Below are 57,671 nucleotides of genomic sequence, written 5' to 3'. Positions count from 1 at the left end.
GAACTGGCATTGGCCGCCGTGACGGTGCCGCCCTCACGAAACGCAGGTTTTAGCGTTGGTATTTTCTCCAGCTTGGCTTTAGGCGGCTGCTCGTCTTGGGTCAGGTTCAGGGTTTCGCGCTTTGACTTAACCTCAACGGCTGCGATTTCTGCTTCAAAATGCCCTTTAGCCATGGCGTCCTGAGCGCGCTTTAAAGAGGTAATCGCATAATCATCTTGTTGCTCACGGCTAAAGCCATAACTCTGCGCGCAGTCCTCAGCGAAAGTCCCCATTAACCGGCCCTTGTCATAGGCGTCTTCAAGACCGTCAAGAAACATATGATCGAGGACCCGGCCATGGCCCATACGATAACCGGCCCGGGCTTTATCCAGCAGATAAGGCGCGTTGGACATGCTTTCCATGCCGCCAGCGACCACAACATCAGCGCTGCCTGCGAGTATCAGGTCATGAGCCAGCATCACCGACTTCATTCCCGAGCCACACATCTTGTTCAATGTCGAGCAAACCGTAGCTTGATCCAAGCCAGCCGCCAATGCCGCTTGACGAGCCGGGGCCTGACCTTGCCCCGCTTGCAGCACGCAGCCCATGATCACTTCATCAATGCCATCATCGGCCAACTGCGCTCGCCTGACTGCGGCCCCAATAGCCACGGCGCCAAGCTCAGTGCAACGGGTGCCACTTAAATCACCCATAAAGCCGCCCATTGGCGTGCGCGCTGCACTGACAATGACGACCGGATCAGATTGATTGTTCATCTTCGTAACCTCCAAATGCCCGTGCCTTAGCGACTACTTGGCCGCCATACGCAAAGCACCATCCAGGCGAATGGTTTCGCCATTGAGCATAGTATTTTCGATGATATGCAGCGCCAGCGCGGCATACTCCTGGGGTTTACCTAAGCGCGGCGGGAACGGCACATTGGCGGCTAGAGCATCACGCACGTCTTGCGGCATACCCGCCATCATCGGCGTTTCAAAAATGCCTGGGGCAATGCACATAACCCGGATACCCGAGCGTGCAAGCTCGCGGGCTAAAGGCAAGGTCAGGCCGACCACTGCGCTTTTTGAGGCCGCATAAGCGGCTTGGCCAATCTGCCCGTCAAAGGCGGCAACCGATGCGGTGTTGATCAGCACCCCGCGCTCACCATCGGCTTGAGGTGTGTTCTTGGCGATGGCTTCGGCCGCTAAACGCAGCATGTTAAAGCTGCCAATCAGGTTGACATCAACCACCTTGCGAAAGCTTTCCAAGCCGTGCACGCCATTGCGCCCCAAGAGCTTTTCAGCGGGTGCTATGCCTGCGCAGTTGACCAATCCATGCAGGCTGCCGAAACGCTCGAGCGTTTCGGCTATCGCCTTGCTGGCATCCGCCTCCTGAGTGATATCCACTTGGACAAAATAGGCATTTGCGCCCAGCTCGGCGGCGCGAGCGGCACCGGCCTCGGCATTGATGTCAGCGATCACCACAGAAGCGCCTGCCTCTATCAAGGCGCGAGCAGTCGCAAGGCCCAAGCCGGAACTGCCGCCAGTAATTAAAAATACCCGTTGATCAACCTGCATCAGGCTTTTTCCTGTTCTGAATTAGCGATGAAGTTTTGCTTGGCGATTTCTTGATTGCGCAGCAAGAAGCGCTGGATTTTGCCGCTAGGCGTTTTCGGCAACTCACTGACAAATTCGATCTCGCGAGGATAGGCGTGCGCAGATAACCTTTTGCGCACATAGCGCTGAAGCTCTTCGGCCAAGACAGGATCGGCCGCAAACTGCGGCTGCAAGACCACAAAGGCTTTAACCAACTCAGTACGCTCAGGGTCTGGCTTGCCAACCACTGCAGCTTCAATAACCGCCGGGTGCTCAATCAAGGCGCTTTCAACATCAAAAGGCCCGACGCGATAGCCGGAGGTGGTTATCACATCATCAGCGCGACCGACAAAGCTGATGCTGCCATCGGCATTAAGCTCAACGGTGTCGCCACTCAAGTAGTACTGGCCGCTGAAGGATTTAGTTGCCATGCCTTGATAGCCAGGAAACCAGAACAGCGGCGACTGGCTCATGTCCAACGCAAGATTGCCGGGTTGGCCGGCCGCCAGTTCATTGCAGGCTTCATCGAGCACCACGACCCGATGCCCAGGCACCGCAAAGCCAGCTGCACCAATACGCACCGGATGCTCAAAAGCATGATGGTTACACAAGACCATCCCCAGCTCTGTTTGTCCGTAGTGATCATGAATTTTGCTGTCCAGCCCTTCAGCAAACCAACGAATCACTTCTGGCGTCAGGGGTTCCCCGGCGCTGCTAACGGCCCGCAATTGGCCACGCAGCAAGGGCTCGACCTGCTTTTTGTTGGCCAGCAACAACCGAAAGGCGGTGGGTGAGCCCGCAAGATTGGTAATGGCGTATTTGCGAATGACCCGACAGGTGCCCTCAACACTGAAAGCGCCCTCATAAAATGTCGTTGGATGGCCCATCGCCAAAGGTCCGGTCACGGCGTAGTACAGCCCATAGGCCCAGCCGGGATCGGCAACATTCCAAAAAGCATCTTCAGGACGTAAATCGATGGCGTCACGCATGTAGCTGACGAACGCGAGAATTGCTTTTAAAGGCACAGGCACCGGTTTTGCTGCCCCCGTAGTACCTGAAGTAAACATCATCAGAAAGGGAGCTTCGATGCTGCGCATTACCGGCTCGAAGTGATCCTCACAGCGCTCAACTTCAGCCCAGAAACTGAAATCGCCACGGAATATCCCTTGCCCTTTGGCACCTGCAACAGTGACGCGCAACGCATCGCTTGCAACTTCTTCGAGCTTGGCCCGATTAGCCGCATCAGTGACGATGAGCTTCGAGCCCGCAGTGTTCACCCGATGCTCAATGGCTTTGGGACCAAAAGCGGTAAACAAGGGTTGATAAACCGCACCCGCACGCCAGGTACCCAAGATAGTGATGAGCAGTTCAAGATTGCGCCCGAGCATACCAGACACAACATCACCGGGCTTGACCCCCTGATTACGCAGGAAATTGGCAAAGCGGGCAGACTGCTGCTTGAGTTCGGCAAAGGTGTAGGTCGCACTGCTGCCGTCGACCCCCTCCCAAAACAAGGCAACGCGCCCCGGCAATGCATGGCGGTCACAGCACTCGACGCAAGCATTAATCGCATCAACCGAGCCCACCAGGGTTGAACTCAGGGCATGATCAAAATCGAACTCGCGGGCAGCAGTAAAATAATCGCGCATCAGTCAACTCCGGGATATTTTTGTTTGAGGAGTAGTGACCGATAGTCGCGCCCAGAGGTTATCTGGGCAATGTCTTAAGGGGTCAACCTGAGTGAGCAGTTTTGACAGTGACACCAGCCTGCGGATACATCATGGCGTGATATTGGCCCGGCGTTGAGCCGGTCCACTTCTTGAAAGCCTTGTAAAAGGCGCTGGCGTCGGCGAAACCTAACTCAAAAGCCAGGTCATTGAAGTTGCACTCGCCTTGATCGAGGCGGCTGATTGCCATATCGCGGCGCACATGATCCTTGAGGCTTTGATAAGACTGCCCCTGTTGCGACAACTTACGACGCAGGGTTGAGGGTGCCATAAAGAAATGCGCGGAAATGGCTTCGATATCGGGCCATCGCTCGGGCTTTATGCCGCGCAGGTAGGTTTTGATTCGGGCGGCGTGGCTTTGTGGGTCACGGTATTTGACCAAAATGCCCTGCGGCGCTGTCTGGAGAAACAACCTCAGCTCTTCAGCCGTGCGCCTAATCGGTAGATTCAGCCACTGCGCATTGAACAGCAGGCGTGATTGAGGGCGACTGAAACGCAGGTTATCGCTGAACATCACCCGGTAATCCTCAATATAATCGGGTTGAGGCCGCTGTACATCAATCGCGATAATCGGGATGCGCCGTCCCACCAGCCAACACGCCAGACCATGCACCATCATCCACAGGGTGAAGTCTACGAAGGCACGCTCAGGGGTGCTTGAAGCGTTTGGCGACTGTTCTATGACGATCTCTGCCATGCCACCGGTGCGCAGTAAGCGCGGTGACAAGTCTTCAAAGATCAGCCCAAGAAAGCGTAAAGCGCCGCGCAGAGCATGCTCAAGCGTAGGTTCTTTACAGGCGGTGTGCGCCATAAAGGCAAAGCTTCCAACCTTCATGCGCCGCGTATTGAGGCCAAAAAACTCATCATCTATCTGCTGCGCAAGGGTTAACCACAACTGGGCATATTGCTCACAAGTCACCCGTGCGTATGGTTTTGTCAGCAACGCAGGCGCGATACCAGAGGTCTCAAGCAGCTTGTTGACCTCTAAACCGCGATGCTGCAACTCGTGAACGGCTTCACTTACCAAGCGGATTGATATGGTGCCCTTGTCTGCCTGCATGCTTCCCTACCAAGGTTTATCTGTACCACGCATTTTGAGTCAACGCAGTATTTCGCACCTTGCGGCGAAAGTCGTACTGGCGTTGCGACAAATTGTGGCCGGTATTTTTCATTAAGTTTCAGATCTGGCGCTTGACAGTTATACAACCCAGCTTTACGTTTACGTAAAGGTTAATACGAGTTAGCACAAATGCCTACCTATTCAATTTCAGAACTGGCACGCGAACTGGACATCACCACCCGTGCGATTCGCTTTTATGAAGAACAGTCAATGCTCAGTCCTGAGCGGCGCGGTCAGGAGCGGATCTACAGTGCGAAGGACAAAGTCACCCTCAAGCTGATCCTGCGCGGCAAGCGCATCGGGTTTTCACTCGCCGAGTGTAAAGAACTGATCGAACTCTATGACCCCGTTCAAGGGAATCGTAAGCAGCTTGAAAGCTTCATGCAGAAGATTTGCGAGCGGCGCAATCAGCTTCAACAGCAACTGCTCGACATTCAGCAGATGCAGCTAGAACTCGATACTGCCGAAGAGCGCTGCCTAAACGCCATGGCTGATATTGATAAAAAACAAACAGTTAACTCATAAACTTAAAGATAAAAATTACAGGTGAAACCATGAGCTACCCCTCTCTGAACTTCGCACTTGGCGAAACCATCGACATGCTGCGCGACCAGACCCAAGCCTTTGTCGCCGCTGAGTTAACATCACGCGCCGGGGCTATCGACAGCGAGAACCTGTTTCCAGCCGACATGTGGAAGAAGTTCGGTGACATGGGGTTGCTAGGCGTTACAGTTAGCGAAGAGTACGGCGGCGCAGGTCTTGGTTATCTCGCGCATGTTATCGCCATTGAAGAAATCAGCCGCGGCTCTGCATCAGTTGGCCTCTCATATGGAGCGCACTCCAACCTGTGCGTTAACCAGATCAACCGTAACGGTACAGCAGAGCAAAAAGCTAAATACCTGCCGAAATTGATCTCTGGCGAGCACGTTGGCGCGCTGGCCATGAGTGAACCTAACGCAGGATCGGATGTGGTGTCGATGAAACTGCGCGCCGACAAGCGTGGTGATCACTACGTCCTCAACGGTAGCAAAACCTGGATCACCAATGGTCCGGATGCCAACACCTACGTCATCTATGCGAAAACCGACATAGAAAAAGGCGCACACGGAATCACTGCCTTTATTGTTGAGCGCGACTGGAAAGGCTTTAGCCGTGGCAGCAAGTTCGACAAGCTCGGCATGCGCGGTTCGAACACTTGCGAGCTGTTCTTCGATGACGTTGAAGTACCGGCAGAGAACATTCTGGGCGTAGAAAACGGCGGCGTTAAAGTCCTGATGAGCGGCCTCGACTATGAACGCGTAGTTTTGGCGGGCGGCCCTATTGGCATCATGCAGGCCTGCATGGACGTAGTAGTGCCCTACATTCATGACCGTAAGCAATTCGGCCAAAGCATCGGTGAGTTCCAGCTGATTCAGGGCAAGGTAGCCGACATGTACACCCAGCTCAACGCGAGTCGCGCTTATCTTTATGCTGTCGCTCAAGCCTGTGATCGCGGCGAGACGACCCGCAAAGATGCCGCTGGCGTGATTCTCTATAGCGCCGAGCGCGCAACCCAAATGGCCCTTGATGCCATCCAGATTCTGGGGGGCAATGGCTATATCAATGAATTCCCAACAGGCCGTCTGCTACGCGACGCCAAGCTGTATGAAATCGGCGCTGGCACCAGCGAAATTCGTCGAATGCTGATTGGCCGCGAGCTGTTTAACGAAACCCGATAAGCCACGTTTTGCAGGGTGGCCAAGGCGAAGCTTGCCCCCTGCGGCTCACGCACCCCAATGTTCAAAATGGCTGATGAGATGACTGTTACTTCAGTTGCTCGCGGCCGCATTTTCCGGAGTTCGCCAGATGGCTGTTTTACTCTCTCAGATCAACACTCGCTCACCGGAGTATGCTGGCAATAGCAGCGCCATGACTGAGCAAGTTGAGGCACTGCAAGCGCTGCTGGCGCAGATCCATCAAGGGGGTGGAGCCAAAGCCCAAGAGCGCCACACCTCCCGCGGCAAACTGTTGCCCCGCGAGCGAATCAATCAACTGCTCGATATCGGGTCACCGTTCCTAGAGATCAGCCAGCTGGCAGCCCACGAGGTGTACGGCGAAAGCGTGCCAGCAGCTGGCGTGGTTGCAGGCATTGGCCGGGTAGAAGGCATCGAGTGCATGATCGTCGCCAATGATGCCACCGTTAAAGGCGGTAGCTATTACCCGCTGACGGTAAAAAAACACCTGCGCGCACAAACCATCGCTCAGCAAAACCGCTTGCCGTGCATCTATCTGGTCGATTCAGGTGGTGCCAACCTGCCCCGTCAAGATGAAGTTTTCCCCGATCGCGAGCATTTCGGGCGGATCTTCTTCAATCAGGCCAATATGAGCGCCTTGGGTATTCCACAAATAGCCGTGGTAATGGGCTCATGCACCGCCGGCGGCGCCTATGTGCCAGCCATGGCGGATGAAGCAATCATGGTACGCAACCAAGCCACCATCTTTCTCGCTGGGCCGCCGTTGGTCAAAGCGGCAACGGGTGAAGTCGTCAGCGCTGAGGACTTGGGCGGTGCTGACGTGCATTGCAAAACCTCCGGCGTGGCTGACCACTATGCCGAGGATGACGCCCATGCCCTCGCCTTGTGTCGACGCAGCATCGCCAACCTTAACTGGCGCAAGCTTGGCCAGGTCAATTGCCGCGAGCCGATCCAACCGCTGTATGACGCCCAGGAGCTCTATGGGGTCATTCCAAAGGATGCCAAACAGCCCTTCGATGTCCGCGAAGTCATTTCTCGGCTGGTCGATGGCTCGGTATTTGATGAATACAAAGCCTTGTTTGGCAGCACCCTGGTCTGCGGCTTTGCGCACATTAGCGGTTACCCGGTGGCGATTCTTGCCAATAACGGGATTTTATTCGCAGAGTCGGCGCAAAAAGGTGCCAACTTTATCGAGTTGGCCTGCCAGCGTGGGATACCGCTGGTGTTCCTGCAGAACATCACCGGCTTTATGGTCGGACAAAAATATGAAGCGGGTGGCATCGCCAAACACGGTGCCAAGCTGGTGAACGCAGTGGCCTGCGCCAAGGTGCCTAAATTCACAGTAATCATCGGCGGCAGCTTCGGCGCGGGTAACTACGGCATGTGTGGCCGTGCCTATGACCCACGTTTTTTATGGATGTGGCCCAACGCACGGATCGGCGTGATGGGAGCCGAACAAGCGGCTGGGGTACTGGTGCAGGTCAAGCGCGAACAAGCCGTGCGTGCAGGTGAGCACTTCAGTGCCGAACAAGAGCAGCAGCTTAAACAGCCGATTCTCGATCAGTACGAAGCTCAAGGGCATCCGTATTACTCCAGTGCTCGGTTATGGGATGACGGCGTAATAGACCCCGCACAAACCCGTGAAGTGCTGAGCCTGGCCCTTTCTGCCAGCCTAAATGCCGCGATTGAGCCGAGCACCTTTGGCGTATTTCGCATGTAAATCGGCCGCTGACGCATGCGCCCTGCCCCTGAATATTTAATGAGTTAATGGTATGACTGACTTCACCACCATCGAACTGGTAAAAGCTGCCAACGGCGCTGCCACCCTCTGGCTCAACCGGCCAGAAAAGAACAACGCCTTCAACGCTGAAATGATCCGCGAGCTGATCCTCGCCCTTGATGATGTTCAAGCGGATAAGTCCCTGCGCTTTCTGATCCTGCGTGGTCGTGGCAAACACTTTAGTGCTGGTGCGGATTTGGCCTGGATGCAAGCCAGCGCCAAACTCGACTACAACGCCAATCTCAATGACGCTCGCGAGCTGGCCGAGCTGATGCACAACCTCTATCAACTGAAAACCCCAACACTGGCAGTTGTCCAGGGCGCGGCATTTGGCGGCGCGGTCGGCTTGATCAGTTGCTGCGATATTGCCATTGGTGCCGATGACGCACTGCTCAGCCTAAGCGAAGTGCGAATTGGCTTGGCCCCAGCGGTTATCAGTCCATTCGTGGTGCAAGCCATTGGTGAGCGTGCCGCCAGACGCTTTGCCCTGACGGCTGAGCGTTTCAGTGGTGTTAAAGCGCAACAACTGGGTCTGTTCGCCGAAACCTATAGCGCCAGCGAGCTGGATGCGCAAACCGATGCATGGTGTGCAAACTTGCTGCTCAACAGTCCGCAGGCTATGCGCGCCAGCAAAGACTTGCTCAAAGAGGTTGGCAGCGGCGTATTAACCCCGGCACTTCGCCGTTACACCGAAAACACCATTGCACGAATCAGAGTCAGCGCCGAGGGCCAAGAAGGTCTCAATGCCTTTCTCGCAAAGCGCACACCCGCCTGGCAGGAGCCGCAAGCATGAGCGAGCAATTGAAAACCATTGACACTATCTTGGTCGCTAACCGTGGCGAAATTGCCTGCCGGGTGATGCAAACGGCCAGGCTGCTGGGTATGCGCAGCGTTGCAATTCACAGTGCAATTGACCGCCATGCACGCCATGTGCGCGAAGCGGATGCTGCGGTCGATTTGGGCGGTGCCAAGCCTGCTGACAGTTATTTGCGGATCGAAGCGGTTATCGATGCGGCCAAAGCCAGCGGTGCGCAAGCCATTCACCCCGGCTATGGGTTTCTTTCAGAGAACGCCGAGTTCGCCCGCGCAATCGAAGCGGCTGGCTTGATTTTTCTCGGCCCGCCCGCTGCGGCGATTGATGCCATGGGCAGTAAGTCCGCAGCTAAAGCGCTGATGGAGCAAGCAGGTGTGCCGCTGGTGCCTGGTTATCATGGCGAAGCGCAGGATGTCGAAACCTTCCTGACCACAGCTGAAGTAATTGGCTATCCCGTGCTGCTCAAGGCCACGGCTGGCGGCGGTGGCAAAGGCATGAAGGTGGTTGAGCACGCCGCCGAGATGGAGCAAGCCCTCGCATCCGCTCAGCGCGAGGCACAGTCATCCTTTGGCGACTCGCGCATGCTGATCGAAAAGTATGTGCTCAAGCCTCGTCACGTTGAAATTCAGGTGTTCGCGGATCAACTCGGCAACTGCCTCTACCTCAATGAACGTGACTGCTCAATTCAGCGTCGCCACCAAAAAGTGGTTGAGGAGGCCCCCGCGCCGGGCTTGTCCGCCGCACAGCGCCAAGCAATGGGTGAGGCTGCGGTCAAAGCCGCGCAGGCCATTGGTTATGTGGGCGCTGGTACGGTTGAGTTTTTACTGGATGCGCGCGGTGAGTTCTTCTTTATGGAAATGAACACTCGCCTGCAGGTTGAGCACCCGGTGACTGAAGCAATCACCGGTCTTGATCTGGTCGCCTGGCAGATCCGTGTGGCGCGCGGCGAGGCGCTGCCGATCACCCAGGCCCAAGTCCCACTGAAGGGGCACGCGATTGAGGTTCGGCTCTATGCTGAAGACCCGGCTAACGACTTTCTGCCCTCCACCGGCACGCTCAGTGTTTATCGTCAAGCAGATGCTGGTGAGGGACGGCGCATTGATTCAGGCGTAGCCGAGGGTGACGAAGTCTCGCCATTTTATGACCCAATGCTCGGCAAGCTGATTGCGTGGGGCGCCAATCGCGAAGAAGCCCGCTTGCGTTTACTGGCCATGTTGAAACAAACCCATGTTGCTGGGGTTCGCACCAACCTGGCCTTCTTGCAGCGTGTACTTGAGCATCCAGCATTTGCAGCCGCGCAACTGGATACCGGGTTTATTCCCCGCTATCAGGATGTACTTTTGCCGGCGCCCAGTGCATTGCCGGACGAGTTTTGGCAGCTCGCTGCCGAGGCTTTTGTGCAAAGTCAGATACAGCGAACGACCGCCCAGGACCCGCACTCACCGTGGGCGCAACACACAGGTTGGCGCGCCGGATTGCCTCGCGAAGTAGACTTGCATCTGGTGTCTGCCGACCAGCAACAGCATGTGCAACTGCGCAATTGTGCGCCTTCACTGTTCACGCTCAGTGGCGAGCAGATGTCAGTTGAGCGCAACGGCCTACGTACATCGCACCAAGTCATCCGCCGGGGTGAGAGCCTGTTTATTGAATGGAAGGGTGAACTGCACAAGGTCGATACCTTTGACCCTATTGCTGCCACGCAACGCAGCCATGATCAACAGGGCGGCCTGACAGCACCAATGAATGGCAGCATCGTGCGCATACTGGTCGAGCCGGGCAGCCACGTCGAGGCTGGTGCAGCATTGGTGGTGTTGGAAGCGATGAAGATGGAGCACAGCATTCGTGCACCACAGGCAGGTACAGTCAACGCTCTGTTTTGTGCTGAAGGCGAAATGGTTGGCGAAGGTACAGTGCTGGTTGAAATGACCTTGAATCAAGATCAAAGCACTGAAATAAGCGTTTAGCAGACATCTGTAATCCAGATTGACTCGTTAAGGAACACTGCAATGGCCCTGCCCCACCATGTTCGACTGGTTGAAGTCGGCCCGCGCGATGGTTTGCAAAATGAGCAGCAACCCATCAGCGTTGCCGATAAAGTTCGCCTGATAAATGACCTGACTGATGCCGGTGTCTGCCACATCGAAGCTGGCAGTTTTGTCTCGCCCAAATGGGTGCCGCAAATGGCTGGCAGTGATGAAGTGTTTGCCCAAATCAAGCATGGTGCAGGTGTTACCTATGCCGCACTCACGCCCAACCTGCGCGGCTTTGAAGGCGCGCTTGCGGCTGGAGTCAAAGAAATCGCAGTGTTCGCGGCCGCTTCAGAGTCCTTCTCGCAGAAAAACATCAACTGCTCTATCAAAGAAAGCCTGGCGCGCTTTGAGCCGGTGATGCAGGCCGCGGAACAAAATGGCATACGTGTGCGCGGCTATGTGTCCTGTGTGCTCGGCTGCCCGTATGACGGTGAAATTGCGCCTGAGCAGGTCGCATGGGTAAGCAAAGCCCTGTTCGACATGGGCTGTTATGAAATATCCCTGGGCGACACCATTGGCCAAGGTACGGCTGGCGCTACCCGCCATCTGCTGGAAACCGTTGGCAAGGAGATTCCTCGCGATAAGCTGGCCGGGCATTTCCATGACACTTACGGACAGGGTTTGAGCAACATTTACGCCAGCCTGCTTGAGGGCATCGGTGTGTTTGACAGCTCGGTTGCAGGCTTGGGTGGCTGCCCTTACGCAAAAGGTGCAACGGGCAATATCGCCAGCGAAGATGTGCTGTATCTGCTTAATGGGCTGGGTATCGAAACCGGAATCGACCTTAATAAACTGGCAGCAGCAGGCCAGCAGATCTGCAATGTGCTTGGCAAAACCAATGGTTCACGCGTCGCCAGGGCGTTAATGGCGGCCGCTGGCTGAGCCCTTGCCTGAGCGGTTGGCAGGCAATTACACACTGCCCATCAATCACTCAGGCACTTCAGCACTAGCTGAATTTCGACTCCGAACGGCGTACCAGCTTAATAGAGTGTTTAAGGGTGGGTTTACGTGTCACGCTGATGGCCTTTCGCGAAACGGTATCAATCGTGATATTCCAAAAACCGCTGCTTGGCACCGTGATGCGTACCGGGAATTTATCAAACGCGCCACCATGATAAGTATGACGCCCACCGTTTTTAAAACTGCGGAAATTCGCGTCGTTCATCAGGCGAATATTGCAGGTTTGTGAGCACTCGATAACGACAAGATCGTCTTCATTGAGATGTTCACGCTGATGTATGAATTTCATCGACCGCTCCACGCAGCTATTAGCAAACCAATGGCTATTATATGTCGCAAATAACCTGCGCGCTTAAAGAGGCTGAGAAAAACTATTGCCAGTGCATCCCATGCCGTGAACCGCATTAACTGAGGAGCAGGTCGCGCAAACAGACACCAGCAACCGCTAAACTACAGCCCCTCTTTGCCTCCAGGGCCCTGACTTTGTCGTTAAATACTGTTTACCTGCTGCTGTTGATCGCCTGCATTGGCGCAGCAGTGGTGTTCTACTGCATGCTGCGTCGTATCAATCAACGTACTGAGGCCCTGCGCAACAAAGAACAGCAACAAGCTGAAATTTTGCGCCAATTGCAAGCCGTTGCCGCTAATAATCATTTAACTGATGAGCAACTGGAGGCGAATACGCAAGATCTTGCGCAGCGCGTCAAGCAGCTCAAATAGCCAAACCGAATGGCTTGAATCGCACGGCTGCAAATGGGTTAATTACAACCCTTGACGCTTACTGAGCCTTAAATGCTGATTCGCCGACTCACCCCATCTGACGCTCCAACCTACCGAGCATTAATGCTTGATGCCTACAGCGCGCATCCTGAGGCATTCAGCTCGACCTCCCATGAGCGCGCAAATAAATCTCTTGGCTGGTGGCAAGCGCGAGTTAGTGATGCACTGCATCCACAGTCCATGGTGCTCGGTGCGTTTGACCGCAATGGTCAGCTTTGTGGGGTGGCTGGCGTCTCGTTCAAAAACCAAGAGAAAACCCGACACAAGGCCACGCTATTTGGTTTATACGTTGTGGCAAACCACCGTCGTAAAGGGCTTGCCCAGCAGTTGGTTGAACAGGCGCAGCTTCTGGCGCGCCAGCGAGGCGGCATAAGGCTGATGCAACTGACTGTCAGCGAAACCAGCCCCGCGGCGATTGCCCTGTATCGCCGCTGTGGTTTTGAGCAGTTTGGTATTGAGCCAATGGCCATAGCGCTCGACGACCACTACGTCAGCAAATTGCATATGAGCTGTCTACTGGCTTGATCTCAGGCAAGGTCGCTTGATTACCCGAGGGCCGTGTCGAGAAACATCATCATCGCAAAGCCGCCCATCAACCCCAAGGTGGCACTGGTTTGATGACCATTACGATGCGTTTCCGGAATAATTTCGTGGGAAACCACAAACAACATGGCACCTGCGGCCAAACTCAAACTTAGCGGATAGGCCAACGCATAGCCGCTTGAAATACCCACGCCAATCAATGCTCCAAGTGGCTCCATCAAGCCAGTGGCGATGGCAATCAGTGCTGCGGTGATTGTTGAGAGTCCGGTAGTGCGCAGCGCCAATGCGACAGCTAAGCCCTCAGGTATGTCTTGGATCGAAATGGCGCTGGCCAGCGGGACGCCAACGCTGAAATCACCTCCGGCAAAGCCAACTCCCATGGCCATGCCCTCGGGTAAGTTATGCAATGTGATTGCAAACACAAACAGCCAGACCCGATTGATTCGTTCGGAATTAGGCCCACAAGGCCCCGTACTTTCATGCTCATGGGGGGTGAATCGATCCAGCCCCAGCATCAGCAAGGTGCCTAAACCTAACCCCAGAACCACCGTAGCCGCCGAGTAAAAGCTGCTGCCGGTGATGCTTTTGGCTGCATCCAACCCCGGCAAGATGAGCGAGAACGAGCTTGCGGCCAGCATCATTCCGGCTGCGAAACCCAGCATGCTATCTTGAGTGCGACTGCTGATGGTCTTGAGCACGACGGCTAATATGGCACCAAGAGCCGTGGCCATAAAACCTGCGCCGCCCGCATAAAAGGCGTAGCGCAGGCGTTCAGCATGCTCTCCACCTGCAGCGTTAACCACTGATGCGATTACCAGATAGATAATCACCAGCACAGCGGCAAAAAACCCAAGGGTCACCCATGGATTTGCCTGAGCCTGAGCGACCCATGCAGCGCGAAAATTTGCGTAGTCGGCTTGCGTCGAATGCATAGCGATCAATACCCCCAGATTGTGCGCTTACTATCCATCGGCTAGCAGTACGAAACAAGAAGTACGCGTTAATTACGGCGATAGAGCAAAGGTATAAGCCCTGATCAAGCACGACTTTCCTTACAAACGCACTTAAGTGCCTGACAACAAGCTTTGAAAACTTCGCGGCCTTTGCACCCCGTACCCCTGGACAAAATCCACACCTATTTCAGCCAATAACTGCCAGACCTCTCGGTTTTCGACGTATTCCGCCACTGTTATGCGTCCCAGTGCATGAGCGACCTCATTGATTGAACGGACTATTGCCAAGTCGTGAGCTGAATTGACTATTTCACGTACAAAGATGCCGTCAATTTTTACGATATCGACAGGCAGGTATTTGAGGTACTCATAAGATGAGAAGCCGACACCAAAATCATCAAGGGCAAATTTGCAGCCAAGGGTTTGCAGCTGGCGGATCAGCTCTGCAGCCTGACTCAGGTTAGCAACTGCTGTGGTTTCAGTGATTTCAAAACATATACGCCGTGGGTCAATTGCGTAATGATTGAATAGCCCCTTAATGAACCCCAGCAGATCTTCATCATTCAAACTGTTGCCCGAAAGATTAATCGAAATCGAGGCACAGCGTTGCCACAGACTCGGGGTGTTTTCGATCTGGCTAAATGCGTTGATCAGCACCCAGCGATCGATTTTACCCATGAGTTTGTAGCGTTCGGCTGCCGCAATGAAGTCATGCAACGCAAGACCGTTTTCCATCACCAAAAGCAACTCATAGTGAGGAATTTCTGAAGCCTTTATGTCGGCCCTGGCAATTTGCTGAACACGCAAGGAGAGATCTTCACGCATAATGATCTCGTCTACCCGAACAGCAATCGCTAACAGTCCAACACGTGCATCATCGGTCAAAACGCTATGGCGGCAGACCCGATTGCCACCTGATTCTTTTGCCAGACTGCATACTGTGGAGAGCTGGCTGAACACACTGCCTACATCATCGCCGGCGGCAGCCTGCATGACGCCAACACTCAGGGTTACACCAAGGCTTTGCCCCTGCCAGATAAACCTCTTCTGCCCTATGCAAGTGCGCATCCTTTCAGCGAGGACGCAGGCACTGACCTCATCATGCTGCTGAACCATTGCCGCAAACTTGACCCCGCTAAGGCGGGCAAGCACGCCATTATTGGGTAGCATTCGCTGTAGCAGTTGAGCAACATGATTAAGACAGGCATCACCTGCCATTAAACCCAGCTGATTATTCAGTAGGCTTAATTGGTCGACCTGTACAGCGATGTATGCAACCTCCTCTGCGCTGTACAGACTTTTCGCGACCACAGCTTCAAAGCTGCGGCGATTAAGCAATCCGGTCAAATCGTCATGGCTGTGGGCATAGGCAATTTCTTCGCATAGATTCCCCACTAGATCCTGCACAGTCCGCAAGACCCCATCGGTAATCTGGGAGGCTGGTGGCAGTTCCTCTGGTGCCAGCCCATTTAACCCGTCCAGAATTAACTGCAACGCTTGGCGATGTTCATCATCTAACCCCTTGATTGCTTCAGGGCCATCAATGGGTGCTGAATGGCACGGGCTATCGGGCTGCATAACCTGACAAGCGCGTAGAAAGGAGTTGGTCCCGGATGAAGATAGGTGATCTGTAATTCGCGGCTCAAAACATTGCTCGGAAAGCGCCTTGAAATAGCAAAACAATGACTGCGGCAGCACCGCGCACATCTGCGCAAGAAACTCATCCCGAACAGGCTCAGGTCGTGAGCTCAGATCGAAAGCCTTCAGCCAATTAGGCACTAAGTAATCGAGGGAAAATGGGTTCTCGGCATTAACAACAGGCTGACCGACCAATTGGCTAAAGCAACTGCAAGCATCCAACTCATACTCGGCGAGCGTCTCGCGGACATTGCCTACAACTCGGTCTACCAACAATTGATCGAGTGCCTGTTCCTCAGCATCTGAAAGGGACTGTTGTGCATAGCGGTGCTTGAGTGCCAGACCACGATTTATGCTATTTACGCATTGGCTGACCAACTGCGGCCCCAGAATATCGCAAAAGGCTACAGCCTCTTTAAAGGCCTGCGCATCTTGAGGTGACAAGGCGTGCTGGGCTTTGTCCTTGAGCGCGTCAACCAAGGCATTAAGGGCCTGCGCGAGTGCTTTAGATAACTGAATCTGGACTACCAAACTCAGCGCGTTAGCCTGCGCAAGTGCTAAGGTGCTTGAGATCAAGCGCATGCCTCCTGCATGACGATGCTCCCTGCGAAGAAACCTCTGAAAAATACTGCGCTAGGTATTACTGGAGCACCCCGTACTGCGTTAAAAAGAACAACTAAAGTCGAGGGCGACCCCGATCGCTTTTTCGCAGTTTATGACTCAGCCAGCTTCTAGCTAGTGCTCCCGAGAGCCTTTGCTTTTTTCAGATGATCTGGTTCTGCGGTCTGTATAACTCGCGAACGGTTCCCCGTTTCATTTCACAGTCTTCAATATCACTATGGCATGCACTAAGACGCCAAGCTTCACCGTCCTGAACATTAGGGAATTTAAATGAGTGAATACACAGCTAAAGTTATGTGGCATCGCGGGACACAAGGCTTTCTAAACAATCGTTATAGCCGGGCCCACAGTTGGCAGTTTGATGGAGGCATCCAAGTGCCTGCATCCTCTTCCCCGCACGTGGTGCCACTGCCCTATTCCGACCCCGCAGCGGTCGACCCTGAAGAGGCCTTTGTCGCTTCGTTATCAAGCTGCCACATGCTCTGGTTTTTGGGTCTTGCAGCCAAACAAGGGTTTGAGGTCAATGAGTATGAAGACAACCCAGTCGGGTTGATGGCCAAGAATGCACAGGGCCGAATGGCCATGACGGTGGTGACACTCTTCCCGCGAGTGGCATTCACTGCGGCAAGCAGCCCGACCAAAGAGCAATTGATCGAGCTTCACCACAGGGCTCACGACCAATGCTTTATTGCCAATTCGGTGTTAACTAAGGTGCAGTGCCACCCCGTGTTTGAATAAATGCCTGCAAACAGCTTCACCACCAGGTTGAGCTGTAAGAGTGCGGCCCCGTGTGGAAGCGCTAAACTGAACGGGACATACACACTCATGAGCAAGGAGCCACTATGAGTGACAATCAAGATGATAAACCGCTAACCACTTGGGAAATGCTGCACAGCGTTTTAGCTGCGGCCTTTGGCGTACAAAGCGGTAAAAACCGCAATCGCGACTTTAGCCGGGGCAAACCCAGCCAATTCATTCTATTAGGTGTGTTATTCACGGCGAGCTTTGTGTTGCTGATTGCAGGGGTCGTGCAGTTGGTGCTGTATTTCGCTGGGGTTTGACAGCCAAGGCGCTTGTTTAAGGTGAAAAAAGCAAACCGCACAGGTGTGCGATTTGCTGCCCCGCCCTAACACTAAACTGGCTTTACTGGTGACTCACCCAGTACACCGCGGTGGCCACCGCAATAATGATCAAGACAAAAATTGCCTTGGCGTCGATAGCACTGTCAGTTGGATCCGGTTCGGTTTGATCATTCATAGGCACCCCCCGCAGTTTTTATGATTATGGCTGTTTCGACTTTGAGTAAAGACCAGGTATGCGACTTGCTCAAGCGCTGTGGTTATGCATGGTGAGTCGCTTAGTGCATAAAGTTCTTTCCATATACTGAAACATCACTTTTGCGCATAACCCTGAACTGGTATCTTCCATCGCCTCCCTAGGGAGTGCGCGGCCGTGCGCGCAGTTTTGCTGTAAATAGTTATTTATGCATTCCGCAAAATGGGTTTGACCCAGTGACTATCGGCTTAACGGCCGGCAGCAAATCATAAATAGAAGCTACGCAGCCTGATAACAGGATCCGTCATGTACGTTTACGACCAGTACGATCAAACCATCATCGAGGACCGCGTTAAGCAGTTCCGTGATCAAACAAGCCGCTACCTGGCTGGCGAACTGAGCGAGGCTGAATTCCGCCCGCTGCGCCTGCAAAACGGCCTGTACATCCAGCGTTATGCGCCTATGCTGCGTATCGCCGTGCCCTACGGCCTGCTCTCTTCAAAGCAAGTCCGCAAGCTGGCAGATATTGCCCGTGACTACGATAAAGGCTATGCCCACATCAGTACCCGACAGAACGTACAGTTCAACTGGTGCGAGCTTGAAGATATCCCAGAAATTCTCGCTGAGCTGGCGACCGTGCAAATGCACGCGATCCAGACAAGCGGTAACTGTATCCGTAATACCACCACCGACCAATTCGCCGGTGTGGCCAAAGACGAGTTGATTGATCCGCGCCCATGGTGCGAAATCATCCGTCAGTGGTCGACATTCCACCCTGAGTTCGCGCACCTGCCACGCAAATTTAAAATTGCGGTAAACGGCGCAGTCAGCGACCGGGCCGCCATTGAAGTGCACGACATCGGCCTTGAAGCTGTAAATAATGAGGCTGGCGAACTGGGCTTTCGCGTATCCGTAGGTGGCGGTTTGGGCCGTACGCCTATAGTTGGCAGCTTCATCAATGAGTTCCTGCCGTGGCAGCACCTGATCAGCTATCTAGATGCCATCTTGCGCGTATACAACCGCTATGGCCGTCGTGATAACAAGTACAAGGCACGGATCAAGATTCTGGTAAAGGCTCTGACGCCAGAAGTCTTTACCGAACGGGTCAACGCTGAATGGGCGCACCTCAAGGATGGCCCTACCACCTTGACCGAAGCAGAAGTTCAGCGCGTTGCTGCACACTTCATCGACCCGGCCTACAAAGCTCTGCAAGATCAAGACGCTGAGTTGGCCGCGCTGGATGCTGAGCACCCAGGATTTTCCCGCTGGCGTCAGCGCAACACCTTCGCCCACAAGAAGCCGGGTTATGTGGCGGTCACCCTATCACTCAAACCCACTGCGGTTGCGCCGGGCGACTTGACTGACAAGCAACTCGACGCAGTAGCCGATCTGGCTGATCGCTACAGTTTTGGTGAAGTGCGTAACAGCCATAACCAGAACATCATTCTGGCCGACATCGAACAAGCCCAGCTATTCACCCTCTGGGGCGAACTTCGCGAACATGGGTTTGCTACGCCGAACGTTGGCTTGCTGACTGACATCATCTGCTGCCCTGGCGGTGATTTCTGCTCGCTGGCCAATGCCAAATCGATTCCAATCGCCGAAGCCATTCAACGCAGCTTTGATGATCTCGATTACCTGTTCGACATTGGCGAAATCGACCTCAACATCTCTGGTTGCATGAACGCCTGCGGTCATCACCATGTGGGTCACATCGGCATTCTTGGTGTCGACAAAAAAGGTGAAGAGTTCTATCAGATCTCACTGGGCGGTAGCGCTGGCCGCGATGCGAGCCTGGCGAAGATTCTTGGCCCGGCCTTTGCGCAAGATGACGTGGCCAGCGTGATCGAGAAAATCATCAATGTTTACGTTGAAAAGCGTGACGATGAAGAAAGTTTCCTCGACACCTTCCGCCGTGTCGGTGTGGATCCGTTTAAGGAGCGCGTATATGCAGCGAATAATTAAGAACGGCCAGATTATCGACGAAACCTGGCACCTACTGCCCAAAGACGCCACGCTCGAAGGCCTGTCCAACTGTGACGATTTAATCGTGCCGCTGGAGTTATGGACTGAGCACGCTCACGCCCTTAAAGCCCGTGATGGCGGTTTGGGTGTGTGGCTTGATGCCGGCGAAGAAATCGAAGAGATTGCTGACCAGCTCGATAATTTTCAAGTGATCGCGCTGAACTTTCCGGCCTTCACCGATGGTCGCCACTCATCAACCGCTTACATGCTGCGCACTCGTTATGGCTACAAAGGCGAAATCCGCGCAATCGGTGACGTACTGCGTGACCAGCTGTTTGCCATGCTGCGCTGCGGCTTTGATGCCTTTGCGCTACGTGAAGACAAAGACCCGCAAGATGCATTGAAAGCCTTTGCTGAGTATTCAGAGGTGTATCAAGCATCCAGTGATCAACCGTTGCCGCTGTTCCGTCGCCGCGCCTGATCGCCCTCGCGCTCCCCCCCCAAAAACGCTCGTTGCAGTTATGCAGCGGGCGTTTTTTTTGGCGTCGTCAGGGTTTCGACTCGATTTTCAAGGCGTCACTGAGAAAGCTCGGGGCGATATAACGCTCATAATGCGCCTCGGAAAGTATAAAGAACTCGCGGTCGATGGCGTCACGCAACTCTGGCAATGACCAGTTGCGAAACTCAGGTAGCAGCACCATGCCATAGGCCTCAAGCTGGTTGATCACCCGCGCACCTCGGGCGATTAACTGATAAGCCCAGCAATAAGGCGATTGATTTGGCACGAAGCGTACTTGTCGCTGAACCAACTGCTCGCGCAGCCGTGGCGCATCAAACACTTCAACCTTAGCCTCCATCACTTGCACCAGCAGCACTTCAAGACGCTGCCATACGGCTTGCTTTGCCTCTTCGTCATATCCGTTCCAAGCGATCACCTCATGGTGAAAGCGCTTGCAACCACGGCATACAAGATCACCATAGACCGTGGAACACAGGCCAACACAGGGCGTTTTAATCGGCTGACTGGACATAACGGAACAACATTCACATGACTAACAGGCGGGCATATTAGCCCTTTGTCTAGGTCAGTTCATCCGGCGCAACAAAGTTTTGCTGAAAAAGCTGTTTACGACAAAATATGGCAAAACAGCCATTATCCCTGCTCAAAAAGCGAGAAGAGCCGCTTAACCCCCTGTTAAAAGCCGCTTTTGACTGTTTTTTATACAAACACGCTCAATCACGGCTTTGGCTTAACTTTATGCGCACATTCCAGTAGAATCGTCGGGCCTTTTATAGGCGCCAAAGTCCGTTGGAAGCTGTTTTCAAAGCGTCACGAGCACAGTTAATCCCGCAGGTACGATGTTGGCACTGCCATTTGCTCAACCCAAATATCAGTGCCAGCCCTCATCGATCTCGTCCTGCTGGCGTAAAACTTTGAAAGCAGCTTCTGGAAGAAATCCCTGAAATCTCGGCTGATTGGCCCATAAAGCCTTTACAGCGCTTGATTCGGTGCTTTCTGGATATGCGTCCCGGACAGAAATTTGGGACCACTGATGAGGGTAATAACTGTGCTTGAAGCTTATCGCAAACACGTAGCAGAGCGTGCCGCTCAGGGTATCGTGCCCCAGCCGCTGAACGCCGAACAAACTGCAGGTCTGGTTGAACTGCTGAAAAACCCGCCTGCTGGCGAAGAAGAATTCCTCGTCGACCTGATCACCAACCGCGTACCACCAGGTGTGGACGAAGCGGCCTATGTTAAGGCTGGTTTCCTCTCTGCTGTCGCCAAGGGTGAAGCCACTTCCCCATTGATCGACAAAAAGCGCGCTGTTGAACTGCTGGGCACCATGCAGGGCGGTTACAACATCGCCACTATGGTTGAACTGCTCGAAGACGCCACCTTGGGTGCGGTTGCCGCTGAGCAACTGAAGCACACCCTGCTGATGTTCGATGCCTTCCACGACGTTGCCGAAAAAGCCAAAGCGGGCAATGCCAACGCTAAAGCTGTTCTGCAATCCTGGGCTGACGGCGAATGGTTCACCAAGCGTGCACCTATCGCCGAAAAATACAGCCTGAGCGTATTCAAGGTCACCGGCGAAACCAACACTGACGACCTGTCACCCGCTCCAGATGCCTGGTCGCGTCCAGATATCCCGTTGCACGCACTGGCCATGTTGAAAATGGCCCGCGATGGCATCGTGCCTGAGCAACAAGGCGTAACCGGCCCTCTCAAGCAGATCGAAGAGATCCGCGCAGCTGGCTTCCCTGTTGCCTATGTCGGCGACGTTGTGGGTACGGGTTCTTCGCGTAAATCCGCAACCAACTCGGTATTGTGGTTCTTCGGCGATGACATCCCTTACGTGCCGAACAAGCGCGCTGGCGGTTTCTGCTTCGGCAACAAAATTGCACCGATCTTCTACAACACCATGGAAGATGCCGGCGCCCTGCCGATTGAATTCGATGTAACCAACATCGCCATGGGCGACGTGATCGACGTTTACCCATACGCCGGTAAAGTGTGCAAACACGGCACCGACGAAGTAATCACTACTTTCGGCCTGAAAACCCCTGTTCTGCTCGACGAAGTTCGTGCCGGCGGTCGTATTCCGTTGATCGTAGGTCGCGGCCTGACCGAAAAAGCCCGCGCTGAGCTGGGCCTAGGCCCAGTTGACCTGTTCAAAAAACCTGAGCAGCCAGCTGACAGTAACAAAGGCTTCACTTTGGCTCAGAAGATGGTTGGTAAGGCTTGCGGCGTTGAAGGTGTGCGTCCTGGCACCTACTGCGAACCGAAGATGACCACCGTTGGCTCCCAAGACACCACCGGTCCAATGACCCGTGATGAGCTCAAAGACCTGGCGTGCCTGGGCTTCTCGGCTGACTTGGTATTGCAGTCGTTCTGCCACACTGCGGCTTATCCGAAGCCGATCGACGTGACCACTCACCACACCCTGCCTGACTTCATCCGCACCCGCGGTGGTGTTTCGCTGCGTCCTGGTGACGGCATCATCCACAGCTGGTTGAACCGCATGCTGCTGCCTGACACCGTCGGCACTGGTGGCGATTCGCACACCCGCTTCCCAATGGGTATCTCCTTCCCAGCGGGTTCTGGCTTGGTTGCTTTCGCAGCCGCCACTGGCGTAATGCCGCTGGACATGCCGGAATCCATTCTGGTTCGTTTCAAGGGCAAAATGCAGCCTGGTATCACCCTGCGTGACCTGGTCCATGCGATCCCTTACTACGCCATCCAGAAAGGCCTGCTGACTGTTGAGAAGAAAGGCAAGATCAACGCCTTCTCTGGCCGCATCCTTGAGATCGAAGGTCTCGACGAGCTGACCGTAGAACAAGCGTTCGAACTGTCTGACGCCTCTGCAGAGCGTTCTGCTGCTGGTTGCACCATCAAGATGCCGGAAAAGGCAATTGCCGAGTACCTGCAGTCGAACATCACCCTGCTGCGCTGGATGATCAGCGAAGGCTACGGCGATGCGCGCACCATGGAACGCCGTGCTCAAGCGATGGAAGCTTGGTTGGCCAACCAAGAACTGATGAGCGCTGATGCTGACGCGGAATACGCCGAAATCATCGAAATCGACCTGTCAGAACTAAAAGAGCCGGTTCTCTGCGCACCAAACGACCCAGACGATGCACGTCTGCTGTCGAGTGTTCAGGGCGAGAAAATTGACGAAGTGTTTATCGGCTCGTGCATGACCAACATTGGTCACTTCCGCGCTGCTGGTAAGCTGCTGGATAAAGTCAAAGGTGGTATCCCTACGCGTCTGTGGCTGTCGCCGCCGACCAAAATGGACGCTCACCAACTGACTGAAGAAGGCTACTACGGCATCTTCGGCAAAGCTGGCGCACGCATGGAAATGCCAGGCTGCTCGCTGTGCATGGGCAACCAGGCACGTGTTGAAGCCAACTCCACCGTGGTATCGACTTCGACGCGTAACTTCCCGAACCGTTTGGGCGATGGTGCCAACGTGTACCTGGCCTCTGCCGAACTGGCTGCGGTCGCTGCAATCACCGGCAAACTGCCGACGGTTGAAGAGTACATGGGCTACGCGAAAGACATCGACAGCATGGCTGCCGACGTTTACCGCTACCTGAGCTTCGACCAGATTGCTGAGTTCCGTGAAGCGGCTGCGAACGCCAACATCCCGGTCGTTCAAGCCTAAGCGTTACCCGCATCAAGATGAGCCTCGCCTAGTGCGGGGCTTTTTCTTGCCTTGAATTTAGCGATGGATTTAATGCCGCTGGCACATGAATTGCTTAAAACATAGCAAGTACAGACATAACAAGCAGTTCCAGTATCGGAGCATGCTTATCGACAACGGCGTCGTCTCGGAACTGCCTTACGCAGGCTCTGGAACGGCGCTTTTTTGTGTTGCAAAGGGAATGCTCAATGGGTGATCTAACAACTGGCCGCACCGATGCACTGGATTGGGTTAACGGCTCTGACGCTCCCGAAAAAAGCGTGCTCAATCTTGGTTTCATGGCGCTGACTGACGCCGCCTCAGTGATTGTGGCGGCCACCCAAGGCTTTGCCCAACCTTATGGTTTGACCCTCAATCTGCAACGTCAGTCATCCTGGGCGACCCTGCGTGACAAATTACTCAGCCGTGAACTCGATGCAGCCCACTCGTTATACGGCCAGATTTATGGCACGCACCTGGGGATTGGTGGTCCAGCGACTGAAATGGCCATTCTTATGGGGCTCAACCACAACGGCCAAGCAATCAACCTGTCCGAGCAACTCAAACGCAGCGGCGTGACCAATGGCGAGGCACTGAAAGCGCAGGTGCATCAAAGCAGTGCAAAACTCACATTCGCGCAAACGTTCCCCACGGGCACACACGCCATGTGGCTGTCTTATTGGCTCGCCAGCCAAGGGATTCATCCCGTTAACGATGTAAGCACTGTAGTAGTCCCGCCCGCACAGATGGTTGCGCACCTCAATGCAGCGCGTATCGATGGTTTCTGCGCAGGCGGCCCATGGGGGGCTTTGGCTGTTGATCAGGGGCAAGGCTTCACCGTCGCGACAACCCAAATGATTTGGCCTGACCATCCCGAGAAAGTGCTGGGCGTGACCCGCGAGTTCATCGAGCTCTACCCAAACACCGCCCGTGCACTGACGATGGCAGTCCTTGAAGCTAGCCGCTTTATCGACGAAAACCCGGAAAACAAGCGCAGCACCGCCAAACTGATTAGCAGTGCCGACTACGTGGATGCACCACTGTCATCAATAGAACCACGCTTTCTTGGCCACTATCAGGACGGGCTTGGCAATGCCTGGAGCGACCCTCACCCACTGCGCTTTCATGCGGACGGTACCGTCAATATGCCTTACTTGTCTGATGGCATGTGGTTTATGACCCAGTTCCGTCGCTGGGGGCTGTTGCGCGAAGACCCGGATTATCTGGCTGTCGCGCAGCGTATTCAGCAACTCGATATTTACAGCCAGGCTGCCAATGCACTGAACATCCCGGTGCCAGCAGCCATGCGCAGTAGCACCTTGTTAGATGGCAAGTGTTGGGATGGCAGCAACCCAGCCGACTATGCACGAAGTTTTGCACTTCACGCATTGAGCGACAGCCCTGTGACCGCCCAATAACAGGCAGGAGGCCAAAACATGCTGCGCATACTTCTAATTAACGACACGCCAAAAAAAGTTGGTCGCCTCAAGGCTGCGCTCACTGAGGCTGGCTTTGAAGTTATCGATGAGTCCGGTTTGACCATTGACCTTCCTGCCCGGGTAGAGGCTGTTCGCCCCGATGTCATTCTGATCGACAGTGAGTCACCCAGCCGCGATGTAATGGAACAAGTGGTGCTGGTTAGCCGCGACCAGCCGCGCCCGATTGTGATGTTCACTGACGAACACAACCCAAGCGTCATGCGCCAAGCGATTCAATCCGGCGTGAGTGCCTACATAGTCGAAGGCATCCATGCGCAGCGCTTGCAGCCCATACTGGATGTTGCCATGGCGCGCTTTGAGAGTGATCAAGCACTGCGAGCCCAACTGCACGCACGCGACGCGCAACTGGCTGAACGCAAGCGAATTGAGCTGGCCAAAGGTTTGTTGATGAAAATGAAAAGCTGCGATGAAGAAGCGGCCTACACCTTGATGCGCCGACAAGCCATGAGCCGCCAACAAAAGCTGGCACAAGTTGCCGAGCAGATTATTGCCATGCACGACCTGCTGGGCAATTAGCAGCCTCGGGCACCTCTAAATTTAGGCATCGCAAGGGCCAACTGTACCGCTTTAAAGATAACTGTTCCGCCCGAAGCTTCAATCTGTTGGCGACTGTACAGCTGTCTCAACCGGCGGTTGTACCTGCGCCAACAGAGGCTCAATAGCTAAGATAAAAGCATTCAGCCCAGCGGCTAACGGTGAACCTAAAATGACAACCTACAGTGATGAACGCCAGCTGCTTGGCGAAGCCGATCAGCGTGCGCTGGATTATTTCGACAGCCAGCACACTCGCCCGGCATTCCCCACCAAGCAGGCGATTGCAGCGCTGAGCGCGCTTGACCAGCCGCTCAATGAGCACGCACTTGCGGCTCAGCAGGTGTTACGTCACTTAGATGAAATAGCCTCTCCTGCCACGGTCAACTCAAACGGTTCGCGCTACTTTGGTTTTGTCATCGGCGCGACCCTGCCCGCTGCCGCCGCAGCCGAGCGCTTGGTCTTGGCGTGGGATCAATGCGCCTCATCCTTTGATAACTCGCCGGCAGCTGATGTGATCGAACGTATTGCCGGGCGCTGGGTACTTGAAGCGCTGAGGCTGCCAACCAGCAGCGCTGTGGGTTTTGGTACCAGTGCGACTGCCTGCACGCTGGCCTGCATATCTGCTGCACGCCGTGCACTGCTGGCGCGCAAAGGCTGGGACTTTGACGGCGACGGGCTAATGGGAGCACCCGAGGTACGCGTTGTGGTGTCTGCGAGCGTGCACATTACCGTGAAGAAAGCCCTGCGCATTCTGGGTTTCGGCACTAAGCGATTAATCATTGCAGCAACGGACGCGTACGGAAGAATTGACCCCTTGCAACTGCCGCCACTCGATGACCTATGCATTCTGTGCCTACAGGCTGGGGAAGTTAATACCGGTGAGTTTGACCCCTTCAGCGCAATCATTCCTGTGGCTAAAGGTGCGGGTGCCTGGGTTCATGTGGACGGTGCATTTGGTCTCTGGGCTCGCGCCTCATCCTCCGAACAGCTCACTGAAGGCGTCGAGCAGGCTGACAGTTGGACCACCGACGGCCACAAGTGGCTGAACACACCTTACGATGGTGCAATGGCGATTTGCCGTGATGCTGATGCGCTGGCTCAGGCAATGAACAGCGATGCGGCTTACGCTTGTGCGTCTAAAGATGCGCAGAAAAACCTCAATCTGGAATTCTCGCGTCGGGCTCGCGGCATTCCCATTTGGGCGGCCTTGGCCTCACTTGGCCGCGAGGGTTTACGCCAGATGATTGACCAGCACATTCGTCAAGCCAGCACCCTGGCCGAACGCCTGCGAACTGCTGGCTACCAGGTGCTAAATCGAGTGGTGCTAAATCAGGTGCTAGTGCGGGCAGACGATGATCAACAGACCCTTGCAATCCGCCTTGCTGCCCAAGCCTCCGGGCAGGTCTGGTTTGGACCGACGGTCTGGCAAGATCGGCCTGCCTTTCGACTGAGCATTTCCTCTTGGCGTACCACTGATGCCGACATAGACCTGCTTGCCGAGTTGTTGATTAAGCTCAAACAAGAGATAACGAGTTAAATCCAGCAAACGGGCAAGAAGCTACTCGACAAGGGCTAGCTGGCGGGTTTATCTTCGGACCAGGCCACCGCAGTGGCCAGCGTCGCTCGGACGGTTCCGGGCGCTTACGTACCTTGAGGTTTACATGGCTGAACAAGCTAAGCGCCGCTTTGCGCGCATCGATCGTCTCCCCCCTTATGTTTTCAATATCACGGCTGAACTGAAGATGGCTGCTCGCCGCCGTGGCGAGGACATCATCGACTTTAGCATGGGCAACCCAGACGGCCCGACACCGCCGCATATTGTTGAAAAGCTCTGTACCGTTGCCCAGCGCGAAGACACTCACGGCTACTCAACCTCACGGGGCATCCCGCGTTTGCGGCGAGCAATTTCACGGTGGTATGCCGAACGCTATCAAGTCGATATCGACCCTGAAGATGAGGCCATCGTCACTATTGGCTCCAAAGAGGGCTTAGCCCACTTGATGCTGGCAACGCTGGATCATGGCGACACAGTGTTAGTACCAAACCCCAGTTACCCGATCCATATTTATGGCGCCGTGCTTGCTGGGGCACAGGTGCGCTCAGTACCGTTGGTGCCTGGCGTCGACTTTTTCGCTGAGTTGGAACGCGCCATTCGCGAGTCCATCCCTAAGCCGAAGATGATCATACTGGGCTTCCCATCCAACCCTACGGCCCAATGTGTTGAGCTGGACTTCTTCGAGCGGGTGGTCGCACTCGCCAAACAATACGATGTGTTGGTGGTGCATGATCTGGCCTACGCCGATATCGTCTACGACGGCTGGACGGCACCCTCGATCATGCAGGTGCCAGGAGCCAAAGATGTCGCGGTAGAGTTTTTCACCCTGTCCAAAAGCTACAACATGGCGGGCTGGCGGATTGGCTTTATGGTCGGCAATAAGGAGTTGGTCAACGCACTGGCGCGAATCAAGAGCTACCACGACTATGGCACCTTCACCCCGCTTCAGGTCGCAGCCATTGCGGCGCTTGAGGGTGATCAACAATGTGTCCGCGATATCGCCGAGCAATACCGGCAGCGCCGAAACCTGATGGTCAAGGGCCTGCACGAGCTTGGCTGGATGGTCGAGAACCCTAAGGCATCAATGTACGTTTGGGCCAAAATACCCGAGCACTACGCCGCGCTTGGTTCTTTAGAGTTTGCTAAAAAGCTGCTGGCTGAAGCAAAGGTCTGCGTCTCACCTGGCATCGGTTTTGGCGACTACGGGGATGATCACGTGCGCTTTGCCTTGATTGAAAACCAAGACCGTATACGTCAGGCCTTGCGCGGTATCAAGAATATGTTCAGAACGGATGGTCTACTGCCCGGCACTACGGTTAAGCCGGCTAAGTAAAGCGCCCTGATCGACATGCTCACCGAGCATGTCGATACAAACTGAATCAACTTGAGTAATCGAGTACGGTCCACACATTGCTCAGCCCCTCGCCAATAACACAGCTCGATGCAGTCAACTGCTTGTTGTAACTAAGCGCCATCAAACTGGTTGCACCTTCAGCAACATCATCATGCTGCGCCATCCACTGCACACGTCCGCAATTAGGTGTGTCGATCACATAGCTATTGGCAACGGCAGCACCTTGCTTTGGCATGCCAATCACATCAATAACCAAGCCATGTTCTTCAACGCGCTTGCCGTCAGAAATGACCACTGCCCAGGCGTCGTTATGATCAATCACCAAATAGGTGCCATTTGCTTTGGGTTGCTCAAGTGATGGCTGTGCACAACCACTGAGCATGACCAATACCAAAACTGTCATCAGCATCTGTTGCATTGCTAGATACCCCTTTGCGTAACCAATGGGCTGGGGGCGTTGTTGCCGTCAGACCATCGCAGATGAGTGAAATTTGCAGTGCGATGGAATGACTATCGTCGAATACTGTTTATTTGTACAGTACTTTTATATTAACCTTACTCACGCCATCTGACAGGGCTGCGTCAGATACCGCAAAGGTTTGATTAGGAGCGCAACGATGCTGGACGTAATGCAATTAAAACAAACAGTTAACCGGATGCCTCTGGAAAAGGTGCGTGCCACCGTTGACGAGCTGCACCTTGAGGGGATCGTGACTGAAGGCAAAACACCCTTCAACAGGCTCCACTTCAACACCTGCTTTGCAGAAATCGAAGCGCTTTTTCAGCGCGCGGGCTATCACCGTCCGCTGGACGTAGTCGGTTATCAAGGCCTGGTCTATGCAATGTTTGACCCCACACGCTGGGAGGCCGTGGAAGTGCTGCGCTGGCTCAAGGATTTCGTCGAAGAGCCTCGTAAACGCCCTGCCAGCTGATTCTGATTAGCGCGGCTTAACTGAGGCAGCCGCTTATGGAACCCCCATGGCGATGCCTCGGATGATCTGCGCCGTTATTGCACATGCTAAATGCATATGCCTATAGCTGCGCACCAGCGTGGTACAGCGCGAGGTTGAAAAACAACAGATCATAGCCAGCACCCATAGTATTAAATAACATTAGATATATTATTTATCTTATTGTTTTATATATATTTTTCTCTTTGAAAATATAACTAAATCCCTGCCTAAGCCACAGACTGGCAAGCGCTTTGCAGTAGCCTTGGTACATCCGTCTTCGGGTCGCCAACGGCGGTGATCGGGACGAAATAGACAAAGACGTCAAAGTTGCTCGCTGTTTTATTGCGGGCAAGTTTCGACGTCTTTTTTCGTTTCTGATAGCTGAGGAATTTCAATGCATCCTTGCAAACCACCGTGCTCATTACTCAAAAAAACTCTGGCAGGCGTTACTTGCGCCGCACTCTTACTCGCAAGCGCTCTGTCAGTCAGCGCGGCTGAACCTGAGAAGGCAGAACTCAAACTCGGCTTTATCAAGCTCACCGACATGGCGCCTTTAGCTATCGCCTATGAGAAGGGTTATTTCGAGGACGAAGGGCTGTATGTCACCCTTGAAGCGCAAGCCAACTGGAAGGTCTTGCTCGACAGGGTAATCACAGGCGAACTTGACGGTGCGCATATGCTCGCCGGCCAGCCTCTTGGTGCAACGATCGGATTTGGCACCAAAGCACAGATAGTCACCGCATTCTCCATGGATCTCAACGGCAACGGCATCACGGTTTCCAACGATGTATGGAATGAGATGAAGAAAAACGTACCCATGCAGGATGGCAAACCAGTCCACCCGATCAAGGCCGATGCGCTCAAACCTGTGATTGAACGCTACAAGGCGCAAGGCAAGCCGTTCAACATGGGCATGGTCTTTCCAGTCTCCACCCATAACTATGAACTGCGTTACTGGCTCGCGGCAGGTGGGATCAACCCTGGCTACTATGCGCCAGCCAAAGGCGACATCTCTGGCACCCTTGACGCGGATGCCTTGCTCTCAGTCACCCCGCCACCGCAAATGCCTTCAACCATGGAAGCTGGCACCATCAATGGCTACAGCGTAGGTGAGCCGTGGAACCAACAAGCAGTGTTCAAGGGCATTGGCGTCCCTGTAATAACCGATTATGAAATCTGGAAGAACAACCCGGAAAAAGTTCTTGGGGTGTCGAAGAAATGGGCTGATGCAAACCCTGAGACCCACAAGCGCCTGGTTAAAGCACTGATTCGTGCCGCCATGTGGCTCGACGAAAACAACAATGCCAACCGCCAGGAGGCCGTAGAGATTCTGTCGCGCCCTGAATATGTAGGGGCAGACGCCAAAGTCATCGCCAATTCAATGACAGGCACCTTTGAATACGAAAAGAGTGATAAGCGCGAGGTGCCGGACTTCAACGTGTTCTTCCGCTATAACGCCACCTACCCCTACTACTCAGACGCCATCTGGTACCTCACACAAATGCGCCGCTGGGGCCAGATCGCCGATGCCAAACCTGATAGCTGGTATTTCGACATCGCCAAGCAAGTTTATTTACCGGCTGTTTACCGCCAGGCAGCGGACGAGTTGATTGCTGAAGGTAAGGCAAAAGCCAGCGACTTCCCGCCATTGGATGAAAAAGGTTTTCGCGCGCCAACCAGCGAGTTCATTGATGGTTTGACCTATGACGGCAGCCAACCAAATGCCTACATCGAGCAGATGAAAATCGGCTTGAAGCACGACTCTGTGCTGTAGGCCTTAGCGTTTTTCATCTGATAGCACCCGTGCCATTGAGCGCAATGTGATTAAGCCATCAGCGCAACCTGATGGCGTGTCTACCGAGGATTAGCTGATGAGTAACCCAGCCATCACCGAACAAATTACCCAGACCATGAAGAGCGCACGCCATGCTGCCTTCAAGCGCTGGCTGCCCAACCTGCTGATGCCGATTATCGGCCTCGCAGCCTTTCTGCTGTTCTGGCAAATGGTTGCGGGCAGTATCAACACCAGCCTGGGAACCTTTCCTGGCCCTGCTCAAGTCGCCATTCAGTTCAATAACTTGGTCGATGAGCACCAACGCGAGGCCAAGCGTGAGTCGGCCTTCTATCAGCGCCAAGATATGCGCAATGCTGCCCTGCTCAGTAAAAACCCAAGCGCCGAGGTAAAGATCCGTCCCTACACCGGCAAACCGACCTTCTTCAAACAAATCATCACCAGCCTCTATACGGTGATGACTGGTTTTATCATCGCCTCATTGATCGCCATCCCCCTGGGCATTGTCTGCGGCCTGAGTAAACCGCTGTACAACGCAATCAACCCGCTGATTCAGATCTTCAAACCCATTTCTCCACTGGCCTGGTTGCCCCTTGTGACCATGGTTGTCAGCGCCGTTTACACCAGTACCGATCCACTGTTTGCAAAATCATTTATTACCTCGGCAGTCACCGTTGCTCTGTGCTGCCTGTGGCCAACGGTGATTAATACCATCGTGGGTGTGGCGAATCTCGATAAAGACTTACAAAACGTTAGCCGGGTGCTCAGCCTTTCACCGATCAGCCACATTCGACGAATTGTGCTTCCCGCTGCCATTCCTATGATATTCACCGGCTTGCGGCTGTCGCTGGCAACCGGCTGGATGGTCTTGATCGCCGCCGAAATGCTTGCGCAAAACCCTGGACTGGGAAAATTCATTTGGGATGAGTTCCAGAATGGAAGCTCCAACTCCCTTGGACGCATCATGGTTGCCGTGATCGTAATTGGCCTGATCGGCTTCGCATTAGATCGCCTGATGCTTGCCCTGCAAAAATACGTGAGCTGGGATAAAAACGCCGACCTGCGTTAATCATTGAGGATTTTCCATGAATACTTCACACCTTGAACTCACTGGCGTTGGTATCAGTTTTCCGACTGATAAAGGTCTGTTTTGTGCGCTAGAAAACGTCAACCTAAAAATTACCAAGGGCGAGTTTGTTTCTTTGATTGGCCATTCCGGTTGCGGCAAGTCAACCGTGCTGAACATCGTTGCAGGGCTTTATCAAGCCACAACTGGCGGTGTCATTCTGGACAGTCGCGAAGTCAACGCGCCAGGCCCTGAGCGAGCCGTTGTATTTCAAAATCACAGCCTGCTGCCATGGCTGAGTTGCTACCAGAATATTGAGCTAGCCGTACGCCAGGTATTTAAGAACAGCAAAAGCAAAGCCGAAATGCGTGAATGGATTGAGCACAACCTAGAACTCGTGCACATGAATCACGCTCGCGATAAACGTCCCAGTGAGATCTCCGGTGGGATGAAGCAACGCATAGGCATTGCAAGGGCATTGGCCATGCAACCTAAGGTGCTGCTGATGGACGAGCCCTTTGGTGCGCTAGATGCCCTCACCCGGGCACACCTGCAGGACTCGTTGATGGAAATTCACGCCGACCTGGGCAACACGGTCATCATGATCACCCATGATGTTGATGAAGCCGTACTGCTCTCTGACCGGATTGTGATGATGAGTAACGGCCCTTCAGCAACGGTAGGAGAAATCCTTCAGGTCGAACTGCCAAGGCCACGGAATCGCATGGCCCTGGCCCATGATTCGCGTTATCACGAATATCGGGCAGCAGTGTTGGAGTTCCTCTATCAGAAACAGCATCGACCTGCGGCGTAAAGCCAAGTTATGAATGACCGACGAGCCTTGCTGCGATGGCAAAAAACCGTCTAACTAGCAGTTCTGGACTCCATTGGTCAGATGCGTTGAACCTAGCACAGCAAGGATCGCCGAACAGTGGCAATTAAATTTGTTCACTGATCGGCGACCCTCTAAGGATCTAATGTGTTTGATCTGTCTACGTGGAATCTATCTGTCCCCACACCCCCGAGCCCCACTGAAATTAGCGCGGCCCGCATACAAAGCGGTTACTCAAGCCAGTACTTTCGCCATGAGGCTAAAGAAACGGTCGTATTTTGGGTGCCTGTTACAGGCTCACGCACCGAAGATGCCAGTTATCCCCGTAGTGAATTACGTGAAACCTACGCCGATGGAACACTGCGTAACTGGTATTACAAAGACGGCGATAACTATTTAAACGCCGTACTCTCGGTCAATGTAGTGCCCAGTAAGAACAAAGTAGTGGTGGGCCAAATCCACAGTAAGGATCAGCCGGGCAGCCAGAATGATCCCTTGGTAAAGTTGCAATACCATTATAAAAATGGCACAGGCAGGCTTGAACTGTTGTATCGGGCCCAGCCCGGTAGTTCGACAGTCAAGAACATACTACTGGCAGACAATGTTGATTTGAATGAACGCTTCAGCTACCAACTTCGTATTACGTCTACCGGGCGCTTAGGCGTGACCGTAAAAAGCAGCGGCGACAAGGGCTCGTTTTATAAGCAACTGAGCAGCAGTTGGAGCCGCCAATTGCTGTACTACAAAGCAGGTGCCTATATACAAGACAACCAAGGGTATTCAATTGAAGGGGGGCGAGTGACTTTCTACTCGCTGAATACCCTGCACCGCAACTAACCTCTCCGGCATGGGCAGTTGAAGTGATACTGCCCATGACCTGCTCATCGCCGTACAATTGCGCCTTCCATTGCCCTGCTGTAGACGAGAACCTATATGGCCCGCCTGACACTCACTTTTCCTGAAGATCAGTTTTATTTCAGCACCCACCTCACTGTGCGCGTAACCGATATCAACGCGGCCAATCACCTTGGCAACGACTCAATGATCTCAATGATCTCAGAGGCCCGCGCCCGCTTCTTATTTGATTTTGGAATTGAAGAGGCCAGCGAGGAAGGCGTGGGCATTATTGTCACAGACCTGGCAACTACCTACCGCGCAGAGGCCCATGCACGGGATCAGTTATTGTTTGAAGTGGGGGTCATGGACCTTAACAAATACGGCGGTGACATTACGTTTCGCATCACACGCCCAGCGGACCAAAGCTTAATTGCAATGGCCAAGTCGGGTTTTGTATTTTTTAACTACACCACCAGTCATGTGGCGCAAATGCCGGCGGCCTTCAGTGATAAGTTTCCACGGGTAAATTGGCTTTAACGGCACATTCAATGCATGAATACCATGCAACGTAAAAAGGCGTTGCAGAAAGTGACACTTCGCTTTACCCCTCTGCGGTGCCTTTAAGCATTCGATGCTTTAAGCGTTCAACTACACAAGCAGGGGGAACTGTAATGCCGATCACACCGCGCCAAACCCGTTTCGCCGGTCTATTGACTAACTGCCTCGCCATCGCCCTACTCACGCTGCCCATCCCAACACATGCAGCCACCCAACAACCGCTTCAACCTCTTAGCGCCACCTTGGAGCAACGTGTGCCTACTTAGGATAACCATGGGTTATTTGTAGGCAGTATTCACTCAATTAAAACAACTGTTAAGCGGTCCCGCTCAGCAGTGTGGTTTCTCCACCTCTTTAAAAGCCAAGATGCCACACTCAATAGTGCCCCCACGCACTGCAAGCGGGCAAGGTGCATTAATGCGGTGCAATTAACCGCTCCTGACAACGATTAGTTCAAGCACAACAGGCTAAACCGCTGGCGTGCAGGACTTGGCACACTGTCTGCATTGGTTGATTCACAATTTAGATAAAGCGCGATCTTCAACGAAGAAGACTGCACTTCCCGATCGAACGGGACTTGGACAAAGGCGTCCTCGCTAGGCAACTAGCGGGACGCCTTTTTTGTTTTCCGTGATTTTTATCCAGGAGAAAACCGGGATGAAAAAACTCAAGTTAGTGATGATCGGCAATGGCATGGCAGGTGTCCGCACCCTTGAAGAGTTAATAAAACTCAACCCCGCGCTTTACGACATTACTGTATTCGGTGCAGAGCCCCACCCGAACTACAATCGCATCCTGCTTTCACCAGTGCTTGCAGGTGAACAAAGCTTTGCGCAAATTGTGCTCAACGACCTCGGCTGGTACGCCGACAACAACATAAATCTGTTGTTGGGGCGCAGAGTTACCCAGATCAATCGCAAACAACGCGTGGTGACCGCCGACGATGGCACCACTGCGCAATACGACCGCCTGCTTATCGCAACAGGCTCTAATCCATTCATCTTGCCTATTCCAGGCAACAAACTCGAAGGCGTTATTGGCTATCGGGATATTGCTGATACACAGCAGATGATGGATGCAGCACAAAAACACAGCCACGCGGTTGTCATCGGCGGCGGCTTGCTCGGGCTGGAAGCCGCCAATGGCTTAAAGCTTCGCGGTATGGATGTCACGGTCGTGCATATCGGCAATACCCTACTTGAGCGCCAACTCGACAGCACGGCAGGCAACCTGCTGCAAAAGTCCCTTGAAGAGCGCGGCCTGAAATTCCTATTACCCAAGCAAACGGCTGAACTGCTTGATAATGGCGATGGACGAGTCTGCGCAGTCAAATTTTCCGACGGCGATGTAATTGCTGCCGACTTAGTGGTGATGGCAGCCGGTATTCGCCCGAACACTCAGTTGGCCGAGGCCGCTGGAATCGCCTGCAATCGTGGAATATTGGTCAATGACACACTGCAAACCTTTGACCCTAGGGTTTATGCCATCGGCGAGTGTGCCAACCATCGCGGCACTGCATATGGTCTGGTAGCCCCGTTGTTCGAACAGGCCAAAGTGTGCGCCAATCACCTAGCCCAGTTAGGGTACTCGCGCTACCAAGGCTCAGTGACCTCAACAAAATTGAAAGTCACCGGGATCGATCTATTTTCAGCCGGTGAGTTCCTGGGGGCCGAAGGTACAGAAACCATCACCCTTTCTGACCCTATTGGCGGCGTTTACAAGAAGCTGGTAATACGGGGTGACGTGCTGGTCGGTGCCTGCCTCTATGGCGACACTGCAGATGGCGGCTGGTACTTTCGCCAAATACGTGAACAGCACAATATCAGCCAAACCCGTGATCACCTGATGTTCGGTGAGAATGCCATTGGTGACGTTGGCCATCAGGGCCAAGACAAAACCGCAAACATGCCCGACAGCGCTGAAGTCTGCGGCTGTAATGGAGTCTGTAAAGGCACCATAGTTGGCGCCATCCAAGCCAATGGTTTATTTAGCGTAGATGACATTAAAAAGCACACCAAGGCAGCGAGCTCATGTGGTTCTTGCGCAGGTTTGGTTGAACAAATTCTGATCAGCACAGTTGGCGGTGCTGCAGACGTTAAACCCAAGAGCGAAAAAGCTATCTGCGGCTGCAGTGAGCTTAACCATGGGCAGATTCGTAAAGCTATCCGCGACATGCACCTGACAAGCCTAACCCAGGTCATGCAAATCCTGGATTGGACTAGCCCCAATGGCTGCGTAACATGCCGCCCTGCTCTCAACTATTACTTGATTTCAAGCTGGCCTGGGGAAGCCAAAGACGACCCTCAATCGCGCCTGATAAACGAACGCGCACACGCAAATATCCAAAAAGACGGCACCTACTCCGTGGTCCCACGCATGTGGGGTGGCGTAACCAACCCCACGGAGCTGCGACGCATTGCCGATGTGGCGGATAAATATAAGGTGCCAATGGTCAAGGTCACGGGCGGTCAACGCATTGACCTGCTGGGCATCAAAAAACACGACCTGCCAGCCGTATGGAAAGACCTCGACATGCCATCGGGGCATGCTTATGGCAAGTCTATCCGGACGGTTAAAACTTGCGTAGGAATTGAGTTCTGCCGCTTTGGCACGCAGAACTCGACACAAATGGGCATTGACCTCGAACACGACCTGTTCAATATGTGGGCACCGCACAAGGTCAAACTGGCCGTTTCAGGCTGCCCACGAAACTGTGCCGAGGCCGGTATCAAAGACGTTGGCATTATCGGCGTCGACTCTGGGTGGGAAATGTACATCGGCGGTAATGGCGGCATCAAAACAGAGGTCGCGGAATTCTTCGTCAAGGTCAAAACGGCAGAAGAGGTACGCGAATACAACGGCGCATTTCTACAGCTTTATCGTGAGGAAGCCTTTTACCTCGAACGTACTGTGCACTTCCTGCAACGCGTTGGCATGGAGTACATCAGACAAGCCGTCGTTGGCGACCCAGAGTGCCGCGCTGCACTGAATGCAAGGCTGCAATATTCCCTGTCGTTTGAACAGGATCCCTGGAAGCAACGCATTGAAGTCCCCCAATTGAAGAAAGAGTTCGAAACCATTCCACTGGTCGCGATTACGGGGGACGCACCATGAGCTGGCTGGATATTTGTGCACTCGAAGCAATCAATCCACTTGGCGCACGAATCATCACCGGCCCACGCGGTGACATCGCAGTGTTCAGAACCGCTGATGATCAAGTATTTGCCTTAGATGACCGCTGCCCACACAAAGGCGGGCCACTCTCGCAAGGCCTTATCTATGGCAACCGTGTGGCCTGTCCATTGCACAATTGGCAGATAGAGCTGGAGACAGGAAGCGCCATATCACCCGACCAAGGCTGCACACCGCGTTACGCCGTGAAGATCGAAGCAGGACGGGTGCTATTGGATTTGAATCATGTCGCACCCGTTCAATAAACGGCCGATCTCGGGAGTACTGCGATGAGCGACACCAATAAAACCCGCATCACGGCATCAACCTGCTGCTACTGCGGGGTTGGATGTGGCGTGTTAATTGAGCACAGTGACGACCGGATCATCGCTGTTTCGGGGGATCCTACGCACCCGGCCAATTACGGTAAATTATGCAGCAAAGGGGCTTCGCTACACCTGACAGGCGATTTAGATGCCCGCGGTTTATACCCTGAGTTACGGCTGGATAAAGCCCAACCTCGAAACCGTACTGACTGGAATAGTGCGCTGGATCACGCCGCGCAGGTGTTTGCCAAAACCATCCAGGAACATGGCCCGCAAAGTGTGGCGTTTTATATCTCGGGACAATTGCTGACCGAGGACTATTACGCCTTTAACAAGCTCGCACGCGCCTTGGTTGGCACCAACAATATCGACAGCAATTCACGGCTTTGCATGTCATCCGCCGTGGTGGGTTATAAGCGCAGCCTCGGTGCAGACGCGCCGCCCTGCAACTATGAAGACATAGAGCTTAGCGATTGTATATTAATCGCCGGCAGCAACATGGCCTACGCCCATCCGGTGTTGTTTCGCCGCCTTGAAGAAGCCAAAGCCAAGCGCCCACAAATGAAGGTCATCGTCATTGACCCGCGACGCACAGATACCTGTGATGTTGCTGATCTGCATTTGGCTATTATGCCGGGCACAGATGTCGCGTTGTTTCATGGCATTGTGCACATTCTTATGTGGGAAGGCTGGGTAGACCACGGGTTTATTGCCCAACACACCGATGGTTTTGAGGCACTGAAACAGAGGGTCCGCGACTTCAATCCTGCAGCTGTCGCTGATATTTGCGGGATCTCACAAGAGCAGCTACAAAGCTGCGCCATGATGATTGGCCAGGCCCCGAGGTTTCTTTCGCTGTGGTGCATGGGCTTAAACCAATCATCGGCTGGAACGGCTAAAAACACGGCGTTGATTAACCTCCACTTAGCCACAGGGCAGATCGGTAAAGCAGGTGCTGGCCCCTTCTCCCTGACCGGTCAACCCAACGCAATGGGTGGCCGCGAAACAGGCAGCTTGGCCAACTTGCTGCCCGGCCACAGAGACGCCGCTAATCAAGAGCATCGAAACCAGGTCGCCCAGTACTGGGGAGTGGACGGCCTGCCTGAAACAGCTGGTCTTAGCGCCATTGAACTGTTTGAGCAGATGCAAACGGGTAAAATCAAAGCGCTGTGGATTGCATGCACCAACCCTGCGCAATCACTGCCAGATCAAACCCGGGTTCATCAAGCACTGAGCACTTGCCCTTTTGTCGTGGTTCAGGAGGCCTTTTTCACCACCGAGACCTGCGCTTACGCAGACCTGCTTCTGCCTGCCAGTAGCTGGGGCGAAAAAGAAGGCTGTGTGACCAACTCAGAGCGTCGGGTCAGCCATGTCCGCAGTGCAATAACGCCACCCGCCGAGGCTAGAGCTGATTGGCAAATAACCTGTGACTTTGCACGTAAACTCGAAGCACTCCTGCGCCCCGGCCTGCCCAGCCTGTTCAACTTCACCAAGCCCGAACAGCTTTTTGATGAGTACAAAATGCTTACTCAGGCACGTGACCTGGACCTCAGTGGCCTGAGCTATTCAATTCTCGATCAACAAGGCCCGCAACAGTGGCCCTTTGCTCAGGGTGCTCAGCGAGGCACAGCGCGCTTGTATCAGGACCGGGTATTTGCCACCGAAAATGGCCGAGCGCAATTTCATTCAGACCCTTACTGTGCACCGGTCGAAAAGCGCGACGCGCGTTACTCTCTAGTCCTCAATACCGGGCGCTTGCGTGATCAATGGCATGGCATGAGCCGCACAGGCACTGCCTCACGGTTGTTTGGCCATGTCGAAGAAGCCGTCTTGAGTATTCACTCAGATGAATTACGCCGCAGAAAGCTTACCAACGGTGAGCTGATCAAACTGCGTAGCCGCCGAGGTACATTGATCGTCCCGGTACAGGCTGATGACGATGTACGTCCGGGTCAGGCTTACTTGCCGATGCACTGGGGGAATCGATTTCTAAAAGGGTTGGGCACCAATGCACTGACTCAACCAGAGTTCGACCTATTGTCAAAACAACCTGAGCTTAAACATGCAACGGTTGAGATCGACAAAGTCGAATTACCCTGGAAATTCTTTGCCTTAGTCGAAGGCGACATCCAGTTGCGCTTCAAACAATTACGCCCCCTGTTTGAGTCATTCGCATATGCCAGCTTCAGCCTCACCGGATCGAACCACCCCGCCCTGCAAATTCGCGCAGCCTGTGCCAATGCACCAGGCAACGAGCTGCTCAGAACAATAGACCAGTTACTCGCCGTCGACTCAGGAATGGTGATGGCTTACGACGACCCTAAACGCGCCGTAGGCAAACGTGTCCGCCTGGATGCAGGCCGCATCATTGCGATTCGTTTGGCCGGGGAAACCACAGCACAAGAGTGGTTGAAAGGCATGTGGCTTGAAGGCAAGACAGACGACCAGTTACGCCACTGGTTGCTGGCCCCCCTGTCTGCTGCGCCCCGCTCAACTAACAATTCAAGCAATAAAACCTTGTGCAACTGCATGAATGTGAGCCAGCGGGCAATCTGCAGCGCTATTGAGCAAGGTCTGAACCTGGACCAGCTGAAACAAAAGCTGGGCTGCGGCACAAGCTGTGGCTCCTGCGTACCTGAAATCAAACGCCTGCTACAGCTACAAGCTGCCGCAGTGGTGAACTAACCTGTGTTGAGGTTGAGATGAACAATAAAGTCTGGCTGGTTGGCGCGGGCCCAGGTGATCCAGAGTTACTGACCCTCAAGGCCGTTCGCGCACTGCGCGAAGCCGATGTGGTGATGATTGATGACTTGGTAAACCCACAAATACTCGAGCACTGCCCGCAAGCGCGGGTGATTTCCGTTGGGAAACGTGGCGGTTGCCGCTCAACACCGCAAGCATTTATCCAGCGTTTGATGCTGCGTTATGCACGGCAAGGAAAATGTGTGGTTCGCCTTAAAGGTGGTGATCCCTGCATCTTCGGTCGGGGTACAGAAGAATATAACTGGCTGCATTTACATGGCATTGATGCGGAAATAGTTAACGGCATTACTGCAGGGTTGGCCGGAGCAACTAATTGTTCGATCCCCTTAACCTTGCGGGGCGTCGCACGCGGCGTGAGCCTGGTCACAGCTCACACTCAAGATGACAGCGAGTTAAATTGGCAAGCACTCGCGGACTCAGGCACCACGCTAGTGGTGTATATGGGAGTGGCTAAGCTTGCTGATATTCGTCAGCAGCTAATCAAAGCAGGCATGCATGCAGATATGCCAGTGGCGATGATAGAAAATGCCTCACTGCCTGAGCAGCGGGAAAGACGCAGCACACTCAACCAACTGCTCGATGATGCCCAGGACTTTAGACTAAAAAGCCCGGCAATACTGGTTATTGGCCAAGTCGCCTGTGACAGCCAGGTCAAGCTCGATCAACTGAGCGCATAATTACACGCTGTGTTCGGCACTTATTTCAGGCAAAGAAAAACCCGGCCGGAGCCGGGTTTTTCATTTCAGCTTTAAACCAATTACTTGGCTTCAGCTTCTACAGCGGCTTCAACGCGACGGTTGATAGCACGGCCTTCAGCAGTTGCGTTATCAGCAACTGGCTGCGACTCGCCGTAACCTACAGCGTTTACGCGCTCGCCACCAACACCGTACTGGTTAACCAGTACGTCACGAACTGCGTCAGCACGCTTCTCAGACAGAGTCTGGTTGTAAGCGTCAGTACCAACGGAGTCAGTGTGACCTTCTACAGTGGTAGAAGTTTGTGGGTATTGGTTCATGAAGTCAGCCAGGTTTTTGATATCACCGTAGCTTTCTTCTTTAACCTTGGACTTGTCGAAATCGAATTTAACGTCCAGTTCAACGCGAACGATTTCAGCAGGCTCTTCAACAACTGGAGCCGGCTCTGGCTCAACTACAGCTGCAGCCACAACAGGCTTCGAACCACCGAAGTTCAGACCAACACCCAAACCAGCCTGCCACTCAGTGTCACCCTGGTCGATGTTGTACAGAGCATCTACGCCAGCACGGGCATAGAGCATTTCAGTGAAGTAGTACTTCGCACCTGCGCCAGCAGTGGCGTAAGTGGAGTGGTCGCGGCCGCTAGAGGCAACGTTGCTGATGCTCTGGTGGGCAAAGCCGCCAGAAACATATGGACGCAGACCTGGGCCAGCTTCACCAAAGTGGTACAAAGCTTTAAGGTCAGTCATGTTGCCCTTAATGTCTTTGTTACCCAGCGCTTTGTCACCGTTCAGGCTATGGTATTCGCCATAAGCCAGAGCCAGCTCAACATCCTTGGTCAGGAAGTAACCAATGGAACCGCCGTACTGGCTACCTTCATCGTGAGCAAAGTTGCGGCTCGAGTCGGTGAAGTATTCGTTAACAAAGCCTTCCACCTCGACTGCGCCTTGACCTTGAGCCATCACGCCCATGGAAGAAGCAGCGACAAAGGAGCCAATGACTGCGCCTAAGGTGTTTTTAAGTTTCATCCGTAAATCCCCATCTTGGTGATTGATTGCACTACGTACAGGTAGACACGCAGAACTTTAGCAAGTTTATCAGAACTTGCCTTTATGCCAAAGAATATTTGCATCCGAACTAACTTTCGGTGTCACCCGCAAATTTCTCACGCAATTTGTCAAGGGCCCTTTTGTAACGCATTTTCGTTGCACTAAGCCCCATATGCATAATATCCGCTATCTCTTGAAACTCTAGCTCTGCGACAAAGCGTAGCACTAAAATTTCACGGTCAATTGGATTTGCATGTACCAGCCATCGGTCTAACCCTCCGCGCTCCTCTATTTTAGGCGTCTTTTCTTCAGACGCTTCCTCTAGAGGATCGAGACTTAGCGCATCCATCAAACGCCGTTTACGTCGTTCTTTGCGATACTGGGTAATACATTCATTATAAGTAATGCTGTACAGCCACGTCTTAAACTTAGACTTGCCCTCAAAGTTCTTTAAACCATAAAGGACTTTAAGCATCACCTCTTGACAGACATCATCTGCATCACGTTCGTTCCCTAAATAGCGTGCACAAACGTTAAATAATGTGCGCTGGTAGCGTCGCATCAGCTCTTCATAAGCGCGCGTGATGTGAAACAACTCACTATGCGCACGCAGAACCAGCTCCTCATCGGAGAGCGCGAGGGGGTCATAACGCATAGGCAACGATTGGGCTTTATTCAAATCGAGTCGGGCCGACAGTCAGGTCAGAAGCCGCCATCAGCTGTTAACAGTCTGCTGGAGGGCGGCATAGATTAGCAGAGTTTAGGTTTAGCGACTGCTCACCCGCTGTTCAAGCAAAACGCGATTGGCCACTGAGACAAGGTCCCCAGCCTCAGTTAAGACGACAGTCTTAACCGTGCCGATTTCCTCAATCTGACCTTCGACATCACCGACTTCAACTTGTTGCCCAACCTGATACAACTCACGCACATAAATACCAGCCAGGATCTGCCCTGCGATCTCGCGACTGCCCAGCCCTAGGGCCAGCGCAGCGGCCAGACCGATCGTGATCAGCACAATAGCAATGACGTAATTAAGCAGCTCGGTCTTCACCTCAAGCTGCCCGATTGCCACTGAAATACTGATGATTATGACCAGGCCCTGAGCAATGCGCGCAACGCCGTGGGCATACTCAAGCCCAACACCCTCAGCTGCCCCTCGCACAATGCCACTGACCAGATGAGCCAGCAGCACCCCGATAACCAGCACCAACGCCGCGCCGAATACTTTTGGCAGGTACAGCGCAAGCACATCCAGGGTTGCTGACACACGCTCCAAGCCCAAGGACTCAGCTGCGGAGACCATAAAGATCAGCAAAATAAACCAGTAGACAATGCGCCCGATCAGAGTCGATACCGGCACTTGGAAGCCGGCACGGCTGAGCAACTTGGTCAGGCCAGTGCCCGCCATTAAACGATCCAGCCCCACTTTTCCAAGCAGCTTGGAAATCAACGTGTCTAGCAGCTTGGCCAGCACGAAGCCGATGAGCACCAGAATGAGTGCAACGAATAGGTTTGGAATAAAACCAGCGACTTTAGTCCACAGCGCAGTCATGGCCGCTACCAGGCTTTGAGTCCAAGGATCGAGTTCCATTTAGTCAACCTTATTAGCAGTGCGAGCAGTTGGTTTGCGGCGCGAAACTGGAGATACGTGTGCAGATCCCTTATTCAGGGCAATCATCAACGCCTCAACCCAATGCCCCATGAGTGCGAACATATCCCCAGCACCCACTTGGCGATTAGCCGTTTTCAGTACGCGCGTGAGCGCCGCATCATCATCGTGATCAGATGATGGTTGCGCGTTCAGCAAGTCGCGTAGTGATTGTTCAAATGGATCGTGCATTAACGCACCTCTATTGATGTGCAGATTTTGACGCAAACACAGTAAGACAAGTCACATCAAACCCAGCGCAGACGACGAAACAGCCACCATTGGACCACTGCCAGCGCCACCATAATCGTACAAGCGACAACGAAGCCGTATGGGTTCTCGGAGCCAGGAATACCGCCGACGTTGATCCCTAATAAGCCAGTAAGGAAGCTCATCGGCAAAAATACCCCGGTGATAATGCCGAAGCGGTACATGATGCGGTTCATTTTGACATCAAGCCGACGATCTTCAGCCTCCAACACCAGGCCAATTCGTTCCCGGGTTAGATCCAGCTCTTCAATGTAACGGGTCAGGCGGTTGTTGAGTTCATTCCAGTAGTCGGCATCATCATCAACAAACCATGGCTGCTGATTCCGCGTGAGCTGGGCATAGACTTCACGTTGTGGCGCTAGAAAGCGGCGCAAGCCAGCAGCCCGACGGCGCATCTGCAGCAAGGTATCGTGATCAGGCTCGAAGTTGGGATCGTTATCAATCTCGTCTTCTTGGTCATCGATACCTTGGGCAAAATCACTGACCAAGGACTCGATCTTGTCTGTCATGTGGTCGGCAAGCCCCAGCACGAGCTCTGAGGACGTTTTTGGTCCCTTACCTGTACTCAGGTCAGCAATTAAGTCCTCAACGGCGCGCAAATGGCGCATGCGCAGGCTAATGGCACGCTTGGCTGAAGCATAAATGCGCAGCGAAACCATATCTTCTGGCTCTGCCCCCGGATTCAGATTAACCCCACGCAGAAACAGAAGAATTTTATTTTCTGGCAATTGCAGAAAACGCGGCCGGGTGTTTTCTTCTAGCAATAAGCCGCAGATAAACTCATTGAGCCCGCTTTCTGCGCGCAACCATTTCTGCGCCTGGGGGTGAGTACGATCCCAGTGCAGCCATAAATTTTCATGCTCTGCCAAGACCAGGTCGGCTAGCTGGTCGTAGCTGACTGGACGCCCACCCCCGCTGCCATCCAAGACATAGGCATGGACCAACCCCCACTGCTGATTGTCTTGTTCAGACATTCATAACTCCAAAGCAAAAATCCATTTATGGCCTGCCGCCCGCTATTTACTCAGGCATTTTCAGTGCCGTGGGCGAAACGATAATTCCGTTGTTATCGGCATAAACGAATTCGCCCGGACGGAATGTCACGCCACCAAAAGTCACGGCCACATTAAGATCGCCAATGCCGCGCTTGTCAGTCTTCATGGGATGGCTGGCCAGCGCCTGAACCCCCACAGCGGTTTGTGCAAGTACATCAACATCGCGCACACAGCCATAGATGATCAGCCCTTCCCAGCCATTCTTGGCGGCTTTTTCAGCCAACATGTCGCCCAGCAAGGCGCGGCGCATTGAGGCACCGCCATCTACGACCATGACCTTACCCTTACCAGGCAGATCAACCTGCTCTTTGACCACCGAATTGTCTTCGAAACATTTAACAGTGACGATCTCGCCGCCAAAGGAATCGTGGCCACCAAAGTTGCTGAACATGGGTTCAACAACCTGAACTTCGGGGTATGCGTCACACAAATCTGGAGTGATGTACTGCATGAGAAAGCTCCTATACCCATCGATAATCGTTACAAGCAGTCAGCGCTGGTGCGCCAGACCCTTCATTTTCATATGTTCAGTTGCTGCTCGGGCAATCCAACGCCCAGCCTAGCGCAGTCAACGACTACAGGCCACTTTTGTACGCAACAGTTAAGCCCTCTAGCTCGCCTGTTACAGATTAGGTGCTTAGCTTTGGCTGCATAGCCGTCGCCGCAACCATGTTGTCTTCAGGCCTCATCGATGGCTCACCTGCATCGCTGTGACCCCGATTCAACCACTGCTCAATAAGCGGCCATACTTCGACCTGTGCAGCCTTGCTCACCAGCATTTCGACGTGACCAAAATCGCTACTAAAACCTTGCTGTTTACTCAAGCAGAGGAAGGTCTTATTGATTGAAGCAAACTGATCAAATAACTTCTGACAAGCCCATGGAGGGTCTTGCTCATCGCCCTGAGCACTGACAACAAATAGGGGCAACTGAACCTGCGCCAAACCAGCCCACCAATCGTCCTGAGCATCACCAAAGCGGCCAAATAGACCATACCAGCGTAACGCTTCCAGTATGACGCCCATTGATTCATCTTCTGGCCCACGTTTAAGCCGCGAGCCGGAGAGCACATTAAAGCGCTTTAGCAGCACCTTTGCCCCCCAAACTAATGGCGGAATTTTCAGCGGCCAATAATTACGACTGATCTGACTGCCAAATAAAGCCACTGAAGCAATCATCGACTCATCAAGGTAGCGCCCACCCAATGCCGCAGCCAGTGTCGTACCACCCAGGGAGTGCCCTAGCCAGTGCACAGGCTGAGGATTTTGCTCATAAACAAATTGGGTGATCGCAGGCAAATCGTAGCGCGCATAATCGCTGACCCGATTATATTTATAGCGCTGATTACGCGGTGACAGCCCATGGCCGCGCATCTCAACAATCCACACGTCAAACCCAGCGCGCGCCAGATAGGGCCCAAGACCAATACATTTGGGTGAATACCAAAAGCGTCGATTGGAAAAGCTGCCATGCAACAAAATCACCGGTGCACCACGGTGCTGCTCATGGTCAGCAAGACCCAGCCGGGTTGCAACCAACTCAACCGTCGAGTCAGGACTATTGCCGGGTTTCAGGCGATACAGGTCTTCGCTCAAATCACCGCGAAACTCAGCACTGATCAAGGCGACGGGAAATAACTTGCTGCTGCTTTGCATTTTATCTCTGGCACAAAAAAGGGTGGGACCCTGTCCCACCCTGTTTTTTTTAAGGGTTATCGATGGATCAGCTTTGCTGACCTTCAGCAAGGAAGAACCAGGTTTCAAGAACCGAATCAGGGTTCAAGGAAACGCTTTCAATACCCTGCTCCATCAACCAACGTGCCAGATCCGGGTGATCCGACGGGCCTTGACCACAGATGCCAATGTACTTACCGGCCTTGTTACAGGCCTGAATAGCATTGGACAGCAGCTTTTTAACCGCAGGATTACGCTCATCAAACAGGTGGGCGATGATCCCTGAGTCACGATCCAGCCCCAGCGTCAGTTGAGTCAGGTCGTTAGAGCCGATGGAGAAGCCATCGAAATATTCGAGGAACTCATCAGCCAGAATCGCGTTTGAAGGCAGCTCGCACATCATGATGACCTTCAGGCCATCTTCGCCACGCTTCAAGCCATTTTGCGCCAGCAAATCAACCACCTGGCTCGCCTCACCCAAGGTGCGCACGAACGGCACCATGATTTCGACGTTGGTCAGGCCCATTTCATTGCGGACTTTCTTCAGTGCACGGCACTCAAGCTCGAAGCAGTCGCGGAAGTTTTCGCTGATGTAACGCGAAGCACCACGGAAGCCCAGCATCGGGTTTTCTTCTTCAGGCTCATACAGCTTGCCGCCGATCAGGTTGGCGTATTCGTTCGACTTAAAGTCAGATAGCCGCACAATTACCTTTTTCGGCCAGAAAGCTGCTGCCAAGGTGCTGATGCCTTCAACCAGCTTCTCAACATAGAAACCAACGGGATCGTCGTAACCAGCAATACGCTTTTCAACGCTGTCTTTAATATCCGCTGGCAGGCCGTCGAAGTTGAGCAGCGCTTTGGGGTGCACGCCGATCATACGGTTGATGATGAACTCAAGACGCGCCAAGCCGATACCCGCATTAGGCAGTTGAGCGAAGTCAAAGGCACGATCAGGGTTGCCGACGTTCATCATGATCTTGAACGGCAGATCTGGCATGGCATCGACCGAGTTCTTGCGCACGTCGAAGCCCAGCTCACCCTCAAAGATGAAACCAGTGTCACCTTCGGCGCAAGAAACGGTTACCCCTTGGCCGTCGAGCAACAGCTCAGTGGCATTGCCACAGCCGACAACCGCTGGAATACCCAACTCACGGGCGATAATGGCCGCGTGGCAGGTACGACCACCGCGGTTAGTGACGATTGCGCTTGCACGCTTCATGACCGGTTCCCAATCCGGGTCGGTCATATCAGATACCAGAACATCGCCTGGCTGGACTTTGTCCATTTCGCTGACATCTTTGATGATCCGCACACGGCCAGCACCGATCTTTTGACCGATCGCGCGCCCTTCTACCAAGACAGTGCCCGTTTCCTTCAACAGGTAACGTTCCATAACGTTGCCACTGGAGCGGCTTTTAACCGTTTCTGGGCGTGCCTGAACGATATACAGTTGGCCGTCGTCACCGTCTTTGGCCCACTCGATATCCATCGGACGCTGGTAGTGCTTCTCGATGATCATGGCCTGCTTGGCCAGCTCGGTCACTTCAGCATCAGTCAGGCAGAAACGCGCACGGTCGGCACGATCAACATCGACAACCTTGACTGACTTACCAGCTTTGGCCTCGTCGCCGTAAATCATCTTGATAGCTTTGCTACCCAGATTACGGCGCAAAATTGCCGGACGACCAGCTTCGAGGGTATTTTTGTGAACGTAGAATTCGTCAGGGTTAACTGCGCCCTGTACAACGGTTTCACCCAGACCATAAGCGCCAGTGATAAACACCACATCACGGAAGCCTGACTCGGTATCGAGGGTGAACATAACCCCAGCCGTACCGGTCTCAGAGCGAACCATGCGCTGAACACCCGCTGACAAGGCGACCAGTTTGTGGTCAAAGCCTTGGTGTACGCGGTAAGCAATGGCGCGGTCGTTGAACAGCGAGGCGAACACTTCTTTAGCTGCGCGGATCACGTTCTCGACACCGCGGATATTCAAGAAGGTTTCTTGCTGACCCGCAAAGGAAGCGTCTGGCAGATCTTCTGCGGTTGCAGATGAACGTACAGCAACGGCCATGTTGTCATTGCCATTGGCCATTGCCGCAAATGCAGTGCGAATCTCAGTGTTAAGCTGCTCTGGAAACTCAGCGTCCATGATCCACTGACGGATTTGTGCGCCCGTCTTGGTCAACGCAGCAATGTCATCGACATTCAAGGCGTCGAGCGCCTCGTGGATCTGTGCATTCAAGCCGCTGAGTTCAAGGAAGTCACGGTAGGCCTGGGCCGTTGTGGCAAAACCACCGGGAACCGAAACGCCAGCGCCGGCCAGGTTGCTGATCATCTCGCCAAGGGAGGCGTTCTTGCCCCCTACGTGCTCAACATCGTGAACGCCGAGCTTATCGAGGGAAACTACGTACTCTACCAAGGTGATCTCTCCAGTTCTGGTGTTGGAAAAGCTCAAGGGGCTGGGGAAGTTCACGGGGTTATCCGCGTGACTGTGGCCTGGCCCTGGAAAATAAGTAACAATGCAAACCACTAAAGGCCTGCAATTGGCGGCCTATGATAGCCAAAAAATGTTCTCAGCTTAAGGCCCCCAGCGCAAATGAAACGGACAGCATTTTTTATCTCTGACGGCACCGGCATTACGGCCGAAACCTTAGGTCAAAGCCTGTTGGCGCAGTTCGAAACTATCACCTTCACCAAGCTAACGCGACCGTACATCGATAGCGCAGAAAAAGCGCGCGCAATGGTACTACAAATCAATCTTGCTGCGGAAAAAGACGGCGTCCGGCCGATTATATTCGACACCATTGTCAACGGTGACATCCGCGACATTCTTGCAGAGTCCGAAGGCTTCATGATCGACATCTTCTCGTCGTTCCTGGCCCCACTGGAGCAAGAGCTCAGCTCCCACTCCTCATATTCTGTCGGCAAATCGCACTCCATCGGCCACAACTCCAACTATATGGAACGCATCGAGGCGGTCAACTTCGCCCTCGACAATGATGACGGAGCTCGCACACATTATTATGACAAGGCCGATTTGATCCTGGTGGGCGTCTCCCGCTGCGGTAAAACCCCGACCTGCCTGTATATGGCCATGCAATACGGTATTCGAGCAGCCAACTATCCATTGACCGAAGATGACATGGAAAGTTTGCAACTGCCAAGCGCACTGAAAAAATACAAAGACAAGCTATTTGGTCTGACCATCGACCCTGACCGCCTCACCGCTATTCGCAACGAGCGCAAACCCAATAGTCGCTATGCAAGCTTTGCCCAATGCGAGTTTGAAGTCCGCGAGGTCGAGAACTTGTTCCGTCGGGACAACATCAACTACATCAACTCTACGCATTTCTCTGTCGAAGAGATTTCAGCCAAAATCCTCGTCGAAAAAGGCGTCGAGCGGCGTCTAAAATAGTGTTTCAGACCGTCTGTACAGGTGCCAGCTGCACAAAACTGGCACCTTGATCCCGCTCGACCAACACGCCAGTTATCTAGCCTGTCCCGGTATGTGCACCCAACCCTCCATCAATACCCGTGCGCTGCGACTCATAATCGCCTTGGCGACGACCCATTGACCATCGACCTGCTTGGCTTCTGCGCCGACTGCCAAGGTGCCTGAAGGATGACCAAAACGTACCGTCGTGCGCTCGCCACCACCGGCTGCCAGATTGACCAAGGTACCCGGAATGGCCGCTGCCGTTCCGATGGCGACTGCCGCGGTCCCCATCATGGCGTGATGCAGCTTGCCCATCGACATCGCTCGCACAAGCAAATCGATGTCAGCTGCAGCTACCGACTTGCCGCTAGAGCTCAGGTAATCGGCCGCTGGCGCAACAAAAGCCACCTTGGGCGTGTGCTGACGCTTGGCCGCTTCATCAAGGTGCTTAATCAGTCCCATACGCAGGGCACCATGGGCGCGAATGGCTTCAAACATAGCCAGTATTTTGGCATCACTGTTGACCGCTTCCTGCAGCTCAGTGCCGCTAAACCCTATGTCCTGTGCATTGATAAAAATGGTGGGAATACCAGCATTTATCATGGTCGCTTGCAGCACGCCAACACCTGGCACCTCAAGGTTATCAACCAGATTGCCGGTCGGGAACATTGAGCTGCCCGCGCCCTCTTCATCCGCTGCGGGGTCCACGAATTCAAGCTTTACCTCGGCGGCAGGAAACGTCACGCCATCGAGTTCAAAGTCGCCGGTTTCCTGGACTTCACCATTGGTAATCGGCACATGAGCAATAATGCTTTTGCCAATATTGGCCTGCCAGATACGCACTACGGCGATACCATTTTGCGGCACTCGCGCAGGGTCAAGCATGCCACTACGAATGGCGAACGGGCCGACAGCGGCTGAAAGGTTGCCGCAGTTTCCACTCCAATCGACGAAAGGCTTGTCGATTGAGACCTGACCAAATAGATAATCCACATCGTGTCCGGGCTGGCTACTTTTGGACACAATCACTGTTTTACTGGTGCTCGAGGTAGCCCCACCCATACCGTCAATCTGCTTACCATATGGATCCGGACTGCCGATCACTCTGAGCAAAATCGCATCGCGTGCAGCGCCTGGAGCGGGCAAGTCATCGAGCGCAAAAAATACGCCCTTGCTGGTGCCACCGCGATAATAGGTCGCGGCAATTTTTACTTGAGGAGCGTAAGCCATTTAACATCTTCCTGAATAACGCCGGTGGTACTGCGCAAAACAGGTTGCCAGCACCACCAGAAGAACAAAGTGTTTAGACCGCGCCGCTCGACTCAAGAAAATCCTGAGCGAAACGCTGCAATACGCCGCCCGCCTCGTAAATCGAGACTTCTTCAGCAGTATCTAAACGGCAAATAACCGGCACCTCAAGGCGCTGACCATCTTTGCGGTTTATCACCAGTGTCAAGGTCGCCCGTGGCGTGCGCGGGCCTATCACGTCATAGGTTTCACTGCCGTCGATACCCAAAGTATGACGCGTCACACCTGGCTGAAACTCCAATGGCAGGACACCCATGCCGACCAAGTTGGTGCGGTGAATGCGTTCAAAACCTTCAGCTGCAATGGCCTCAACACCTGCCAGGCGAACACCTTTGGCAGCCCAGTCTCGCGAGGAACCCTGGCCATAGTCAGCGCCGGCAATAATGATCAACGGCTGCTTGCGCTGCATGTAGGTCTCAATCGCTTCCCACATCCGTGTAACAGTACCTTCCGGCTCAATTCGTGCCAGCGATCCTTGTTTGGCCACACCATTCTCTGTGACCATTTCATTGACCAACTTTGGATTGGCGAAGGTTGCACGCTGGGCAGTTAAATGGTCGCCGCGGTGGGTTGCATAGGAGTTGAAGTCTTCTTCGGGCAAGCCCATTTTTGCTAAATACTCACCCGCCGCGCTGTCGAGCATAATGGCATTCGATGGCGACAAGTGATCAGTGGTGATGTTGTCTGGCAACACCGCTAAAGGGCGCATCCCGGTAAGCGTGCGCTCCCCTGCCAGAGCGCCTTCCCAATACGGCGGACGACGAATATAGGTGCTCTGCGGACGCCACTCATACAGCGGGCTGACTTTAGAACCGGTGTCTTCTTCGATGGCAAACATCGGGATGTAAACCTGATTAAACTGCTCAGGCTTAACACTGGCCTTAACCACTGCATCAATTTCTTCATCCGACGGCCAAATATCTTTCAAGGTGACTGGCTGGCCGTCCTGATCGATACCCAATATGTCTTTTTCGATGTCGAAACGAATGGTTCCAGCTATCGCATAGGCAACAACTAACGGCGGCGAAGCCAGAAACGCTTGTTTGGCATAGGGATGAATACGCCCATCGAAGTTGCGGTTACCCGACAGCACTGCCGTTGCGTAAAGGTCGCGATCAATCACTTCCTTCTGAATAACCGGATCGAGTGCCCCACTCATACCGTTACAGGTGGTGCAGGCAAAGCCGACAATACCAAAACCGAGCTTCTCCAGTTCAGGCAGCAACTTGCCTTCTTCCAGATAAAGCTGAACAGCTTTGGAGCCCGGTGCCAGCGAGGTTTTCACCCAGGGCTTGCGGGTTAGGCCGCGGGCATTGGCATTACGAGCGATCAAGCCCGCAGCAATTACGTTGCGCGGGTTACTGGTGTTGGTGCAACTGGTGATGGCGGCGATGATGACTGCACCATCAGGCATTAAACCTTCTTCGTTTTCGACTACGCCGCTGATGCCTTGGGCGGCCAGTTCAGATGTCGGCACGCGACGATGAGGGTTGGATGGACCGGCAATATTGCGCACCACTGTCGACAAATCGAATTTCAGCACGCGCTCATATTCGGCATTGGTCAGGGTGTCAGCCCACAAACCTGTGGTCTTGGCGTAGTTTTCCACCAGCTTGACCTGCTCGCTATCGCGTCCAGTTAGCGTCAGATAGTCGATGGTTTGGCCATCAATATAAAACATGGCTGCAGTGGCGCCGAACTCTGGTGTCATGTTGGAAATCGTTGCACGATCGCCAAGGGTCAGGGCATTGGCACCTTCACCAAAGAACTCCAGGTACGAAGAAACCACTTTCTCTTTGCGCAAGAACTCAGTGATCGCCAAAACGATATCTGTCGCGGTGATGCCGGGCTGACGCTTGCCGCTTAACTCAACACCGATAATATCGGGCAGACGCATATAAGAGGCACGGCCGAGCATGACGCTTTCGGCTTCAAGGCCGCCAACTCCAATGGCGATCACACCCAGTGCGTCGACATGGGGCGTGTGGCTGTCAGTACCTACTAATGTGTCCGGGAATGCAACGCCATCGCGCGAGTGAACGACTGGCGACATACGCTCCAGATTGATCTGGTGCATGATGCCGTTACCCGGTGGAATCACATCTACGTTTTTAAAGGCTTTTTTGGTCCAGTTGATAAAATGGAAACGGTCTTCGTTGCGACGATCTTCAATCGCACGGTTCCGTTCGAAGGCATCAGCCTCAAAACCGCCATGTTCAACGGCCAACGAGTGGTCAACAATCAACTGCGTCGGCACCACCGGGTTAACTTTTGACGGGTCACCGCCTTTCTCGGCAATCGCGTCGCGCAAGCCTGCAAGGTCGACCAATGCGGTCTGACCAAGAATGTCATGGCAAACAACACGCGCCGGGAACCACGGGAAATCGAGATCACGTTTGCGCTCAACGATCTGCGTCAGCGCAGCCGTCAACATCGCAGGATCACAGCGGCGAACTAAATTCTCAGCCAGTACACGCGAGGTGTACGGCAGTTTGTCATAGGCACCGGGCTGAATATCATCAACTGCAGCGCGGGTGTCAAAATAGTCCAGCTGAGTGCCGGGCAATGGTTTGCGATAATCGGTATTCATCAGTCAGAACTCATCAGGTCTGTTTATCGAAACGCCACGCATGGTTAGGTTACATGGCGTTCCGCACGCTATTAGCGTTGGTCGAGTGGCGGTACCGGGCGTTGTTCCACCCCCGTGTACTCTGCACTTGGGCGAATGATGCGGTTATTGGCACGCTGCTCGAATACGTGCGCCGTCCAGCCGGTTACACGCGAACAGACGAAAATCGGCGTGAACAGCTTGGTCGGAATGCCCATGAAGTGATAGGCAGATGCATGATAAAAGTCGGCATTTGGAAACAACTTCTTCTGTTCCCACATGGTTTTATCTATGGCCTCGGAGACCGGATAAAGCACAGTGTCATTCACTTCGTCAGCCAGCTTTTTCGACCACTCTTTGATCACGTCATTGCGCGGATCGCAGTCTTTGTAGATGGCATGCCCAAAGCCCATGATCTTGTCTTTACGCTCAAGCATGGCCAACGTGCCTGCCCTTGCATCTTCAGCAGATGAAAACTTCTCGATCATTTCCATTGCAGCTTCGTTAGCGCCACCGTGCAGCGGGCCACGCAGCGTGCCAATGGCAGCTGTCACGCAGGAGAACAAGTCGCTTAACGTCGACGCGCAAACCCGAGCGGTGAAGGTTGATGCATTGAATTCATGCTCAGCATAGAGAATCAGCGAAACATTCATCACCTGAACATGTAGATCGCTCGGTTTTTTACCGTGCAACAAGCGCAAGAAGTGCCCACCGAGGGAGTCTTCATCGGTCACGCAATCAATGCGCACGCCCTCATGGCTAAAGCGATACCAGTAACACATGATTGCCGGGAAGATCGCCAGCAAACGGTCAGCTTTATCTTGCTGCTGATCAAAGCTCGACTCTTGCTCAAGGGTGCCAAGCACAGAAGCACCTGTGCGCATAACGTCCATCGGGTGGGTGTTGGCAGGGATGCGCTCTAGCACCTCTTTCAGCGCTTGCGGCAGATCACGCTGAGATTTGAGCTTGGCGGTGTAAGCGGCTAACTGCTCGGTGTTTGGCAGCTCACCATAAAGCAGTAAATACGCCACCTCTTCAAAGCCAACTTGGGCTGCAAGTTCACGCACATCATAACCACGATAGGTCAGGCCAGCGCCTTCCTGACCCACTGTAGACAAGGCTGTCTGACCCGCGACCTGGCCACGCAGGCCCGCGCCACTCAATACTTTTGCTTCAGCCATTGCTATCTCCTCTTGAATTTATTTTGGATTCTGCAACATCGCTTGGGATGACGATTGAGCAACCCCAAGCAGCTCAATCTCAGGCTTTCTTGCCTGCAAACAAGGCATCAAGACTTTGCTCGAATGCGTGATAGTTGATGCGATCGTATAGCTCCATGCGGGTCTGCATGGTGTCGACAACATTCTTCTGCGTACCATCACGACGCACAGCGTTGTAAACATTCTCTGCGGCCTTGTTCATCGCCCGGAATGCTGAAAGCGGGTACAGAACCAGAGAAACATCCGCAGATTTCAATTCGTCGGTGGTGAATAAAGGGGTCGAGCCAAACTCTGTGATATTGGCCAGAATCGGCGCGTTAACTCTTTCAGCAAACAGCTTGTACATCTCGAGTTCGGTGATGGCCTCAGGGAAAACCATGTCCGCGCCAGCTTCGATACAGGCGGCGGCGCGATCAAGGGCAGACTCCAGACCTTCTACAGCCAGCGCATCGGTACGCGCCATGATCACAAAGCTGTCATCAGTACGGGCATCCACCGCGGCCTTGATACGATCAACCATTTCCTGCTGCGAAACGATTTCCTTATTTGGCCGATGACCGCAACGCTTGGCACCCACCTGATCTTCAATATGAATCGCCGCTGCGCCAAACTTGATCATCGACTTGACTGTACGCGCAACATTGAACGCAGAAGCGCCAAAGCCGGTGTCAACATCCACCAAAAGTGGCAAATCGCAGACATCGGTAATGCGCCGCACATCTGTTAATACATCGTCCAGCCCAGTGATCCCCAGATCAGGCAAACCCAGCGAGCCGGCAGCAACACCGCCACCTGATAGGTAGATGGCCTTAAATCCCGCACGCTTGGCGAGCAAGGCGTGATTAGCATTGATCGCGCCAATGACCTGCAAAGGATGCTCTTCAGCAACTGCGTCGCGAAACCGCTGACCTGGAGTTTTCAAGCTCATGACTGACCTCGTGGAGTAGGTGATTGTGATTGCTTGGGCGTTGCTTTCTCGCCCAGATAATGACGTTCAATATTACGTTTTGACGCAGCGATATGCCGACGCATCAGGAGCTCAGCGAGCTCACCGTCACGGTCCGAAATGGCATCAAGAATTCGATGGTGTTCAGCAAAGGCCTGGTGCGGCCGGTTTGGCGTGGAAGAAAACTGAATGCGGTACATGCGCACCAATTGGTACAACTCCCCACACAGCAACTGGCTTAGTGTGCGATTACCGCTGCCCTGAATAATCCGGTAGTGGAAGTCGAAATCCCCTTCCTGCTGGTAATAACCGCGCCCCGCCTGGAACGCTTCGTCGCGCTCATGGGTTTCGAGAACCTCACGCAACTCGTCAATTTCTTGTTGAGTCATTCGCTGTGCAGCCAATTTGCAGGCCATGCCTTCCAGCGACTCACGAATTTCGTAAAGCTCGATCAACTCCTCGTGGTTCAGGGATACCACGCGTGCGCCGACATGAGGAACGCGAACCAGCAAGCGCTGCCCTTCAAGTCGGTGTATCGCTTCACGCAGTGGCCCACGACTAATGCCATAGGTGCGCGCTAATTCAGGCTCTGAGATCTTGCTGCCAGGGGCAATTTCACCCTGGACGATAGCCGCTTGAATCCGCCTGAAAACGTGCTCAGAACGCGTTTCACCATCCTCCGCGGAGCCAATAGGAGCCTCAGTCGCTTCCAGCATATTGTCGACACCTGACAAGATATTTCTTAAAAAAATACTCCAGAGACACGCAATCGTCAATAAGAACACCTGGATTGTCGACAATACTTCATCATCAATATGTT

The 57,671-nt window shown here is 53.7% G+C and carries 50 protein-coding genes (1 of these 50 only partly in view); 28 read left to right on the top strand and 22 right to left on the bottom strand.

What is annotated here, in order from left to right; all coding sequences use genetic code 11:
• The 4 genes from ACIGCM_RS22125 to ACIGCM_RS22110 form a co-directional block, all read right to left on the bottom strand.
• On the bottom strand, positions 1 to 755 hold the 5' portion of the coding sequence (locus ACIGCM_RS22125) for an acetyl-CoA C-acyltransferase (RefSeq protein ID WP_397504220.1). 445 nt of this gene lie to the left of the window's left edge; only the first 755 of its 1,200 coding nucleotides appear in the window; its start codon is at positions 753 to 755; its stop codon lies off the left edge, out of view.
• Positions 756 to 788: 33 nt separating this feature from the next.
• Entirely contained in the window at positions 789 to 1,556 is a 768-nt protein-coding gene (locus tag ACIGCM_RS22120) for a 3-hydroxyacyl-CoA dehydrogenase (RefSeq protein ID WP_397504219.1), read from the bottom strand.
• Entirely contained in the window at positions 1,556 to 3,223 is a 1,668-nt protein-coding gene (locus ACIGCM_RS22115) for an acyl-CoA synthetase (RefSeq protein ID WP_397504218.1), read from the bottom strand. Before ACIGCM_RS22115 ends, ACIGCM_RS22120 begins: the two co-directional genes overlap by 1 nt.
• An 82-nt stretch (positions 3,224 to 3,305) precedes the next feature.
• A complete protein-coding gene (locus tag ACIGCM_RS22110; protein WP_397504217.1) occupies positions 3,306 to 4,361 on the bottom strand; it encodes an AraC family transcriptional regulator in 1,056 nt (351 codons plus the stop codon).
• A gap of 189 nt (positions 4,362 to 4,550) precedes the next feature.
• Here ACIGCM_RS22110 and ACIGCM_RS22105 point away from each other — a divergent pair, with 189 nt between their 5' ends.
• From ACIGCM_RS22105 to ACIGCM_RS22080, 6 genes are all read left to right on the top strand, one after another.
• Entirely contained in the window at positions 4,551 to 4,946 is a 396-nt protein-coding gene (locus tag ACIGCM_RS22105) for a MerR family DNA-binding transcriptional regulator (protein WP_397504216.1), read from the top strand.
• A 29-nt stretch (positions 4,947 to 4,975) separates the two neighbouring features.
• Entirely contained in the window at positions 4,976 to 6,139 is a 1,164-nt protein-coding gene (locus ACIGCM_RS22100) for an isovaleryl-CoA dehydrogenase (protein WP_397504215.1), read from the top strand.
• 127 nt (positions 6,140 to 6,266) lie between these two features.
• Complete coding sequence (locus ACIGCM_RS22095) at positions 6,267 to 7,874, top strand: carboxyl transferase domain-containing protein (protein WP_397504214.1); 1,608 nt, start codon at positions 6,267 to 6,269, stop codon at positions 7,872 to 7,874.
• 52 nt (positions 7,875 to 7,926) lie between these two features.
• A complete protein-coding gene (locus ACIGCM_RS22090; RefSeq protein ID WP_397504213.1) occupies positions 7,927 to 8,727 on the top strand; it encodes a gamma-carboxygeranoyl-CoA hydratase in 801 nt (266 codons plus the stop codon).
• Positions 8,724 to 10,712: an acetyl/propionyl/methylcrotonyl-CoA carboxylase subunit alpha gene (locus ACIGCM_RS22085; RefSeq protein WP_397504212.1), complete on the top strand. Its 1,989-nt coding sequence runs from the start codon at positions 8,724 to 8,726 to the stop codon at positions 10,710 to 10,712. The genes ACIGCM_RS22090 and ACIGCM_RS22085 overlap by 4 nt, the downstream gene beginning before the upstream one ends.
• Positions 10,713 to 10,754: 42 nt before the next feature.
• Positions 10,755 to 11,660 carry a hydroxymethylglutaryl-CoA lyase gene (locus ACIGCM_RS22080; RefSeq protein WP_397504211.1) on the top strand — a complete coding sequence of 302 codons (906 nt, stop codon included), beginning with the start codon at positions 10,755 to 10,757 and terminating at the stop codon, positions 11,658 to 11,660.
• Positions 11,661 to 11,724: 64 nt separating this feature from the next.
• Here the strand turns inward: ACIGCM_RS22080 and ACIGCM_RS22075 are convergent, their stop codons facing one another.
• Positions 11,725 to 12,027 (bottom strand): DUF1883 domain-containing protein, encoded by a 303-nt coding sequence (locus tag ACIGCM_RS22075; protein WP_087516764.1) that lies wholly within the window; start codon positions 12,025 to 12,027, stop codon positions 11,725 to 11,727.
• A gap of 194 nt (positions 12,028 to 12,221) precedes the next feature.
• On the opposite strand from ACIGCM_RS22075, the gene ACIGCM_RS22070 reads away from it, so the two are divergent.
• Together ACIGCM_RS22070 and ACIGCM_RS22065 are read left to right on the top strand one after the other, a co-directional pair.
• On the top strand, positions 12,222 to 12,458 hold the full coding sequence (locus ACIGCM_RS22070) for a hypothetical protein (protein WP_397504210.1): 237 nt from the start codon (positions 12,222 to 12,224) through the stop codon (positions 12,456 to 12,458).
• 72 nt (positions 12,459 to 12,530) lie between these two features.
• On the top strand, positions 12,531 to 13,043 hold the full coding sequence (locus tag ACIGCM_RS22065) for a GNAT family N-acetyltransferase (RefSeq protein WP_397504209.1): 513 nt from the start codon (positions 12,531 to 12,533) through the stop codon (positions 13,041 to 13,043).
• Between the two features lie 20 nt (positions 13,044 to 13,063).
• Here ACIGCM_RS22065 and ACIGCM_RS22060 read toward each other — a convergent pair whose 3' ends face one another.
• Together ACIGCM_RS22060 and ACIGCM_RS22055 are read right to left on the bottom strand one after the other, a co-directional pair.
• Positions 13,064 to 13,993 (bottom strand): ZIP family metal transporter, encoded by a 930-nt coding sequence (locus tag ACIGCM_RS22060; RefSeq protein WP_397504208.1) that lies wholly within the window; start codon positions 13,991 to 13,993, stop codon positions 13,064 to 13,066.
• Positions 13,994 to 14,125: 132 nt separating this feature from the next.
• Positions 14,126 to 16,234, bottom strand: coding sequence for an EAL domain-containing protein (locus tag ACIGCM_RS22055; protein WP_397504207.1), 2,109 nt, complete (start codon positions 16,232 to 16,234; stop codon positions 14,126 to 14,128).
• A gap of 309 nt (positions 16,235 to 16,543) precedes the next feature.
• Between ACIGCM_RS22055 and ACIGCM_RS22050 the strand changes: the two genes are divergently transcribed.
• From ACIGCM_RS22050 to ACIGCM_RS22035, 4 genes are all read left to right on the top strand, one after another.
• Entirely contained in the window at positions 16,544 to 17,011 is a 468-nt protein-coding gene (locus tag ACIGCM_RS22050) for an OsmC family protein (protein WP_397504206.1), read from the top strand.
• Between the two features lie 104 nt (positions 17,012 to 17,115).
• On the top strand, positions 17,116 to 17,334 hold the full coding sequence (locus ACIGCM_RS22045; RefSeq protein ID WP_397504205.1) for a DUF2970 domain-containing protein: 219 nt from the start codon (positions 17,116 to 17,118) through the stop codon (positions 17,332 to 17,334).
• A gap of 520 nt (positions 17,335 to 17,854) precedes the next feature.
• Positions 17,855 to 19,513, top strand: coding sequence for a nitrite/sulfite reductase (locus ACIGCM_RS22040; RefSeq protein WP_397504204.1), 1,659 nt, complete (start codon positions 17,855 to 17,857; stop codon positions 19,511 to 19,513).
• A complete protein-coding gene (locus ACIGCM_RS22035; protein WP_397504203.1) occupies positions 19,497 to 19,994 on the top strand; it encodes a DUF934 domain-containing protein in 498 nt (165 codons plus the stop codon). Before ACIGCM_RS22040 ends, ACIGCM_RS22035 begins: the two co-directional genes overlap by 17 nt.
• Before the next feature lie 67 nt (positions 19,995 to 20,061).
• Here the strand turns inward: ACIGCM_RS22035 and ACIGCM_RS22030 are convergent, their stop codons facing one another.
• Positions 20,062 to 20,544: a DUF1289 domain-containing protein gene (locus ACIGCM_RS22030; RefSeq protein WP_397504202.1), complete on the bottom strand. Its 483-nt coding sequence runs from the start codon at positions 20,542 to 20,544 to the stop codon at positions 20,062 to 20,064.
• 537 nt (positions 20,545 to 21,081) lie between these two features.
• Here ACIGCM_RS22030 and acnB point away from each other — a divergent pair.
• The 5 genes from acnB (at position 21,082) to alaC (ending at position 28,621) form a co-directional block, all read left to right on the top strand.
• Positions 21,082 to 23,682 carry a bifunctional aconitate hydratase 2/2-methylisocitrate dehydratase gene (acnB, locus tag ACIGCM_RS22025; RefSeq protein ID WP_397504268.1) on the top strand — a complete coding sequence of 867 codons (2,601 nt, stop codon included), beginning with the start codon at positions 21,082 to 21,084 and terminating at the stop codon, positions 23,680 to 23,682.
• A gap of 227 nt (positions 23,683 to 23,909) precedes the next feature.
• Positions 23,910 to 25,118: a CmpA/NrtA family ABC transporter substrate-binding protein gene (locus ACIGCM_RS22020; RefSeq protein ID WP_397504201.1), complete on the top strand. Its 1,209-nt coding sequence runs from the start codon at positions 23,910 to 23,912 to the stop codon at positions 25,116 to 25,118.
• Positions 25,119 to 25,136: 18 nt separating this feature from the next.
• Positions 25,137 to 25,715, top strand: coding sequence for an ANTAR domain-containing response regulator (locus ACIGCM_RS22015; protein WP_397504200.1), 579 nt, complete (start codon positions 25,137 to 25,139; stop codon positions 25,713 to 25,715).
• Between the two features lie 190 nt (positions 25,716 to 25,905).
• Positions 25,906 to 27,270: a pyridoxal phosphate-dependent decarboxylase family protein gene (locus ACIGCM_RS22010; protein WP_397504199.1), complete on the top strand. Its 1,365-nt coding sequence runs from the start codon at positions 25,906 to 25,908 to the stop codon at positions 27,268 to 27,270.
• 124 nt (positions 27,271 to 27,394) lie between these two features.
• The gene (gene alaC, locus ACIGCM_RS22005) at positions 27,395 to 28,621 is read left to right on the top strand and encodes an alanine transaminase (protein WP_397504198.1); all 1,227 of its coding nucleotides are present in this window, start codon (positions 27,395 to 27,397) and stop codon (positions 28,619 to 28,621) included.
• Positions 28,622 to 28,667: 46 nt separating this feature from the next.
• On the opposite strand, the gene ACIGCM_RS22000 is transcribed toward alaC, so the two are convergent.
• On the bottom strand, positions 28,668 to 29,060 hold the full coding sequence (locus ACIGCM_RS22000; protein WP_397504197.1) for a hypothetical protein: 393 nt from the start codon (positions 29,058 to 29,060) through the stop codon (positions 28,668 to 28,670).
• A 199-nt stretch (positions 29,061 to 29,259) separates the two neighbouring features.
• Between ACIGCM_RS22000 and ACIGCM_RS21995 the strand changes: the two genes are divergently transcribed.
• The 10 genes from ACIGCM_RS21995 (at position 29,260) to cobA (ending at position 41,617) form a co-directional block, all read left to right on the top strand.
• The gene (locus ACIGCM_RS21995; RefSeq protein ID WP_397504196.1) at positions 29,260 to 29,574 is read left to right on the top strand and encodes a transcriptional regulator; all 315 of its coding nucleotides are present in this window, start codon (positions 29,260 to 29,262) and stop codon (positions 29,572 to 29,574) included.
• Between the two features lie 415 nt (positions 29,575 to 29,989).
• Positions 29,990 to 31,369, top strand: coding sequence for a CmpA/NrtA family ABC transporter substrate-binding protein (locus ACIGCM_RS21990; protein WP_397504195.1), 1,380 nt, complete (start codon positions 29,990 to 29,992; stop codon positions 31,367 to 31,369).
• Between the two features lie 97 nt (positions 31,370 to 31,466).
• A complete protein-coding gene (locus ACIGCM_RS21985) occupies positions 31,467 to 32,456 on the top strand; it encodes an ABC transporter permease (protein ID WP_397504194.1) in 990 nt (329 codons plus the stop codon).
• Positions 32,457 to 32,472: 16 nt separating this feature from the next.
• Positions 32,473 to 33,267, top strand: a complete 795-nt coding sequence (locus ACIGCM_RS21980; protein ID WP_397504193.1) for an ABC transporter ATP-binding protein — start codon at positions 32,473 to 32,475, stop codon at positions 33,265 to 33,267.
• A gap of 165 nt (positions 33,268 to 33,432) precedes the next feature.
• Positions 33,433 to 34,122, top strand: a complete 690-nt coding sequence (locus ACIGCM_RS21975; protein ID WP_397504192.1) for a polysaccharide lyase family 7 protein — start codon at positions 33,433 to 33,435, stop codon at positions 34,120 to 34,122.
• A gap of 96 nt (positions 34,123 to 34,218) precedes the next feature.
• On the top strand, positions 34,219 to 34,659 hold the full coding sequence (locus tag ACIGCM_RS21970; RefSeq protein ID WP_397504191.1) for a thioesterase family protein: 441 nt from the start codon (positions 34,219 to 34,221) through the stop codon (positions 34,657 to 34,659).
• A 678-nt stretch (positions 34,660 to 35,337) separates the two neighbouring features.
• A complete protein-coding gene (gene nirB, locus ACIGCM_RS21965; protein WP_397504190.1) occupies positions 35,338 to 37,794 on the top strand; it encodes a nitrite reductase large subunit NirB in 2,457 nt (818 codons plus the stop codon).
• The gene (gene nirD / locus ACIGCM_RS21960; protein WP_397504189.1) at positions 37,791 to 38,117 is read left to right on the top strand and encodes a nitrite reductase small subunit NirD; all 327 of its coding nucleotides are present in this window, start codon (positions 37,791 to 37,793) and stop codon (positions 38,115 to 38,117) included. Before nirB ends, nirD begins: the two co-directional genes overlap by 4 nt.
• A 24-nt stretch (positions 38,118 to 38,141) precedes the next feature.
• The gene (locus ACIGCM_RS21955; RefSeq protein WP_397504188.1) at positions 38,142 to 40,862 is read left to right on the top strand and encodes a molybdopterin-dependent oxidoreductase; all 2,721 of its coding nucleotides are present in this window, start codon (positions 38,142 to 38,144) and stop codon (positions 40,860 to 40,862) included.
• Between the two features lie 17 nt (positions 40,863 to 40,879).
• Complete coding sequence (cobA, locus tag ACIGCM_RS21950; protein ID WP_397504187.1) at positions 40,880 to 41,617, top strand: uroporphyrinogen-III C-methyltransferase; 738 nt, start codon at positions 40,880 to 40,882, stop codon at positions 41,615 to 41,617.
• Between the two features lie 80 nt (positions 41,618 to 41,697).
• Here the strand turns inward: cobA and ACIGCM_RS21945 are convergent, their stop codons facing one another.
• The 8 genes from ACIGCM_RS21945 to ppsA all read right to left on the bottom strand — a co-directional run bounded on the left by ACIGCM_RS21945 (position 41,698) and on the right by ppsA (position 49,752).
• Positions 41,698 to 42,663, bottom strand: a complete 966-nt coding sequence (locus ACIGCM_RS21945; protein ID WP_397504186.1) for an OmpA family protein — start codon at positions 42,661 to 42,663, stop codon at positions 41,698 to 41,700.
• Between the two features lie 109 nt (positions 42,664 to 42,772).
• On the bottom strand, positions 42,773 to 43,363 hold the full coding sequence (gene sigX / locus ACIGCM_RS21940) for an RNA polymerase sigma factor SigX (protein ID WP_397504185.1): 591 nt from the start codon (positions 43,361 to 43,363) through the stop codon (positions 42,773 to 42,775).
• A gap of 87 nt (positions 43,364 to 43,450) precedes the next feature.
• Positions 43,451 to 44,275: a mechanosensitive ion channel domain-containing protein gene (locus ACIGCM_RS21935; RefSeq protein ID WP_397504184.1), complete on the bottom strand. Its 825-nt coding sequence runs from the start codon at positions 44,273 to 44,275 to the stop codon at positions 43,451 to 43,453.
• On the bottom strand, positions 44,276 to 44,524 hold the full coding sequence (locus ACIGCM_RS21930) for a CrfX protein (RefSeq protein ID WP_397504183.1): 249 nt from the start codon (positions 44,522 to 44,524) through the stop codon (positions 44,276 to 44,278). It abuts the gene before it with no gap.
• Positions 44,525 to 44,580: 56 nt separating this feature from the next.
• Positions 44,581 to 45,576, bottom strand: a complete 996-nt coding sequence (locus ACIGCM_RS21925; RefSeq protein ID WP_397504182.1) for a zinc transporter ZntB — start codon at positions 45,574 to 45,576, stop codon at positions 44,581 to 44,583.
• 46 nt (positions 45,577 to 45,622) lie between these two features.
• The gene (gene rraA / locus ACIGCM_RS21920; protein ID WP_397504181.1) at positions 45,623 to 46,108 is read right to left on the bottom strand and encodes a ribonuclease E activity regulator RraA; all 486 of its coding nucleotides are present in this window, start codon (positions 46,106 to 46,108) and stop codon (positions 45,623 to 45,625) included.
• A 178-nt stretch (positions 46,109 to 46,286) separates the two neighbouring features.
• Positions 46,287 to 47,312 carry an alpha/beta fold hydrolase gene (locus ACIGCM_RS21915; RefSeq protein WP_397504180.1) on the bottom strand — a complete coding sequence of 342 codons (1,026 nt, stop codon included), beginning with the start codon at positions 47,310 to 47,312 and terminating at the stop codon, positions 46,287 to 46,289.
• 67 nt (positions 47,313 to 47,379) lie between these two features.
• Complete coding sequence (ppsA, locus tag ACIGCM_RS21910; RefSeq protein WP_397504267.1) at positions 47,380 to 49,752, bottom strand: phosphoenolpyruvate synthase; 2,373 nt, start codon at positions 49,750 to 49,752, stop codon at positions 47,380 to 47,382.
• 177 nt (positions 49,753 to 49,929) lie between these two features.
• Here ppsA and ACIGCM_RS21905 point away from each other — a divergent pair, with 177 nt between their 5' ends.
• Positions 49,930 to 50,748 (top strand): pyruvate, water dikinase regulatory protein, encoded by an 819-nt coding sequence (locus ACIGCM_RS21905; protein ID WP_397504179.1) that lies wholly within the window; start codon positions 49,930 to 49,932, stop codon positions 50,746 to 50,748.
• A gap of 72 nt (positions 50,749 to 50,820) precedes the next feature.
• Here ACIGCM_RS21905 and prpF read toward each other — a convergent pair whose 3' ends face one another.
• From prpF to ACIGCM_RS21880, 5 genes are all read right to left on the bottom strand, one after another.
• Entirely contained in the window at positions 50,821 to 51,999 is a 1,179-nt protein-coding gene (gene prpF, locus ACIGCM_RS21900; protein ID WP_397504178.1) for a 2-methylaconitate cis-trans isomerase PrpF, read from the bottom strand.
• Between the two features lie 73 nt (positions 52,000 to 52,072).
• Positions 52,073 to 54,667: a Fe/S-dependent 2-methylisocitrate dehydratase AcnD gene (gene acnD / locus ACIGCM_RS21895; RefSeq protein WP_397504177.1), complete on the bottom strand. Its 2,595-nt coding sequence runs from the start codon at positions 54,665 to 54,667 to the stop codon at positions 52,073 to 52,075.
• Between the two features lie 71 nt (positions 54,668 to 54,738).
• Positions 54,739 to 55,866: a 2-methylcitrate synthase gene (gene prpC, locus ACIGCM_RS21890; protein ID WP_397504176.1), complete on the bottom strand. Its 1,128-nt coding sequence runs from the start codon at positions 55,864 to 55,866 to the stop codon at positions 54,739 to 54,741.
• Positions 55,867 to 55,945: 79 nt separating this feature from the next.
• Positions 55,946 to 56,833 carry a methylisocitrate lyase gene (gene prpB, locus ACIGCM_RS21885; protein ID WP_397504175.1) on the bottom strand — a complete coding sequence of 296 codons (888 nt, stop codon included), beginning with the start codon at positions 56,831 to 56,833 and terminating at the stop codon, positions 55,946 to 55,948.
• The gene (locus ACIGCM_RS21880) at positions 56,830 to 57,567 is read right to left on the bottom strand and encodes a GntR family transcriptional regulator (RefSeq protein WP_397504174.1); all 738 of its coding nucleotides are present in this window, start codon (positions 57,565 to 57,567) and stop codon (positions 56,830 to 56,832) included. The genes prpB and ACIGCM_RS21880 overlap by 4 nt, the downstream gene beginning before the upstream one ends.
• Positions 57,568 to 57,671: the final 104 nt, after the last annotated feature.

Source organism: Pseudomonas sp. NPDC078700, assembly GCF_044542375.1.
Classification (GTDB): domain Bacteria; phylum Pseudomonadota; class Gammaproteobacteria; order Pseudomonadales; family Pseudomonadaceae; genus Aquipseudomonas.
The sequence above is the reverse complement of the archived record's forward strand: the minus strand, read 5'-3'. Positions and strand labels throughout refer to the sequence as shown.

Excerpts from the sequence above, each read along its gene's own strand:
- ACIGCM_RS22120 (WP_397504219.1), bottom strand. The coding sequence starts at position 1,556 with ATGCAGGTTGATCAACGGGTATTTTTAATTACTGGCGGCAGTTCCGGC.
- ACIGCM_RS22115 (WP_397504218.1), bottom strand. The coding sequence starts at position 3,223 with ATGCGCGATTATTTTACTGCTGCCCGCGAGTTCGATTTTGATCATGCC.
- ACIGCM_RS22110 (WP_397504217.1), bottom strand. The coding sequence starts at position 4,361 with ATGCAGGCAGACAAGGGCACCATATCAATCCGCTTGGTAAGTGAAGCC.
- ACIGCM_RS22105 (WP_397504216.1), top strand. The coding sequence starts at position 4,551 with ATGCCTACCTATTCAATTTCAGAACTGGCACGCGAACTGGACATCACC.
- ACIGCM_RS22100 (WP_397504215.1), top strand. The coding sequence starts at position 4,976 with ATGAGCTACCCCTCTCTGAACTTCGCACTTGGCGAAACCATCGACATG.
- ACIGCM_RS22095 (WP_397504214.1), top strand. The coding sequence starts at position 6,267 with ATGGCTGTTTTACTCTCTCAGATCAACACTCGCTCACCGGAGTATGCT.
- ACIGCM_RS22090 (WP_397504213.1), top strand. The coding sequence starts at position 7,927 with ATGACTGACTTCACCACCATCGAACTGGTAAAAGCTGCCAACGGCGCT.
- ACIGCM_RS22085 (WP_397504212.1), top strand. The coding sequence starts at position 8,724 with ATGAGCGAGCAATTGAAAACCATTGACACTATCTTGGTCGCTAACCGT.
- ACIGCM_RS22080 (WP_397504211.1), top strand. The coding sequence starts at position 10,755 with ATGGCCCTGCCCCACCATGTTCGACTGGTTGAAGTCGGCCCGCGCGAT.
- ACIGCM_RS22075 (WP_087516764.1), bottom strand. The coding sequence starts at position 12,027 with ATGAAATTCATACATCAGCGTGAACATCTCAATGAAGACGATCTTGTC.
- ACIGCM_RS22065 (WP_397504209.1), top strand. The coding sequence starts at position 12,531 with ATGCTGATTCGCCGACTCACCCCATCTGACGCTCCAACCTACCGAGCA.
- ACIGCM_RS22060 (WP_397504208.1), bottom strand. The coding sequence starts at position 13,993 with ATGCATTCGACGCAAGCCGACTACGCAAATTTTCGCGCTGCATGGGTC.
- ACIGCM_RS22055 (WP_397504207.1), bottom strand. The coding sequence starts at position 16,234 with ATGCGCTTGATCTCAAGCACCTTAGCACTTGCGCAGGCTAACGCGCTG.
- ACIGCM_RS22050 (WP_397504206.1), top strand. The coding sequence starts at position 16,544 with ATGAGTGAATACACAGCTAAAGTTATGTGGCATCGCGGGACACAAGGC.
- ACIGCM_RS22045 (WP_397504205.1), top strand. The coding sequence starts at position 17,116 with ATGAGTGACAATCAAGATGATAAACCGCTAACCACTTGGGAAATGCTG.
- ACIGCM_RS22040 (WP_397504204.1), top strand. The coding sequence starts at position 17,855 with ATGTACGTTTACGACCAGTACGATCAAACCATCATCGAGGACCGCGTT.
- ACIGCM_RS22035 (WP_397504203.1), top strand. The coding sequence starts at position 19,497 with ATGCAGCGAATAATTAAGAACGGCCAGATTATCGACGAAACCTGGCAC.
- ACIGCM_RS22030 (WP_397504202.1), bottom strand. The coding sequence starts at position 20,544 with ATGTCCAGTCAGCCGATTAAAACGCCCTGTGTTGGCCTGTGTTCCACG.
- ACIGCM_RS22020 (WP_397504201.1), top strand. The coding sequence starts at position 23,910 with ATGGGTGATCTAACAACTGGCCGCACCGATGCACTGGATTGGGTTAAC.
- ACIGCM_RS22015 (WP_397504200.1), top strand. The coding sequence starts at position 25,137 with ATGCTGCGCATACTTCTAATTAACGACACGCCAAAAAAAGTTGGTCGC.
- ACIGCM_RS22010 (WP_397504199.1), top strand. The coding sequence starts at position 25,906 with ATGACAACCTACAGTGATGAACGCCAGCTGCTTGGCGAAGCCGATCAG.
- alaC (WP_397504198.1), top strand. The coding sequence starts at position 27,395 with ATGGCTGAACAAGCTAAGCGCCGCTTTGCGCGCATCGATCGTCTCCCC.
- ACIGCM_RS22000 (WP_397504197.1), bottom strand. The coding sequence starts at position 29,060 with ATGCAACAGATGCTGATGACAGTTTTGGTATTGGTCATGCTCAGTGGT.
- ACIGCM_RS21995 (WP_397504196.1), top strand. The coding sequence starts at position 29,260 with ATGCTGGACGTAATGCAATTAAAACAAACAGTTAACCGGATGCCTCTG.
- ACIGCM_RS21990 (WP_397504195.1), top strand. The coding sequence starts at position 29,990 with ATGCATCCTTGCAAACCACCGTGCTCATTACTCAAAAAAACTCTGGCA.
- ACIGCM_RS21985 (WP_397504194.1), top strand. The coding sequence starts at position 31,467 with ATGAGTAACCCAGCCATCACCGAACAAATTACCCAGACCATGAAGAGC.
- ACIGCM_RS21980 (WP_397504193.1), top strand. The coding sequence starts at position 32,473 with ATGAATACTTCACACCTTGAACTCACTGGCGTTGGTATCAGTTTTCCG.
- ACIGCM_RS21970 (WP_397504191.1), top strand. The coding sequence starts at position 34,219 with ATGGCCCGCCTGACACTCACTTTTCCTGAAGATCAGTTTTATTTCAGC.
- nirB (WP_397504190.1), top strand. The coding sequence starts at position 35,338 with ATGAAAAAACTCAAGTTAGTGATGATCGGCAATGGCATGGCAGGTGTC.
- nirD (WP_397504189.1), top strand. The coding sequence starts at position 37,791 with ATGAGCTGGCTGGATATTTGTGCACTCGAAGCAATCAATCCACTTGGC.
- ACIGCM_RS21955 (WP_397504188.1), top strand. The coding sequence starts at position 38,142 with ATGAGCGACACCAATAAAACCCGCATCACGGCATCAACCTGCTGCTAC.
- cobA (WP_397504187.1), top strand. The coding sequence starts at position 40,880 with ATGAACAATAAAGTCTGGCTGGTTGGCGCGGGCCCAGGTGATCCAGAG.
- ACIGCM_RS21945 (WP_397504186.1), bottom strand. The coding sequence starts at position 42,663 with ATGAAACTTAAAAACACCTTAGGCGCAGTCATTGGCTCCTTTGTCGCT.
- ACIGCM_RS21935 (WP_397504184.1), bottom strand. The coding sequence starts at position 44,275 with ATGGAACTCGATCCTTGGACTCAAAGCCTGGTAGCGGCCATGACTGCG.
- ACIGCM_RS21930 (WP_397504183.1), bottom strand. The coding sequence starts at position 44,524 with ATGCACGATCCATTTGAACAATCACTACGCGACTTGCTGAACGCGCAA.
- ACIGCM_RS21925 (WP_397504182.1), bottom strand. The coding sequence starts at position 45,576 with ATGTCTGAACAAGACAATCAGCAGTGGGGGTTGGTCCATGCCTATGTC.
- rraA (WP_397504181.1), bottom strand. The coding sequence starts at position 46,108 with ATGCAGTACATCACTCCAGATTTGTGTGACGCATACCCCGAAGTTCAG.
- ACIGCM_RS21915 (WP_397504180.1), bottom strand. The coding sequence starts at position 47,312 with ATGCAAAGCAGCAGCAAGTTATTTCCCGTCGCCTTGATCAGTGCTGAG.
- ACIGCM_RS21905 (WP_397504179.1), top strand. The coding sequence starts at position 49,930 with ATGAAACGGACAGCATTTTTTATCTCTGACGGCACCGGCATTACGGCC.
- prpF (WP_397504178.1), bottom strand. The coding sequence starts at position 51,999 with ATGGCTTACGCTCCTCAAGTAAAAATTGCCGCGACCTATTATCGCGGT.
- acnD (WP_397504177.1), bottom strand. The coding sequence starts at position 54,667 with ATGAATACCGATTATCGCAAACCATTGCCCGGCACTCAGCTGGACTAT.
- prpC (WP_397504176.1), bottom strand. The coding sequence starts at position 55,866 with ATGGCTGAAGCAAAAGTATTGAGTGGCGCGGGCCTGCGTGGCCAGGTC.
- prpB (WP_397504175.1), bottom strand. The coding sequence starts at position 56,833 with ATGAGCTTGAAAACTCCAGGTCAGCGGTTTCGCGACGCAGTTGCTGAA.
- ACIGCM_RS21880 (WP_397504174.1), bottom strand. The coding sequence starts at position 57,567 with ATGCTGGAAGCGACTGAGGCTCCTATTGGCTCCGCGGAGGATGGTGAA.